The 57,671-nt window shown below is 44.1% G+C and carries 58 protein-coding genes and 1 pseudogene (2 of these 59 cut by a window edge); 30 read left to right on the forward strand and 29 right to left on the reverse strand.

Annotated features, from left to right (window positions below):
• A protein-coding gene (locus tag OCU30_RS12890; protein ID WP_077314635.1) for a M20 family metallopeptidase crosses the window boundary here: on the forward strand, positions 1–502 show its final stretch. It extends 893 nt beyond the left edge of the window; the window shows 502 of its 1,395 coding nt (coding positions 894–1,395); its start codon lies beyond the left edge, outside the window; the stop codon is at positions 500–502.
• Between the two features lie 67 nt (positions 503–569).
• On the opposite strand, the gene OCU30_RS12895 is transcribed toward OCU30_RS12890, so the two are convergent.
• Positions 570–1,871 (reverse strand): MFS transporter, encoded by a 1,302-nt coding sequence (locus OCU30_RS12895; protein WP_077314634.1) that lies wholly within the window; start codon positions 1,869–1,871, stop codon positions 570–572.
• 253 nt (positions 1,872–2,124) lie between these two features.
• Positions 2,125–2,886 carry a ribonuclease H family protein gene (locus OCU30_RS12900; protein ID WP_077314633.1) on the reverse strand — a complete coding sequence of 254 codons (762 nt, stop codon included), beginning with the start codon at positions 2,884–2,886 and terminating at the stop codon, positions 2,125–2,127.
• Positions 2,887–3,089: 203 nt separating this feature from the next.
• Here OCU30_RS12900 and OCU30_RS12905 point away from each other — a divergent pair, with 203 nt between their 5' ends.
• The gene (locus OCU30_RS12905) at positions 3,090–3,848 is read left to right on the forward strand and encodes an SDR family NAD(P)-dependent oxidoreductase (protein WP_077314632.1); all 759 of its coding nucleotides are present in this window, start codon (positions 3,090–3,092) and stop codon (positions 3,846–3,848) included.
• Positions 3,849–4,103: 255 nt separating this feature from the next.
• Here the strand turns inward: OCU30_RS12905 and OCU30_RS12910 are convergent, their stop codons facing one another.
• From OCU30_RS12910 to OCU30_RS12925, 4 genes are all read right to left on the reverse strand, one after another.
• Positions 4,104–4,508: an NUDIX domain-containing protein gene (locus tag OCU30_RS12910; protein ID WP_077315100.1), complete on the reverse strand. Its 405-nt coding sequence runs from the start codon at positions 4,506–4,508 to the stop codon at positions 4,104–4,106.
• Between the two features lie 197 nt (positions 4,509–4,705).
• A complete protein-coding gene (locus OCU30_RS12915) occupies positions 4,706–5,143 on the reverse strand; it encodes a DUF7282 domain-containing protein (protein ID WP_205408810.1) in 438 nt (145 codons plus the stop codon).
• Positions 5,144–5,420: 277 nt separating this feature from the next.
• Complete coding sequence (locus OCU30_RS12920) at positions 5,421–7,268, reverse strand: diguanylate cyclase domain-containing protein (protein ID WP_077314631.1); 1,848 nt, start codon at positions 7,266–7,268, stop codon at positions 5,421–5,423.
• A 223-nt stretch (positions 7,269–7,491) separates the two neighbouring features.
• The gene (locus OCU30_RS12925) at positions 7,492–9,597 is read right to left on the reverse strand and encodes a TonB-dependent receptor domain-containing protein (protein ID WP_235861867.1); all 2,106 of its coding nucleotides are present in this window, start codon (positions 9,595–9,597) and stop codon (positions 7,492–7,494) included.
• Between the two features lie 511 nt (positions 9,598–10,108).
• Between OCU30_RS12925 and OCU30_RS12930 the strand changes: the two genes are divergently transcribed.
• The gene (locus OCU30_RS12930; RefSeq protein WP_077314630.1) at positions 10,109–10,969 is read left to right on the forward strand and encodes an NAD(P)-dependent oxidoreductase; all 861 of its coding nucleotides are present in this window, start codon (positions 10,109–10,111) and stop codon (positions 10,967–10,969) included.
• Positions 10,970–10,995: 26 nt separating this feature from the next.
• Here OCU30_RS12930 and OCU30_RS12935 read toward each other — a convergent pair whose 3' ends face one another.
• From OCU30_RS12935 to OCU30_RS12975, 9 genes are all read right to left on the reverse strand, one after another.
• Entirely contained in the window at positions 10,996–11,934 is a 939-nt protein-coding gene (locus OCU30_RS12935) for a LysR family transcriptional regulator (protein ID WP_159439137.1), read from the reverse strand.
• 28 nt (positions 11,935–11,962) lie between these two features.
• Entirely contained in the window at positions 11,963–12,886 is a 924-nt protein-coding gene (locus tag OCU30_RS12940; protein ID WP_077314628.1) for an ACP S-malonyltransferase, read from the reverse strand.
• A gap of 11 nt (positions 12,887–12,897) precedes the next feature.
• On the reverse strand, positions 12,898–13,524 hold the full coding sequence (locus OCU30_RS12945; protein WP_077314627.1) for a malonate decarboxylase holo-ACP synthase: 627 nt from the start codon (positions 13,522–13,524) through the stop codon (positions 12,898–12,900).
• A 10-nt stretch (positions 13,525–13,534) separates the two neighbouring features.
• The gene (locus OCU30_RS12950; RefSeq protein WP_077314626.1) at positions 13,535–14,488 is read right to left on the reverse strand and encodes an AEC family transporter; all 954 of its coding nucleotides are present in this window, start codon (positions 14,486–14,488) and stop codon (positions 13,535–13,537) included.
• 68 nt (positions 14,489–14,556) lie between these two features.
• Entirely contained in the window at positions 14,557–15,354 is a 798-nt protein-coding gene (gene mdcE / locus OCU30_RS12955; protein ID WP_205408809.1) for a biotin-independent malonate decarboxylase subunit gamma, read from the reverse strand.
• On the reverse strand, positions 15,351–16,502 hold the full coding sequence (locus tag OCU30_RS12960; protein WP_077314624.1) for a biotin-independent malonate decarboxylase subunit beta: 1,152 nt from the start codon (positions 16,500–16,502) through the stop codon (positions 15,351–15,353). The genes mdcE and OCU30_RS12960 overlap by 4 nt, the downstream gene beginning before the upstream one ends.
• 16 nt (positions 16,503–16,518) lie before the next feature.
• The gene (locus OCU30_RS12965; protein ID WP_077314623.1) at positions 16,519–17,382 is read right to left on the reverse strand and encodes a triphosphoribosyl-dephospho-CoA synthase; all 864 of its coding nucleotides are present in this window, start codon (positions 17,380–17,382) and stop codon (positions 16,519–16,521) included.
• Between the two features lie 5 nt (positions 17,383–17,387).
• Entirely contained in the window at positions 17,388–19,043 is a 1,656-nt protein-coding gene (gene mdcA, locus OCU30_RS12970) for a malonate decarboxylase subunit alpha (RefSeq protein WP_077314622.1), read from the reverse strand.
• Between the two features lie 426 nt (positions 19,044–19,469).
• Complete coding sequence (locus tag OCU30_RS12975) at positions 19,470–19,988, reverse strand: RNA methyltransferase (protein ID WP_077314621.1); 519 nt, start codon at positions 19,986–19,988, stop codon at positions 19,470–19,472.
• 312 nt (positions 19,989–20,300) lie between these two features.
• Between OCU30_RS12975 and OCU30_RS12980 the strand changes: the two genes are divergently transcribed.
• Both OCU30_RS12980 and OCU30_RS12985 read left to right on the forward strand, forming a co-directional pair.
• A complete protein-coding gene (locus tag OCU30_RS12980) occupies positions 20,301–21,566 on the forward strand; it encodes a GntP family permease (RefSeq protein ID WP_077314620.1) in 1,266 nt (421 codons plus the stop codon).
• Between the two features lie 15 nt (positions 21,567–21,581).
• Positions 21,582–22,715: a glycerate kinase gene (locus OCU30_RS12985; RefSeq protein ID WP_077314619.1), complete on the forward strand. Its 1,134-nt coding sequence runs from the start codon at positions 21,582–21,584 to the stop codon at positions 22,713–22,715.
• A gap of 100 nt (positions 22,716–22,815) precedes the next feature.
• Here the strand turns inward: OCU30_RS12985 and OCU30_RS12990 are convergent, their stop codons facing one another.
• On the reverse strand, positions 22,816–23,145 hold the full coding sequence (locus tag OCU30_RS12990; RefSeq protein ID WP_235861881.1) for a DUF2750 domain-containing protein: 330 nt from the start codon (positions 23,143–23,145) through the stop codon (positions 22,816–22,818).
• A gap of 302 nt (positions 23,146–23,447) precedes the next feature.
• Here OCU30_RS12990 and OCU30_RS12995 point away from each other — a divergent pair, with 302 nt between their 5' ends.
• Together OCU30_RS12995 and corA are read left to right on the forward strand one after the other, a co-directional pair.
• Entirely contained in the window at positions 23,448–24,083 is a 636-nt protein-coding gene (locus tag OCU30_RS12995; RefSeq protein WP_205408808.1) for a flavin reductase family protein, read from the forward strand.
• 146 nt (positions 24,084–24,229) lie between these two features.
• Entirely contained in the window at positions 24,230–25,186 is a 957-nt protein-coding gene (corA, locus tag OCU30_RS13000; protein WP_077314617.1) for a magnesium/cobalt transporter CorA, read from the forward strand.
• A gap of 85 nt (positions 25,187–25,271) precedes the next feature.
• Here corA and OCU30_RS13005 read toward each other — a convergent pair whose 3' ends face one another.
• The 3 genes from OCU30_RS13005 to OCU30_RS13015 are packed head-to-tail and all read right to left on the reverse strand — an operon-like array spanning position 25,272 to position 28,180.
• Positions 25,272–26,726, reverse strand: a complete 1,455-nt coding sequence (locus tag OCU30_RS13005; RefSeq protein WP_077314616.1) for a sodium:solute symporter family protein — start codon at positions 26,724–26,726, stop codon at positions 25,272–25,274.
• Positions 26,723–26,944 carry a DUF3311 domain-containing protein gene (locus OCU30_RS13010; protein WP_077314615.1) on the reverse strand — a complete coding sequence of 74 codons (222 nt, stop codon included), beginning with the start codon at positions 26,942–26,944 and terminating at the stop codon, positions 26,723–26,725. The genes OCU30_RS13005 and OCU30_RS13010 overlap by 4 nt, the downstream gene beginning before the upstream one ends.
• Before the next feature lie 60 nt (positions 26,945–27,004).
• Positions 27,005–28,180 (reverse strand): M20 aminoacylase family protein, encoded by a 1,176-nt coding sequence (locus OCU30_RS13015; protein ID WP_077314614.1) that lies wholly within the window; start codon positions 28,178–28,180, stop codon positions 27,005–27,007.
• Between the two features lie 150 nt (positions 28,181–28,330).
• Here OCU30_RS13015 and OCU30_RS13020 point away from each other — a divergent pair, with 150 nt between their 5' ends.
• Both OCU30_RS13020 and OCU30_RS13025 read left to right on the forward strand, forming a co-directional pair.
• A complete protein-coding gene (locus OCU30_RS13020) occupies positions 28,331–29,227 on the forward strand; it encodes a LysR family transcriptional regulator (RefSeq protein ID WP_159439136.1) in 897 nt (298 codons plus the stop codon).
• A gap of 50 nt (positions 29,228–29,277) precedes the next feature.
• Positions 29,278–30,912 carry a peptide ABC transporter substrate-binding protein gene (locus tag OCU30_RS13025; RefSeq protein WP_077314612.1) on the forward strand — a complete coding sequence of 545 codons (1,635 nt, stop codon included), beginning with the start codon at positions 29,278–29,280 and terminating at the stop codon, positions 30,910–30,912.
• A 74-nt stretch (positions 30,913–30,986) separates the two neighbouring features.
• On the opposite strand, the gene OCU30_RS13030 is transcribed toward OCU30_RS13025, so the two are convergent.
• Complete coding sequence (locus OCU30_RS13030) at positions 30,987–31,901, reverse strand: LysR substrate-binding domain-containing protein (protein WP_077314611.1); 915 nt, start codon at positions 31,899–31,901, stop codon at positions 30,987–30,989.
• A 105-nt stretch (positions 31,902–32,006) separates the two neighbouring features.
• Here OCU30_RS13030 and OCU30_RS13035 point away from each other — a divergent pair, with 105 nt between their 5' ends.
• The 4 genes from OCU30_RS13035 (at position 32,007) to OCU30_RS13050 (ending at position 37,221) form a co-directional block, all read left to right on the forward strand.
• Positions 32,007–34,004: a CocE/NonD family hydrolase gene (locus tag OCU30_RS13035; protein WP_235861866.1), complete on the forward strand. Its 1,998-nt coding sequence runs from the start codon at positions 32,007–32,009 to the stop codon at positions 34,002–34,004.
• 20 nt (positions 34,005–34,024) lie between these two features.
• Positions 34,025–35,569, forward strand: a complete 1,545-nt coding sequence (locus OCU30_RS13040) for a BCCT family transporter (RefSeq protein WP_077314610.1) — start codon at positions 34,025–34,027, stop codon at positions 35,567–35,569.
• Between the two features lie 281 nt (positions 35,570–35,850).
• On the forward strand, positions 35,851–36,795 hold the full coding sequence (gene dmeF, locus OCU30_RS13045; RefSeq protein WP_077314608.1) for a CDF family Co(II)/Ni(II) efflux transporter DmeF: 945 nt from the start codon (positions 35,851–35,853) through the stop codon (positions 36,793–36,795).
• 9 nt (positions 36,796–36,804) lie between these two features.
• Positions 36,805–37,221 carry a MarR family winged helix-turn-helix transcriptional regulator gene (locus OCU30_RS13050; protein ID WP_077314607.1) on the forward strand — a complete coding sequence of 139 codons (417 nt, stop codon included), beginning with the start codon at positions 36,805–36,807 and terminating at the stop codon, positions 37,219–37,221.
• 14 nt (positions 37,222–37,235) lie between these two features.
• Here the strand turns inward: OCU30_RS13050 and soxR are convergent, their stop codons facing one another.
• A complete protein-coding gene (soxR, locus tag OCU30_RS13055; protein ID WP_077314606.1) occupies positions 37,236–37,688 on the reverse strand; it encodes a redox-sensitive transcriptional activator SoxR in 453 nt (150 codons plus the stop codon).
• A 147-nt stretch (positions 37,689–37,835) separates the two neighbouring features.
• On the opposite strand from soxR, the gene OCU30_RS13060 reads away from it, so the two are divergent.
• A complete protein-coding gene (locus OCU30_RS13060; RefSeq protein WP_205408807.1) occupies positions 37,836–38,309 on the forward strand; it encodes a putative quinol monooxygenase in 474 nt (157 codons plus the stop codon).
• A gap of 33 nt (positions 38,310–38,342) precedes the next feature.
• On the opposite strand, the gene OCU30_RS13065 is transcribed toward OCU30_RS13060, so the two are convergent.
• A complete protein-coding gene (locus OCU30_RS13065; protein WP_420856688.1) occupies positions 38,343–38,645 on the reverse strand; it encodes a hypothetical protein in 303 nt (100 codons plus the stop codon).
• A 227-nt stretch (positions 38,646–38,872) separates the two neighbouring features.
• Positions 38,873–39,748, reverse strand: a complete 876-nt coding sequence (locus OCU30_RS13070; protein WP_077314605.1) for an aspartoacylase — start codon at positions 39,746–39,748, stop codon at positions 38,873–38,875.
• A gap of 269 nt (positions 39,749–40,017) precedes the next feature.
• On the opposite strand from OCU30_RS13070, the gene OCU30_RS13075 reads away from it, so the two are divergent.
• A complete protein-coding gene (locus tag OCU30_RS13075) occupies positions 40,018–40,515 on the forward strand; it encodes a GNAT family N-acetyltransferase (protein WP_077314604.1) in 498 nt (165 codons plus the stop codon).
• An 84-nt stretch (positions 40,516–40,599) separates the two neighbouring features.
• On the opposite strand, the gene OCU30_RS13080 is transcribed toward OCU30_RS13075, so the two are convergent.
• Both OCU30_RS13080 and OCU30_RS13085 read right to left on the reverse strand, forming a co-directional pair.
• Positions 40,600–41,361, reverse strand: coding sequence for a class I SAM-dependent methyltransferase (locus OCU30_RS13080; protein ID WP_077314603.1), 762 nt, complete (start codon positions 41,359–41,361; stop codon positions 40,600–40,602).
• Between the two features lie 194 nt (positions 41,362–41,555).
• Positions 41,556–42,206: a glutathione S-transferase gene (locus OCU30_RS13085; protein WP_077314602.1), complete on the reverse strand. Its 651-nt coding sequence runs from the start codon at positions 42,204–42,206 to the stop codon at positions 41,556–41,558.
• A gap of 773 nt (positions 42,207–42,979) precedes the next feature.
• Here OCU30_RS13085 and OCU30_RS13090 point away from each other — a divergent pair.
• The 5 genes from OCU30_RS13090 (at position 42,980) to OCU30_RS13110 (ending at position 46,648) form a co-directional block, all read left to right on the forward strand.
• Positions 42,980–43,360, forward strand: coding sequence for a nuclear transport factor 2 family protein (locus tag OCU30_RS13090; protein WP_077314601.1), 381 nt, complete (start codon positions 42,980–42,982; stop codon positions 43,358–43,360).
• A gap of 149 nt (positions 43,361–43,509) precedes the next feature.
• Positions 43,510–43,812, forward strand: coding sequence for a hypothetical protein (locus tag OCU30_RS13095; protein ID WP_077314600.1), 303 nt, complete (start codon positions 43,510–43,512; stop codon positions 43,810–43,812).
• 182 nt (positions 43,813–43,994) lie between these two features.
• Complete coding sequence (locus tag OCU30_RS13100; protein WP_077314599.1) at positions 43,995–45,017, forward strand: hypothetical protein; 1,023 nt, start codon at positions 43,995–43,997, stop codon at positions 45,015–45,017.
• Between the two features lie 40 nt (positions 45,018–45,057).
• Complete coding sequence (locus OCU30_RS13105) at positions 45,058–45,540, forward strand: hypothetical protein (protein WP_077315094.1); 483 nt, start codon at positions 45,058–45,060, stop codon at positions 45,538–45,540.
• A 121-nt stretch (positions 45,541–45,661) separates the two neighbouring features.
• Positions 45,662–46,648 carry a hypothetical protein gene (locus OCU30_RS13110; protein ID WP_077314598.1) on the forward strand — a complete coding sequence of 329 codons (987 nt, stop codon included), beginning with the start codon at positions 45,662–45,664 and terminating at the stop codon, positions 46,646–46,648.
• A gap of 458 nt (positions 46,649–47,106) precedes the next feature.
• Here OCU30_RS13110 and OCU30_RS13115 read toward each other — a convergent pair whose 3' ends face one another.
• On the reverse strand, positions 47,107–48,693 hold the full coding sequence (locus tag OCU30_RS13115; RefSeq protein ID WP_077314597.1) for an SNIPE associated domain-containing protein: 1,587 nt from the start codon (positions 48,691–48,693) through the stop codon (positions 47,107–47,109).
• Between the two features lie 276 nt (positions 48,694–48,969).
• On the opposite strand from OCU30_RS13115, the gene OCU30_RS13120 reads away from it, so the two are divergent.
• The 5 genes from OCU30_RS13120 to OCU30_RS13145 all read left to right on the forward strand — a co-directional run bounded on the left by OCU30_RS13120 (position 48,970) and on the right by OCU30_RS13145 (position 52,329).
• On the forward strand, positions 48,970–49,857 hold the full coding sequence (locus OCU30_RS13120; RefSeq protein WP_077314596.1) for a hypothetical protein: 888 nt from the start codon (positions 48,970–48,972) through the stop codon (positions 49,855–49,857).
• Positions 49,858–50,008: 151 nt separating this feature from the next.
• A complete protein-coding gene (locus tag OCU30_RS13125) occupies positions 50,009–50,641 on the forward strand; it encodes a DJ-1/PfpI family protein (RefSeq protein ID WP_077314595.1) in 633 nt (210 codons plus the stop codon).
• A gap of 148 nt (positions 50,642–50,789) precedes the next feature.
• The gene (locus OCU30_RS13130) at positions 50,790–51,101 is read left to right on the forward strand and encodes a cupin domain-containing protein (RefSeq protein WP_054456199.1); all 312 of its coding nucleotides are present in this window, start codon (positions 50,790–50,792) and stop codon (positions 51,099–51,101) included.
• A 104-nt stretch (positions 51,102–51,205) separates the two neighbouring features.
• Positions 51,206–51,676 (forward strand): protein-tyrosine phosphatase family protein, encoded by a 471-nt coding sequence (locus OCU30_RS13135; RefSeq protein WP_077314594.1) that lies wholly within the window; start codon positions 51,206–51,208, stop codon positions 51,674–51,676.
• Between the two features lie 143 nt (positions 51,677–51,819).
• The gene (locus tag OCU30_RS13145) at positions 51,820–52,329 is read left to right on the forward strand and encodes a GNAT family N-acetyltransferase (RefSeq protein WP_077314593.1); all 510 of its coding nucleotides are present in this window, start codon (positions 51,820–51,822) and stop codon (positions 52,327–52,329) included.
• Between the two features lie 22 nt (positions 52,330–52,351).
• Here the strand turns inward: OCU30_RS13145 and OCU30_RS13150 are convergent.
• Positions 52,352–52,784, reverse strand: a pseudogene (locus OCU30_RS13150) (transposase); the annotation flags it as partial.
• Between the two features lie 218 nt (positions 52,785–53,002).
• Between OCU30_RS13150 and OCU30_RS13155 the strand changes: the two are divergent.
• Positions 53,003–53,509 (forward strand): GNAT family N-acetyltransferase, encoded by a 507-nt coding sequence (locus OCU30_RS13155; RefSeq protein ID WP_235861865.1) that lies wholly within the window; start codon positions 53,003–53,005, stop codon positions 53,507–53,509.
• Positions 53,510–53,565: 56 nt separating this feature from the next.
• Here the strand turns inward: OCU30_RS13155 and OCU30_RS13160 are convergent, their stop codons facing one another.
• A complete protein-coding gene (locus OCU30_RS13160; RefSeq protein ID WP_205408806.1) occupies positions 53,566–53,823 on the reverse strand; it encodes a hypothetical protein in 258 nt (85 codons plus the stop codon).
• A gap of 300 nt (positions 53,824–54,123) precedes the next feature.
• Between OCU30_RS13160 and OCU30_RS13165 the strand changes: the two genes are divergently transcribed.
• Entirely contained in the window at positions 54,124–54,915 is a 792-nt protein-coding gene (locus tag OCU30_RS13165; RefSeq protein WP_205408805.1) for a PhzF family phenazine biosynthesis protein, read from the forward strand.
• Positions 54,916–55,074: 159 nt separating this feature from the next.
• Entirely contained in the window at positions 55,075–56,034 is a 960-nt protein-coding gene (locus tag OCU30_RS13170) for a phosphotransferase (protein WP_077314591.1), read from the forward strand.
• Positions 56,035–56,273: 239 nt separating this feature from the next.
• Here the strand turns inward: OCU30_RS13170 and OCU30_RS13175 are convergent, their stop codons facing one another.
• Positions 56,274–56,663 (reverse strand): helix-turn-helix domain-containing protein, encoded by a 390-nt coding sequence (locus tag OCU30_RS13175; protein ID WP_077314590.1) that lies wholly within the window; start codon positions 56,661–56,663, stop codon positions 56,274–56,276.
• A gap of 144 nt (positions 56,664–56,807) precedes the next feature.
• Between OCU30_RS13175 and OCU30_RS13180 the strand changes: the two genes are divergently transcribed.
• On the forward strand, positions 56,808–57,245 hold the full coding sequence (locus tag OCU30_RS13180) for a DUF2938 domain-containing protein (protein WP_095532908.1): 438 nt from the start codon (positions 56,808–56,810) through the stop codon (positions 57,243–57,245).
• Between the two features lie 364 nt (positions 57,246–57,609).
• Positions 57,610–57,671, forward strand: the 5' portion of a protein-coding gene (locus OCU30_RS13185; protein ID WP_077314589.1) for a hypothetical protein. The gene runs 649 nt beyond the window's last position; only the first 62 of its 711 coding nucleotides appear in the window; it begins with the start codon at positions 57,610–57,612; its stop codon lies off the right edge, out of view.

The raw sequence follows: 57,671 nt of genomic DNA on the forward strand, positions 1-57,671 counted from the left end.
AGGTGAGCGATTGTTTGGCTCGAATACTTTAGAAGTGATTGCGTTGGGAGCGGGTAACATTGTTAAGCCAGTTGGCGCGATTCCTGATTCGGCGGAAGCAGTGTGTCATTTACGTATTGTTCCGGGAACCGATTGGGAGAATTTGGTGGCGAATTTACAGGATCATTTTGTATCCCAAGATATGGAGGATATTGAAGTGATTTATGAAGGGGGCTATAACGCGACGCGCCTAGACCCAACTCATCCATGGGTGAGCTTTGTGCAAAACTCGATGCAAGCCTCATTAGAGCAAGAAGTCACTGTCTTACCCAACTTAGGGGGCACGATCCCAAATCATTGTTTTGCCGATGTGTTAGCTTTGCCTACAGTATGGATGCCACACTCTTATCCGTCTTGTAACCAACATGCGCCGGACGAGCACATATTGGTTAGTGTCGCAGAGCAAGGACTGGCCTCTGCAGCCGGTGTTTTTTGGGATTTAGGTGACGCTTGGCCGTGTTAAACTGATTTTTATACCATAGCAAAGGGGCTCCTATAGAGGAGCCCCTTTTTCATGTTGATCAAATGTATCAGTGCAATTTGAAGTCTTTACGAATCGCAAACATAGTAATGATACTGACACTACAGGCGGCTAATAGATAATAGCTTGGCGCGAGTAAATCGCCAGTCGCGCTAATCGACCATACAAGTAATGCAGGCGTAAAGCTGCCAAACACAGTCGTTGCGATGTTATAGCTTAGCGACATACCGGTAGCTCGTACGTGTGTTGGGAACAGTTCCGACATTAATGCTGGTAAGCCGCCAAAGTACATAGCTTTAAGAATACTAAGCCAAAACAGAACACTCGCAAGCATGACCAACGTCGGGCTGGTGGAGAGCAGCGTGAAAGCCGGGTATACGGTTAAGAAGAATAAACTGGAGGCGAATATCATGATACGTGTACGACCAAACTTATCGGACAGTGTGCCGACAAATGGAGTGAGCACCGTCAAGACCGCGTAACTAATTAATGTGCCCCCATAGCCAATCGAGCTGCTCATACCTAAAAACTTGCTCGCATAAGTTGGCATAAAGATAATTGAGTACGTCACAGAAGTGGATAACACCATCGCGCCAATGTTGTACATGATGCTGCGTTTATGTGATTTAAATAACTCAGCCACAGGGACTTTGGGGTCTTCTTCTTTCTCTTCAAATGCGGCGGTTTCTTCAATATGACGGCGAATATATAAGCCAACAGGGCCGATGAGAAGTCCGAAAATAAAGGGAATACGCCACCCCCAACTTTCTAATTGCTGAGTGGTCAGTAGTGCGGTTAACACTAAGCCAAAGCCCGCCCCTAATAGACCACTGACTCCTTGGCTAGCAAACATAAAACTCGATAGGAAGCCTTTACGTTCAGGGTATTGTTCAACCAACATCGCTGTTGCACTGCCAAATTCGCCGCCAGCGGAAAAACCTTGCAGTAAACGGGCTAATAAAATACCGATTGGCGCCAAAATGCCAATACTAGCGTAAGTCGGCATGACGGCAATCAAAAATGTGCCGCCCATCATCAACCAAATCGTCAACAACATCGCTGATTTACGACCTGATTTATCGGCATAACTCCCAATCACTATCGCGCCAATTGGTCGAATAAGGTATGACATTGCAAACGTAAATAAGGCCAGCATGAGTGAGAGCGTGGCATCATCGGTCGGAAAAAAAAGTTTAGAAATGGTGCCAGCAAAAAAAGCGTAAGCGATAAGGTCAAACCACTCAAGCGCGTTACCTATTGAGGAGGCGATGATCAGTTTGTACAGCTTGCGATCTGAAAGCTTCTTGGGGTGGCGCAAAGCCTGCTCGTTAGTTATTACACTATCAGACATAAATTACTCCCTGTAATTACATTGACTAGTCCGTTGATTTTCGATGCTAGGGGGTTTATTGCTTTTATACAATTGTTAATTTATTAATTCATCTTTGCTTTTTTTGCAAAGCAAAGCAGGTATTCGCAGGGTAACGTCAGTGCAATAGATGACAGAGTCTAGAGAATGGAAAAGGCTCCATCTCTAGACTTTTGGCAAGCTTATACTGGTGTGAGTGGTGCTGTCATCGTGCATATAAGCAAGGTTGCATTATTTATCCGGTACGTAATGCCATAATTTCAGCGATATTATAGGGTTTACGATACGGTGCTAACTCTGTTTCTTGGGTATCGATGGCAACAATCGACATTCTATCGGCTAGCTCGTTGCCCTCAATATCGACATGTCCGTTGACGTGATGGAGAGTAATGTGTGTGGCTAATTCCTGATATAGACGATAAGCAGATTGAATAATATCGAGATTTTTTATCTCTCCTCCTGATTTTTTCCAGCCTTTTTTTTCCCAGCCCGGAGCCCATTGAGTAATACAATCAATTGAATATTTAGAATCACAAAAAATAGCCACTGAGTGACCGTGAGTTATTTTGTCTTTCGCCATCAACAAAGCATGATGTAAGCCGCGTAGCTCAGCCGTATTATTGGTGCCAAATTGCTGATAAAGGCCAAACCAAAGTTCACTGAGTTTATTATGCTCATAGACCGCTAAACCAGTGCCTGCTTTACCTGGATTGGGCTCGCACCCACCATCGGAGAAAATTTTGATATCAAAAGGCATGGCTTCAATTTGTGATTGGGTCAACGCCGCGGGTTTGGCTTTTTTGGGTTGTGTTTTTGTTGGAGAATGACGTGTTACGGCATCCGTTTTCCTTCCAAATGCAGCCTCTGCTTCTGCTAATGACGGGAATGCTTTGAATTTTGCCCCAGCAAAGCCGTCAACTTGTTGTTTACATTGCTCCCAAGTGGTGTAAATACCATTCTGACGCCCGCTCCACACAACATAATATTTTTTAGCCAAACTGGTTCCTTTATCACATACATGTTATTTATTGAGGTACTGTTCAGTATCATCAATGATCTTTTTCTGTTGGTCAACTCCCTATCAGAATGGAACACTAGAGATCTTGAGTAGAGTGTCAATGGTGGTTGAACGAAATGATTATTTTAGATTCAATGTGGTTGACCCCCATTTATTGTAGATAGAAGGTAAAGGATTAAAATATGTCGAAAATTGTTTTTATTACCGGTGCGACTTCGGGGTTTGGCCGTGCAGCCGCAACAAAATTTGCCAATGAAGGCTGGGCGTTGGTAATTACCGGGCGGCGTGAAGAGCGACTTAAAACGCTGGCGGATGAATTATCTAAATTGGTGCCAGTACATTACCAAACCATGGATGTGCGTGATAAAAACCAAGTGATTGCTGCGGTAGACGCGTTGCCTGAGGCTTTCAAAAATATCACATGCTTGATTAATAACGCAGGGCTGGCCCTTGCCCCAGAGCCTTCTCAATCTGTCGATTTAGATGATTGGCATACGATGATTGATACCAATGTAAAAGGGTTAGTTAGTGTAACGCATGCATTATTACCGACTTTGATCAAGGTAGGCAACGGTACCTCTATTATTAACGTTGGTTCTATCGCGGGCTCTTGGCCTTATCCGGGAAGTCATGTTTATGGTGCAACTAAAGCGTTTGTAAAACAGTTTAGCTATAACTTACGTTGTGACTTGCAGGGAACAGGCGTGCGAGTGACTGATTTAGCGCCAGGTATTGCAGAAACGGAATTTACACTAGTGAGAACTAAAGGCGATCAAGCCGCGTCTGATGCCTTGTATCAAGGGACTCGTGCTCTAGAAGCCCAAGATATTGCCAATACAATGTTTTATGTGGCCACGCTGCCGGATCATATTAATATCAATCGCATGGAAGTCATGCCAACCGATCAAGCTTGGTCGTCATTTGCCATTCATCGTCAATAAACTCACGCTTAGTGGGCGACTGGGCATGGTTTTCTTCATGCCCAGTATTTGGATAAAGGATTACGCTTTATTTTTTACTTGCCCAGTTCTTACAGCCTGGCTGACTTCTATCGATCACCAAATCTCCTTCTACGGTGAATCGGCTATAGCCTACAAGTAGGGCAAATTGCGAGAAATCGGTTATGTCATGTTTTTTTTAGAATCTTCGGGTTTATGTCAGAAAATGTACATGTTTGATTGTGTTTTAAACGATTATTAAGGTTTGATTGTAAGCGTATCTTTGAGGCGTATGTATTCTTGAATGGCTAGGATATCGGCCATTCCTGCAACGGGCGCGTCTGTAAGCGCATGCCACATGACTTCGTCTGCTTCTTGCGCGCGAATGTTGCCGTGCCAAGTCGTAATCACATAGTAGTGATGAAGTTCCAGCTCTTGAGTCGGGTGATAGAGTGAACAGAGATAATAATAGTGCAAAGGAGCGATGGTGAGCTCTTCTTCCAGTTCACGCAGTAACGCCTGACCTTGAGTTTCTCCGGCTTCGATATGCCCTGCGGGTATCGCGATGGCTCCAGGGTCGATAGTTTTTAGTAATGAACGTTGCTCGAGTAAAACTTGTTCATTATTGACGAGCATAAAAGCGACACATTCATGAATCTCCATTGCCATCATATTTCCTTATTGTGAGTCATTGGATTTAGGTTATAACAGGATAAAGTGGCAAGGTTACGCTTTTAATACTGAGATTTGATGTGTCATTGAAAACCTATTGCGCATAAAAAAGAGAGGCGATTGCCTCTCCAATATGTTTATGCAGCGTGTTGTTCATTATCAGAAGATGGTGATTTGAAAGAAGCTCACTATTTTGCCGTAATCACGGATGTCACCAGTTTACCATGAGAGCGCACCGGGCCATCTTCTTTTGCGCCTAATGTATATTCAAAGACACCCATTTTTTTGCCGCCAGCTTCACTATGCAGCATCAACATCAACATGTCTCCGCTTTCAATTTCTTCGGTTAATATCGCTGAAACATCATAGTTTTCGCCCATTTTTAGTGGCGCGTAACCCACAACAGGGCCTGGTTTCATATTTTTATCGGTACGGTGAACTACAAGCCAACCATTAGTTTCCGATTTAATCATATCAGCAGTAACTGTCCCATGGGAGACATCTTGATCATGACTATATACACCCACATCCATCATGTGGCCTGCTGCCATAGCGATTGACGACGAGCTAATTAATAAGGCACTGAGTGCAAAGCGTTTCGTCCATTTTTTCACAGTATTTTCCACGTTTAAATCCTCATTAGGTAATGATATATAGCAATGAACCAGCCCACGATAGAACACAGCTGGTTGAATGAGTGTATGAATGAATAGACTAAAACGACATTTGTAAGCGTTAACAATCATCACTTACCTAACATTACTTTGCGCAATGAGATGTGGTGTACAAAGATAAAATAATTACTGGTAATTATTATAAAGTGTATTACGAAGCCGATTTGGCATAATCGATTTATTCTCATTGAGAACGGTTCGCGAATGTCATGAGATTGGCTTGGCACAGCTAACACTGTTTATGTTGTACTTGCTTATAAAGTTGATAGCCATTCCTCCCTCGTTCTTTAACCTTATAGAGGGCAGCATCGGCTTGCTTCATCGTGTTATTGAGCGAGGTATCATGTGTTTCTATCGTGCTCATGCCGATACTCACACCGATATGTATGGCTGGATGATTAAAAGTAAAAGGCTGCGCAATCGACTCGACAATACGCTGAGCTAATTCTTCGGCGGTTTCATGCAAGTTATGAGATCCACTTATTACCAAAGCGAATTCATCGCCCCCAAAACGACACACTAAATCATTATCTCTAACCGTATTTTTGAGTCGGTTAGCCACTTCTTTGAGAACTTCATCACCGGCTAAATGGCCATAAGTGTCATTTACCGCTTTAAAATAATCGAGGTCAATAAGCATAAGGATATGATTATCGATATCACGTTGCGTATTTGCTAGTAGTTTATCGGTGTATTCATTAAAGCTTGCGCGATTAGCAAGTCCAGTTAATGAGTCATGATGAGCTGCGTAGTGAATTTTTTCTTTGCTTTTTTCTTGCTCAGTGATGTCTACCGAAGTACATACCCACCCACTATCAGGTAAAGAGCTATAAAGAGCCTCAATAATAGCGCCTGACTGTAATTGAAAACGTTGTAGAAATGATTGATCGTTATCGAATGCGGCGTACATCTCGTCCATCGTTTTATCCGGATTATCGATGGTTTCTTGGCTATTATAGCGATGGCTTAAAAATTCTCGAAATGATTGCCTAATACGAATGTGTGAACTGTTAATTGCATAGATATCACAATGCTGATTATTCCAATATTTAAGTAAACCTCGCATATCATAGACGGCGACGCCTTGAGGGATATGATTCACGATAGCGGAAAGCTCATCATTTTTAGCTTGCATCAAACGTTCACTCTCGCTCATTTTTTGTTCTAAGAGCTTACGCTCAGATACATCTTGGAAAGCCCCAATCAACCGGCATAAAGCCCCATTTTCATAAACGCCATGTCCCGTTGTTTTTACCCACATATGCTTGCCTTGATTATTAATAAAAGGCAGTTCGCTGGACCAGATTTTGTTAGATTCGATGGCTGCATCGACGGTTTTTCGGATAATATCTTGTGCTTCAGGCGCGAAAAAAGCAAAGCCACTATCGAGTGAAGGTTTAAAATTGGTATCGACGCCGATGATGTCGCGAGTTTGGGGAGACCAATATAACGCATTAGTTTCAATATCATATTCCCAGCTGCCAACGCCTGATACCTTGGCAACTTCTTCTGATAACGCTTCTTTGCGCATGAGATAAGCTCTTGCCTGCTCAACTTTTGCACAAGCTAATTGCATTTGTAACCAGTTTAAATTAGCTTGCAGCAAGCTTTCGACGATGTCTTTGAATTGCTTTAAACGATGCTGTTGCTCGTTACTCAATAGGCGGGCAGAGGTATCGAGAATGCATAATGTCCCGATAACCTCATTACCATCAAGTGTAATAGGGCAGCCCGTACAAAATTTTAGTTGATGCTTTTTGATATAAGCATTTTGTTTAAACCGATCATCTTTTGTTGCGTCTTCAACCATGATAAATGAGGCCGAGTCATAGACATAACGACTAAACGAGTAGGGTTTATCAAAGTCTTCTTGTTGTAAGCCAACGGAAGATACAATAATTGAAGTTGCATATTCCTGAGTTTTATCATAAATCGATAATAGGGCAGTGGGACAATGAAACACATCCGAAACTATATTGATTAGGGTATGAAGTGCAGGCAATTGAGCAATTTTTTCTGACTTCAGTTGTTCAAGTGCTTGGTTATAGACTTCTGAATAATCGAATGTTGATGTCATACTTATTAGTACCCCAAAGATAATTACCTTCTAAATATAGCTCTCTTTGTCTTGAGTGAAGCTACTGCGAGGTAATAACTGACTGGGATAGAGAGAAATACTCAAAAATTGGTAGGCGAATGTGCCATAACAAGTATCAATAAACTGAGCAGCGTAAATAGAATAAACACAAAAAAGCCAGCGCGAACGCTGGCTTTGGGGACTAATTAAATCAACTTGTGACTTAGAAATCGTAACTCATGGTTACCCAGTAGTTACGGCCTGGATTGACGTAACCGGATGTTGCACGCGTAGTACTAAAGTAATCACCCGCATATTCGGTTGAACGACCAGAGCCGTACAGTTCTACATCCGTAAAGTCTTTATCAAATAGGTTATTGATCGTACCGGATAGTTTAAGATCTGGCATGATTTGGTAAGAGGCGCCAAGGTTAACCACAGTCCACGCGTGAATATCGCCACGGTCATCAAGGATTTCACGTTGTGTGCTACTTAAGTTACCACGCTTACTGGTATAACGTGGCGTTTTACCGTGGTATTCAGCTTTCAGCCAAGAGTTTAGCTTAGGGCTAACTTGCCAGCGTAACGTCGCGTTGGCCATGTGTTTTGCGGTATGTCCAAAGGCTGCGCCGTCGTTATCACCACCCACTTGTTCGGTATCGGTGTAGGTGTAGTTAACACGCAGAGTCAAATCATCGCTATAAATTGGGAATGAGCTCGCAAACTCAATACCACGCATTTTAGCTTTACCAATGTTCTCATACGTGGTGCTATTGCTATCAATTTCAACCGATGACAGCGCATTTTTATAGTGGCTTACAAAGACGGTGATATTGGCTTTGAAGTTATTGATGTTCTCATAGTAAACACCCGCTTCGTAGTTGGTGCTTTCTTCTGGATCTAAGTCTGGGTTACCATAGCTGTTGACGGTACCACGGTGACCAACACCACTAATACCATCATGAAGATGCGCTAATGATGGTGTTTTGTAACCGGTACTCACACCCCCTTTCATGGTCCAGTCATCATCTAGATTCCAGACGAGATAAGCTCGCGGGCTTACATGACTGCCAAACGCGTCATGGTGCTCGTATCGCGCGCCCACGGTTAAGGCTAGTGGGTCAATGATTTGCCAAGTATCTTCGGCAAATGCGGCATAAGAGTCTTCTTTGAATGTTTCACCGGTTTTCGCAAGTACGATGCCATCTTTCATTTCTGAGTGCCAGTATTGCACACCAAACGTGGCTGAATGCGATGAGCCAAATTCAGTCATCAACTTCGAATTGAAGATAGTGTTATTGTTTTCAAGCTTACGATCATCACCGTAGTCATCGGTGTTTTCAAAACTGTAAGACAGTACACGCCCTTTTGTTTCCGTTGAGGTGTATGAGATGTCTGATTGGAGTGTACCAAAGCTTAATTCAGAACGTTGCCCAAGGATGAATTGGTTTTTATTGTATTCCATTTCATCTCTATAACCGCCACCAGTGGTGCCGAGGTCGCCGAGTTGCTCATCTTTGTTATCAAAGGTTTGGCGAGCTATGCTGGCATCAAAAAACACAGAGTTATCGTCATTGATATTGTAGCTCAGGCGTCCGCCTAGGTTGTAATTATCCGTTTCGGTCGGATAAGGTACTCGCGAAACGCCGGTATCGCTCAGTGATGTCACTGGTGAACCTTCGCGGTGTTTAACCTTACCACGCAAGTTGAGATTCAGTGTATTTTCGATGATAGGGCCAGACGTGTTAAAGCTTAGTGACGATGTATCACCAAACTTATCATTCTCTTGCAGTCCGTAGCCAGCTTCGATATTACCTGCCCACTGTTTTTGGTCTTTTTTGGTGATAATATTGACCACACCGCCCATCGCATCTGAGCCATAAAGTGTCGACATTGGACCGCGAATCACTTCGATATGGTCAATCGCGGCTAGAGGTGGGATAAAGCCATTTCCCATCGAGCCGAAACCATTTGGTGTGGTATCACCACTTGCGTTTTGGCGAATACCATCCACAAGTATTAATGTATCACTGCTGCTCATACCACGAATACTGACGCTGAGGCCGCCAGTTTTACCAGTATTACCGCGTACATCAACGCCTTCAATGCCGCTTAACGCTTCACCGAGGTTAATGTAGTTTTTTTCTGAAAGATCTTGCTGACTGATAACGGATATAGAAGCGGGGGCGTCAGTAATTTTCTTTTCAAAACCAGCGTTAGCAGTAACAACCATGGTTTCATTAGCAGTAACGGAGTCGGCCGCTGAGGCCTGCATTGAAGCCAATCCAGAGACGATCGCCAGCGTAAGAGGGGCGTATTTAAAATTCAAAATCTTAAATCCTTATAGGTGATATTGACATGATGCTGACCATATTACGCTAATAGGAATGATTATCAATGGCATTCTTATTCATGTGTTTAAAATAACAACAGTTCCAACAAACAATGAATAAAGGTTGGCAATTAATCTTTTTGACGGTTTGCTGCTGGGAGTACGTCGACTTTGGCTTTATTTCTCATCGTTATTGTGTTTTTTTGTATTAAATACAATAGCTTATTTTTATAATTTAGATTTTATATCATATTCAAATTATACAGGCTGATTACGTTGGTATGGCGCGAATCAGTTAGTGTCAGGTCTTTATGTTGCATATGTGGGATGATTTGTTTTTATATTGGAACATTTATTGTGGAACTTTTTATAGACGTAGTAGGAATAGCGGCGAGGGCATTGAAATCTATCGGCTATTTACGTTCTATGGCACTATGAGTGGTCACAAAAGCCAATTAATAACAGATGAAGACATAGATTCGTCATTGAACTGAATAGAGGAGGCATTATGAGCCGTATAGGATTTCTTGGTTTAGGCATTATGGGTAAAGCAATGGCGCTAAATCTCGTTAAAGCGGGGTTTGATGTCACAGTTTGGAATCGAGATAGTCATAAGTGCGATGAACTTGTGGAACAAGGCGCACGCGTCGCGGCAACACCGAAAGCGGTCGCCCAAGTCTGCGATATTACCTTTGCAATGGTTGCCGACCCACAAGCAGCGTTGGCGATCTGTCAGGGTGAGAATGGCGTCGCGGCAGGTATTGCTGAGGGACGAGGTTATGTGGATATGTCGACCGTCGATGATACGACCTCACTGGAGATTGCCAATGCCATTACCCATGCAGGGGGACGGTTTTTAGAGGCACCAGTATCAGGTACGAAAAAGCCAGCGGAAGATGGCACTTTAGTGATTCTTGCCGCAGGTGACGAGTCGCTTTATCAGCAAGCCAAACCAGCTTTTGACGTCATGGGAAAAATGGCACCGTATCTCGGGGCTATTGGCCAAGGTGCGAACATGAAGCTCGTTGTGAATATGATCATGGGCGGTATGTTAAATATCTTTAGTGAAGGGATGGCGTTGGGACAAAAGTCAGGGCTAGACGGTCAGGCTATTCTCGATGTATTAGCCGCGGGTGCGATGGCTAACCCAATGTTTACCATTAAAGGGAAAATGTGTTTGGAAGACAATTATGCGACCAGTTTTCCACTCAAGCATATGCAAAAAGATTTACGTTTAGCCGTCGCCTTGGGTGATAAATTGGATCAACCTCTGCCAACGGCGGCTGCGACTAATGAAGCATTCAAACAGGCCAAAAAAGCGGGCTACGCAGATGAAGATATTGCGGCTGTGCATAAAATAAATCGCTGATATTCGTCATTGATGAACCGCGGTCATCAGTGTGGGGTGGTTTGCCAGCGTAAGCTGTACATACGGCACTCTGCTGTTAACGCTCTGATGGCTGGGTTGTGTTCACTGGCGCGATTCATTAATAGATAGATGCCGTGAGATTCAGCCAGATCATCGGCAAGCGGATAAAAAGATAAACCAATTTGCTCGGAGACTTCCGACATCCGCGAGGGCAGTAGCGCGGCATAATTGCCCGCTTTCAAAGCAAAGCTTAAGCCAAAAATGCTCGAGAATTCAGAGTGAATGTGTATTTGCCCATCGAGTTTTGCCATGACTGTGTCGAAGGTGTCTCGCAGGCCAAAGCCTTGAGTCAGTGTCATAAAAGTTTGGGTTTTTAAATAGGATTTGCTTATCGGTAGGTCATGTTGATTCGGTTGAGTACTGGTTTTCGCAACGCTATAGCTTAGTTTGTCATCAAACAGTTTTAGCGCAGTGTGCTGCGTACTTTCTTCCAGACGCTGATCGCCATAAATCATCACCACATCCAGATTAGAGCGCTTCAACTGCTCGATCAAGTCGCAGTTTGAGCCAGTATGAAACTCAAGTTCGACATCTGGGCGGCGCTGTTTATAGGCCGATAATAAGTGAGGGACGAGATCGATCGTCAATGAATTCACCGAGCCGACCCGTAGACGCTTAGGTTCCATCCCTGCGGAGATTTGCGTGTTATCGATGGCACGTGCCAGATCGCTTAGTGCAGGTAAACATTGATCATACAAAATATGTGCAGAGTATAAGGGGACTAAACTCCGACCACGCTTTTCAAACAGAATACATTCCAAATCTTCTTCGAGTGCATGAATGGAGCGATACACCGACAACGAGCTGACATTTAAAGCTTGGGCCACATGATTCATATTTTGATGTTCCATGTAACTTAGGAACACCTCTAAGCGTTTAATCGTGGTAGGTAGACGTCGATTCATAGTGCCTCGGAAGTGTCGATGATGGAAATTAGCCATATTTTCGCACTAACATTTTGAGGTTAGAAAGGTTTTCGCTCTCTAATGAGACCGATATCGTATCCGGCATACTAACTTTACACAATCCTGTGAGCACGCTTCCTGGTTTCATTTCAATCGCTAAGGTAACACCACGTTCTTTGAGCATGGCAACGCTCTCCCACCAATGAACTTGGCGGGCCATATTATGGACAAGATCATCACGAATGCGCTCGGTTGGATAAAGTACCCGTGCGGCATTGGCGCTAACATAGGTAGTTTTTGGGCGCGCAAAAGGAATGGGCTCAAAAGCGTGTGAGAATTGCTCGGCTTGTGTGGCTAATAGCTCGCAGTGCGAAGGGACATTAACATTGAGGCGATGGGCGCTAGTGGCTTGTTTTTGCAGTGCTAATTTACACAAATAATCTAAGGCATCATTACTGCCAGAGACCACCACTTGTGTTTCTGTATTAATATTGGCGATGTAGGTGAGGTAGTTCGCTTGTGCGGCTTCATCGATCAATACGCTGACGGTGGCCACCGGTAAACCGATGATGGCGGCCATGGCATAGCCTTCAGGGTAAGCTTGCGCCATTAGCTCACCGCGGCGGGCCACTAAAGAAAGCCCGTGTTCAAAGTCGATGCAACGAGCACTGATTGCGGCGGGAAACGCGCCAATGGATAAGCCTAGTACATAATCTGGTTCAATCTCTTGTGCGCGCAGTATTTCGGCATAAGCATAGCTGCAAATCGTTAAGGCAACTTGTGTATTACGGTTATTTTCTAATGCGTGTGGCGTATCGAGTGTCAGTACATCTTGTTGTAAGTGGTGACTGGCTTGTTCAATGAGCTGACGTCCGATATCGAACGCCATTAAATCGTGTAGCATCCCAGCTTTTTGTGTACCTTGACCGGGAAAGGTAAATAAAGTCGCCATAATGTGACTCCTTAACAATGAGGTGGTTGCCACGGGTGGTGAGAAATAGTGGGACCCGTGTGGCTTTTGATCATCACACTATCGCTGCTTAGCCATTCGTTCATCGCAAAAGCCCCGTAAGGCGTTTCGATTTGCACGTCAGGGCGCAGCGGTAATGACTGAAGCTGATCCGATATATGACGACACCAAGCCTTATCAAGCGGCTCTGGACATAGCAAACGTAAATCGATGTCGCTGTCGAGGTGTGCTGTCGGGATCCCGGTTGCCAGTTCAAACGCTAAACTGCCATTGATCCCCCAAGAGTGCTGAGCGGCGTGCATGATCTGATCAATCTCATGCAAGGCTTGCCAATGAGGAAGAGGATGGCGCGTATCTTGGGTTTCCCAGCCGCGTTGCTCGGTGAGCGCTTCCGGTGTGAGACTGCGTAGTATGTCATGTGGAGCAATAAAACTGGCGTGACGTTGGCTGCGGTTGGTGCCCCGAATGCCGACCGCAATACGGCCGGATTGTATCGGTGCGCGTCTTACCACGACCGGGCGCTCAATGAGATCGGAGCGGGTAAACCACTCCGGTACGTCTTCAATGTCGCTTAATTGTGAAACCCATAATAAATCGTGAGGCGCGTAGACGCGATCCATAGTGACCTCTTTATAGTAGGAAATACATAAACAGTGGCATAGTCAGTGCGAACAAGATAGTTGAGAGCAACAGCGTACCTTCCGAATCTTCATCTTGAACGCCAAACCCATTACCAAACATGACACCAAAAAAACCAGTGGCCAGCGCGATGAGGAATACGGAGGCGGCGAGCAGCGTTGCCGGTAATCCAAAGGCGATCGCAATGCCGTATGCAATGATCGGTTGTACGAAGTTTTTCAACCCAAATCCAACGAGAACCGCACGGTTGATTTTTAAGCGACGAGCAGAAACAATCAATCCCGTTAAGAAGAGTGCACCACCGCCGGCGGCCGCCGCCAAGGGGCTTAACGCATGAGTAAGCAGTGCTGGCATGGTCGTACCAAAACAAGAAAAAATCGTACCGAGAATTGGCCATAACACGATCGGGTTTTTAAACGCTTTAACCAACAAGGGCACAACCAACGATCCCATCGAGGCGTCTTTATATTCTGGTTTGGTTTCTTTTTCTAGCACCATTAAGGTTAAAGGTGACAGGAAGATGGAACCACAGGCGATAGAAATCGCGACGTTCAACGCAATATCACTGCTAGACGCCCCGTGAATCGTCTCACTGAGAATAGGCACGCCAAGTGCGGCATAGTTAGGCAGTGAAATCGTCAGTGCATAAACGGCGGCTTGCGCTGGTGGTTTGTTAAAGTAACGGCGGGCGATGTAGTAAGTGAATGCCCACAACAGCCACATTGCTAATACCAAAATGGCAATCAAGGGGAGTTTACTCACAAAGCCTGCAATAGGAGTGTGCCATGTGGCGGTAAATAATGCGGTTGGCAGGGCAAAACGCATAACAAAGACGTTGAGAACCGACACGTTTTTGTTATCTGCAATCTTACGATAGCCACAAAAGTAACCGAGCCCAAGGACCAGGAAGATGGGAGCAATGGCGTTTATTATAGCGTGAAACATAAATATGATACCTCGAAATGGCGGTATAACTACATAGCATTATGAAGCGATACCGCGTTAGACAGGAATTACCACTCTTGCGCCATCACTTGGCGTACCTGAAGAGAGGCACTGCGGTTATTGCTATGTAAGCGACCCGATAAATCACGACATGTATCTTGAGCAATATCTTCAAGCGCGTCGGCAAGCGCAGATTCGACCATTTGAATATCATCAAATTGCGGCTGTTCGGCATCGTTAACCGAGACTTTTTTCCATAACAACCCAAGGGTGCTGTAGTTTTGAATATCGTAGGCCATGGGTGGAATGGTCGCGGCGAGTTTTTCTAGCTCCGCGACAGACCTTAAGGTAATACGTGCGGCTGACGCTTTTCCCATCGCATGCACCATACATCCTTCATCATCGAGCGCAATTAAACGGTTGGCTTGATAGCCGTGGGCTAAAAAACCACCCGACATCGCTTTACCAACAATCAAACCAATGACCGGATGACCCGCGTTACGCGCCATCGCATAGGCGTTTGCCGATGCGGCGAGTGCTTGGTGAATACCATAGGCTTCTTCTCGGCGACCATAAGCTTGTGAAGGGACATCAATGACGGCCACAATCGCGGTTTTGCTATCACTGTGTTGATCGTTAGTCACAACATCAGTGATCGCTTTAGCAAGGTTCCAGCCTTCTAAAAGGCCAACTTCTCCTTGACGAGCGCGAGGGAATGGGTTGTTTTCATCAATAACCACGGCGATAAAACGCGCACTATGTTGACCAATTTTTCCATCCGTGACTTTGACCGAAGGGGCGAAGCCCGTGATGTTTTGGCCATGAGTAGTTAAGGCATTAAGCCAAGTTAGACCACGATGACTCATTTGCATTCTCCTTGGGTGAAGTAGTGACGAACCAGTGCAGGGGTAGCTTGCTGCGCGGTATCGATTTGGTTAAACACAGACAAAAATGTCTCGACCTGCTCACAGCGCGCAGAGGCGGGTAAGGGTTGATGAATAATATTCGATATATCTGAGCGAATTTGGTGAGCATCATCGTCTGAAAATACATCGGCAAAGCGAGAAGCGAATCTGGCTTCTCCTCCTGTGAACGACCAAATAAATGGACGGTTGCGTGAGTCGTACTCTTCTATCCCTGCTTCTTGTTCAATAACTTGTGGTCCATTTAGTCCAAGGCGTGCTTCTTGAGTGACAATGACTTTGCTACATAACCCCGCCGCAATGGACATGCCACCGAAGCAACCAACCGCGCCAGCAACCACACCAATGACCGGCACATAATCACGGAGTGCCACAATACCTGCATGAATATCGGCAATGGCCGCGAGGCCTAGATTCGCTTCTTGCAAGCGCACACCGCCTGTTTCTAACAGTAAAATTACTTGAGTTGGGTGGCCTGCTTTGGCGTCTTTGAGCGCAAGCTCCAAAGCCGCGGCCATTTTCGCGCCGGAAATCTCGCCAATGGCACCGCCCTGAAAGGTGCCATCAATGCCGACTACAACGCTCGGTTTACCATCGATAGTTCCCTTGGCGACCACACAGCCATCATCGCTTTGTGGAACAATACCTTGTGGCACAAGCCACGGTGAAAAGGAATGATGTTGATTGCCCATAACTTCACGAAAGGTACCTGCATCCAATAGGAATTTGGCGCGCTCCCGAGGGCCCATTTCTATAAAGGATATGGTGCCAAGCGTGTTCGCGCTCGCGCGAGCAGGGGCGGTGGTGATTTGTTCCAAGGCTTGCACGAGTCGTAAACCAATCACGCCGGGCGTCGCGCCAAAATCATTAATGGTTATTTGCATGGCGGGTACGCCATCGGCGAACTGGCGCTGAAAAATTGCGTCCCATAGTGGTTGACGGTTATCGATCGAGGTGATCAATTCAATGGTAATGGTGTCTTGATCAGTAGGTTCAAGCAGGATTTCTAAATCCCCTGAACCGACGTTGCCGACTCGAACCATTGTGTCTATAGAATGGTGTGCAGCGTAGGAAAATGTGAGTTGTTCCATGGTTGGAACCTCCTAGTTATTTGGATTGTGCTGAGTGTGTTACCCAGTCGACAAATAAGGTGGCAGCCAGTAAATCAGCCGCGCCACCCGGTGATGCGTTTAAAGCGATCATGTCGCGGTCGAGTTGCTGTAAACGTGCCATGCCTTGCGCGCGACTCACCCCGCCTTGGGCGAGAATGTCACGACTGCACTGTTGCAAATGCGTTTGGCCGGCAAGCCCTGCGCGGTGTAACACACAGGTATCAGTTAAATGCGCTGTCAGTGACAGCAAAGCATCTAAGCGAGCATGGGTTTCGCTATGGCCGAGCGCTCGACTATGTTGCAAAGTAGGTAGAGCATGGTGCGTAATCGCGGGAAAACCGAGTTGGGCTTGCTGCTTGGCGCCATTGATTTGGTAGTGGTTGCTTGCGCGCTGTCCCTTACTAAAAGTGGCGGGCGCGTAGCGGTCTTCAATTTGCGCCAACTCGCCAGCGAGCTGGCATATATCCGTGGCGGATTGAAATGGGCTCACCGTCATGGCAGCGGCCGTGCTCAAAAGACCTAATGCCCAAATCGCACCGCGATGAGTATTGACGCCATGCGTCGCTATCATCATGCCAGCTTCCGCCTCACGCCCAATCCGTCCGATGGTTTCACGCAGCCATGGCGACACTTGTTGGCCTTCGCCAGCTGCGGCCATTTCGGTAAAATAAGGCGAGAGGCAGTGTGCTGAGCGCAGCATAAGACCCAAATTTAAGTCATCATGAGAACCGGTATTCTCAGCATCGACCAGTCCAGGTTTCGGTGTTAAACAGGCTTCAGCAATCAAGGCTTCTCTTGCATATTCGCCGAAGTGTTGCGGCACCGGATAACGGGTTAAGTGGCTCTGACTACTTTGCATAAGGATCACCAGCTACGGAATTTAGCCGGTGGCTCGTACAGGCCATCGGACCATTTGACCAGATCGGCGACGCTTTTGGCGGCGAGTAACGAGCGATTAGCATCGCTGCGCTTAATGCCTAAATCTTCCGGCGTTGCCACTTTGCCAGCCTGACGGAAAGCTTTAACTTGTTCTTGAGTCACTCGTTGCCCAAATTCTGATACGCCCGCCACCGAACAAATTAAGGCTTTACGCTCTTCCATGTCTTTTGCCATGTAGAGATAAGCAATGCCTTCTTCGGTCAAAAGGTGAGTGACGTCATCGCCATAAATCATGACTGGTGCTATCGCCATGTTGGCTTTTTTCGCCACGTCAACGGCGTCTAATTGATCAACAAAGGTCGATTTAGAGCCGTCTTGATACGTTTCAACACTTTGGACGACGAGTTTGCGGCCTTTGACGATATCGTGTTGCTTTTCTTCGTCCGTTACCATGTTGAGCCACGCTGCGCTCGCATGTCGGCGGCCACGTGGATCGTGTCCCATATTCGGCGCGCCGCCAAAGCCAGCCAGGCGGCCGTGCGTGACGGTAGAAGAGTTACCTTCGGGATCCATTTGTAAGGTAGAGCCTATGAACATGTCAGCTGCATATTGACCGGCTAATTGACACATGGTGCGATTAGAGCGCATTGAACCATCGGCACCGGTAAAGAAAACATCAGAACGTTCTGAGGCATATTTTTCCATCCCCAGTTCGCCGCCGAAGGAATGAACGGTTTCAACCCAGCCCGATTCAATGGCAGGAATTAACGTTGGATGAGGGTTCAATGTCCAGTGCTTACAAATTTTACCTTTGAGGCCAAGTTGTTCACCGTAAGTTGGCAGCAACAATTCAATGGCGGCGGTATTAAAGCCAATCCCATGGTTTAAAGTTTGTACGCCGTGTTTGGCATAGATACCCTTAATTGCCATCATGGCCATTAATATATGGGTATCTTTAATTAAACGCGGATCTCGGGTAAATAGAGGTTCGATATAGAACGGTTTATCTGCTTGGACTACGAAGTCTACCCAGTCACCAGGGATGTCAACGCGATCTAAATCATCCGTGTTCTCGACGATTTCGTTGACCTGAGCAATGACTAACCCATCTTTGAAGGCCGGCGCTTCTACTAGCCCAGGAGTATCTTCAGTTGAAGCTCCGGTATACAAGTTACCGTGACGGTCAGCTTTAAAACCACATACTAGGGCAATGTTGGGGATAAGGTCGGCATAAAGGCGAGCATAGAGTTCGATGTAAGTATGGATGGCACCAATTTCGAGTAAGCCATCTTCGAGCATTTGTGCCACGCGCACGCTCTGTTGACCAGCAAAAGCAAAGTCGAGCTTTCTCGCGATGCCTTTTTCAAAAATATTCATATGTGATGGCAAGCTCACGCTCGGCATGATCATATGTAGGTCGTGCACGCTCTCTGGATTGACCTGCTCTAACATACGCGCTAAAAAATCGGCTTGTTTTTGGTTATTGCCTTCGAGAACGACACGGTCATTAGGTTTGATCAGTTGCTCCAAGGCCGCGACAATATGTTCTGTTGGGAGAACCTTGCCATCGGCCAAATGAGCAACGCCAGCAATACGTGCCTGCTTTTCGGATCGTTTGGTGGTCCACTGTTTTGTCGACATAAGACACCTTCTTTGTATGAGGGATAAACGCTACGTTGAGTAGCTCCGTATACCCATCATACGACGATGCCAATGTATGAAAATGAACATAAATGAAGGTTATATATACACAAAGTGATAATGTTTTTATTGAACTTATACAGAGGGTTAGTAGTCACAAGGGAGGTTTTGAACGAGCGCGACTAGCAATAATAAGGGATGGACAACATAAGTTGAGCAATAAATGACGATAATCCTTGCAGCAAAACACATCACCCGGTAGGGAAAGGAGTAGTAAAGTCGTAGCTAATTTTGTGAGATAGCTGCCAAAGAATGCCTCAAAGAGCGATAATGTCGATGAGCGACCTGTGTAACTCCGATCATTGACTTCAAGGCATTCTGTTTTAATTTGTTTCCATATCTATGGCAATCAATTAAAGGTGGAACTTAAGCGATACTTTTGACGGTTAAACGGTTTTTATTATCGCGATTGGCAATAACTTGCTGTTGGTCATCAATATCACCGAGGGTTTTCGCCATGCGATCATACAATACAACATTGGCGGTCGCCGCAAGGTTCATACATCCATGAGTTGGTACATAAACAACATGATCGGCTTGGTCGACAATATGTTGTGGCAGTGACCCATCCTCTGGCCCAAACACATAGATGGCGTGTTGTGGGTGAACAAACTCGGGTAAAGCGGTTGCTCCAACAGCGAGCTCGACACAGACGACTTTCACATCTTCGTTTATATTAGCCGTTAGATCGTCACTGTTAATCAACTCAATGCGAGATTTGACTTTTTTGGTATCGGTTTGCAATTTAATTGCCCGATTATAGCGTACGCCGTTATAACGAACTTGTGTGGCATCGTAACACCCTGCTGCCCGCATCACGGCCCCAACATTGGCAGGACTTTTGGGGTTATATAGGCCAATGATGACCGTAGAATTTGTTGTCATTGTTGTTCTTCTTTTGTTCGGTGTTGAAATGGAGCCCTTCGCTGGCTCTCATAGGAGCAGATTATTGATCGAACTGACGCGAAGTGCCACGATTGATTACCAATAGCCACCGAAATGCTCATCATTATATACATATGGTTGTGTGTACAAGGATTGTTCACTGCAGACTATTTATACAAATTAGAGAAGAAACAGTGATAAAGCCCTAACCACAGAACATTACTCACGAAAAGTCGTGTTCTCCTACCCAGTCGTAATGATAATCTCCGCCTCGTTTTTTATCCTCCTTTTGTATTTTTGTGGAAATCTATAATGATTGAAGTTTCTACTCTTGGCGCGTTAGTGGCGCTTGTTATTGCTATTGCTCTTATTTTAAAAAGTGTACCACCCGCTTATGGCATGATCATTGGCGCCCTAATTGGTGGGGTAGTGGGGGGCGTCTCACTGACCGATACCGTCCAGTTAATGATTGGCGGCGCACAAGGTATTGTGACCTCTGTATTGCGTATTTTAGCCGCAGGTGTGTTGGCGGGGGTCTTGATTGAATCGGGCGCCGCCACCTCGATTGCTGAAACCATTGTCAAAAAGACGGGCGAAACGCGTGCGTTATTTGCTTTGGCGCTGGCGACGATGATTTTAACCGCCGTTGGCGTATTCGTTGATGTGTCAGTGATTACGGTTGCGCCGATTGCATTGGCGATTGCGCATCGTGCTCGCTTATCGAAAACGGCGATTTTATTAGCGATGATCGGTGGAGGCAAAGCGGGCAATGTGATGTCACCGAACCCGAACGCCATTGCCGCTGCGGATGCGTTCCATGTGCCATTAACCTCAGTGATGGCGGCAGGGGTGATCCCGGGTTTATGTGGCGTTGTTGTCGCGTACTTAATCGCTAAGCGCTTGATCAATAAAGGTAGCCAAGTTCAGCAACATGAAGTGGTGGCGGTCGACTATTCAACTCTACCTTCGTTCGCGGCCGCTATGGTTGCGCCGCTGGTGGCCATTGCACTTTTAGCACTGCGCCCGATTGCCAACATCAATGTTGACCCCCTCATTGCGTTACCCTTGGGCGGTTTGCTGGGCGCTGTCGTGATGGGGCGATTTAAACAGACGAATCAATTTGCGATATCGGGATTAAGCCGTATGGCGCCTGTTGCCGTAATGTTATTAGGTACAGGGACATTGGCTGGAATTATTGCCAACTCGGGTTTAAAAGACGGGCTGATCGATGTGCTGACAGCGTCAGGTTTACCTTCTTACCTACTTGCGCCTTTCTCTGGTGCTATGATGTCGTTAGCCACAGCATCAACCACCGCAGGAACCGCCGTAGCATCGAATGTATTTAGTCAAACTATTTTGGACTTGGGTGTGCCTGCGTTAGCTGGAGCGGCGATGATTCATTCTGGCGCGACTGTGTTCGATCATATGCCACATGGTAGTTTCTTTCATTCGACTGGTGGCGCAGTGCATATGGATATCCGTGAGCGTTTGAAATTGATCCCATACGAATCTGCGGTGGGTTTGACGATTGCGTTCGTCTCTGTGCTAATTTTTGGTGTGTTTGGACTGTTTGTCTAATTCAGAGGAAATCATATGAAAATTGTAATTGCGCCGGATTCTTATAAAGAAAGCCTGACAGCACTCGGTGTCTCTGAGGCAATTGAATCGGGATTTAAACACATTTTCCCTAGCGCGGATTATGTCAAGTTACCGATGGCCGATGGCGGTGAAGGAACCGTTCAGTCACTGGTTGATGCCACCGGCGGACATATCATTGATTGCACTGTCACCGGGCCACTGGGTCAACCAGTCCAAGCATTTTATGGACTTCTGGGCGATGGTAAAACCGCAGTGATTGAAATGGCCGCAGCGTCTGGTCTGCATCATGTGCCGCCTGAGCAGCGTAATCCCTTATTGACAACGACTTATGGCACTGGGGAGTTAATCACCGCCGTGCTTGATCAAGGGGTACAACATATCATCATTGGTATTGGTGGCAGTGCGACCAATGATGGGGGAGTCGGCATGGCTCAGGCGCTTGGTATCAAAATGCTTGATAATCATGGCCGTGAGCTAGCCTACGGAGGCGGCGCATTACATGGGTTAGCTCGGATTGATAGGTCCGGTCTTGATTCCCGCTTGGCGACGGTTCAGTTGGAAGTGGCGTGTGATGTGGATAATCCATTATGTGGACCGGCCGGCGCGTCTCACGTTTTTGGTCCGCAGAAAGGTGCGGCACCGGAGATGGTGGCCAAACTTGATCATAACTTGGCACATTTAGCCGCGGTGATGCAGGGCGATTTGGGATGCGATGTGAAAGATATTGCGGGTGCAGGCGCTGCCGGTGGGTTAGGCGCTGCATTGCTGGGATTATTGCAAGCGAATCTGCGTCCCGGCATCGACATCGTGATGGATGCGGTGGATTTACGCTCGCAAGTAGCGGATGCCAATTTAGTCATCACCGGGGAAGGGCGTATTGATAGTCAAACTATTTACGGCAAAACCCCTGCTGGTGTGGCACGCGTTGCGAAACAGTATGATTGTCCCGTGATAGGTATTGCCGGCAGTCTTTCGCACGATTGCGGCATCGTGCATGATTATGGCATTGATGCGGTTTTTTCGGTGGTCAATGGCGCGGTCGATTTATCAACGGCATTGCAAGAAGCCAAGCACAATATTGAACTGACCGCATGCAATGTGGCGGCTATCTATCGCTTGAAACCGTAATCTCAGTTACTGCCTACTGTCATTATAGGCAACCAGAAAAATCCCGCGCAATACCGAGTATTGGCGCGGGATTTTTTATTGATGCATGTGCAGTCTAAAATTAACGACGTTTTGCTTCGCGTTTTTGCAGCTCAAATTCAAATTCATCGGGATAAAGTACGATGCCTTCTCCTTCCTGATCAGGAAACACAATGATTGACAGTTCATCGTCTTCTAAGCCTGTCGTCCAGCGGCTTTTCCATTTGGCGACAGAAATCGGCTCTGGCGTAAAGCCTTCCCATTCATCGGTTGCCCATTGCGCCGCATAATCATGGCTTGGCCATACGGGAACGCAATCTTCATCTTCGGCTGAGAGCAGTACGCTGCCGTGTTCGTCGATCAACAACCAAATTTTGTGTTCGGTTGTGGCCGCTTTAAAAAACAGGTTCATCCGTTCCGTGGGATCTTTGGGTAGTTGGTCTAACGCGATTGTTGTGGTCATGCACAGCCCTTGCTTATTCATATAGAAGTCTTGTGAATCAGTATAACGGTAGAATCCCTCATCGAGAAAGCGTTTTGTCGTTAGTGAAATGAAGTGGTGGTGAGAAGAGCGAAGACCGTGCTTGTGGCGCAGTGTCCCGTTAAACTGTGTTATAAGGTCGCATTGAGCTCTATGTTGTTCCTGTTTCCCCCATAATTCTAATGTTAAGATACTTTTATCACTAATATCGTGATGAGCGTAATAAGGAGCTTATGATGTCGCAACACACGCACTTTTATGAACCACAGAATGGGCATGGGCTAGCACACGATCCGTTTAAAGCCATTATAGCCCCTAGACCAATTGGTTGGATCTCATCTCGATCGCGAGAAGGAGTCGACAATCTTGCTCCCTACAGTTTCTTTAATGCATTTGCCAATACGCCCCCAATCATTGGTTTCGCGAGTGTTGGTTGGAAAGACAGCGTACGCAATATCCAAGAAACCGGTGAGTTTTGTTGGAACATGACCACGCGAACATTGGCGGAAAAAATGAACCAAAGCTGCGCGCCTGTGCCGCCCGATGTTTCTGAATTTGAACACAGCGGGTTAACGGCCGTGGAGTCGAAGTTAGTCAACGTGGCGCGTGTTGCAGAAGCGCCCGTATCTTTTGAATGTAAACTGACCCAGTTGATCCAGTTGCAAAATGCCAGCGAGGATGCGCTCGATAACTGGTTAGTCCTTGGTGAAGTCGTGGGCGTGCACATCAATAATACGTATCTCAAAGACGGTGTTTTTCAGACGGTGCAAGCCCAGCCAGTCATGCGAGCCGGTGGCCCATCAACCTATTTTGGCATCAGTGAGTTGACTGAGTTTGACCTGTTCCGTCCTCAGTATCCTCTTGATTAAAAAATCCGTATACTAAGTGTTAAGACAAGGAAGCGGGCTTTCATGTAAGTGAAAGCCCGTTGTCTTAATACAGTGATACATTAAGGATATTAAAAATAAAAATGATGAAAAACGAGTCGACTCGTATCCAATAAGAGGAGTGTCAGATGCTGCGATTTTTTAGAATCGAGCAGGGCGTGATTACCGCAATGCCAACCGATGAACATAGCGATTTACGCGAATGCGTGGCTCAAGCCGAGTGGATTGATGCTCATGATCCCACCGATGAAGAACGCTATTTAATTAGCTCGTTGTGGAGTATGGAACTGCCTGAGTCGAATGATGTGGAAGAGATAGAAACCTCGGCACGTTGTTTCATTGACCAATCTGGCATTCATGTTCACTCGTTGTTTTTATCGCCTTCAGAAGGTCGCCATAATTCGGTTACTGTGGCCTGTATTTTACAAAAACAGCGTTTGATCACGATTCGTGATGGCGATGTGGCCGATTTCCGTCTGTTACGTTTGCGTGCGCGCCGCGGGCAGATTTACTGTAATGACGTGGATAGCTTGCTGGTCACTTTGTTTGAGCAAAAAGTCGAAAACCATGCCGATATTTTAGAAGACATTCATCGTCAGTTAGAAAAAGTCAGCCATGATGTATTAGAAAACGACGACGCTGATCTAGAAGATAGCATTAGTCAGCTCGCGCGTTTAGAAGACAGTAATGGTAAAATTCGCCTTTGTTTGATGGATACACAGCGTACGATTTCGTTTTTGCTACGCAATCTTAAATCGCGTAATGAGCACCGTGAAACCTTTACTGAAGTGGGGCATGATATTGAAGCCTTGATGTCTCACACTACATTTTTGTTTGATAAAATCAATTTCCTAATGGATTCAACACAAGGCTTTATTAACATCGAACAAAACCAAATCATTAAAATCTTTTCCATTGCTTCGGTGGTGTTTTTACCCCCAACGGTCATTGCGAGTATTTACGGCATGAACTTTCGCTTTATGCCCGAGCTTGCGTGGAGCGGCGGTTATCCCTTCGCCCTTGGTTTGATGCTCGCCTCTGGCTTTGCCCCATATTGGTACTTCAAACGCAAAGGCTGGTTGTAACCTTAAAGTTTTGTTAAAGCGCGACGTCGAAAACGTCGCGCTTTTTTATGATTGCCGAGCTATATAAACATCGGTCACTGTGCTTTTAGACTTCCGCGGTTTGCTCGTGTGTCGCGGGGTTATATAGACTGGCCGCGATAAATACGATGCTGTTGGCGATGAGTCCGACAAATCCGCCATTCCAATCAAATGGGCTATGCCCGAATAATTGAAAATATAACGTTAGCACCGAGCCAATAATCAACCCTGTGACCGCGGCGGGCGTGGTGGCTTTTTTCCACCATAACGCGCCAACCAGCATCGGAAAGAGCTGAACGATTATCCCATAAGCGGCTAAGAGTAGCGCAGCTAATGTGGGTATTTTTGCCATGGCGAGCGCGTAAGCCAAGAGCGATACCACAATCACACCAAGGCGTGTGAGCAGTAGCATCTGTTTCTCATTCATGTTTTTAAACATCGGCATTGGGTAGAGAATATCCCGTGAGAAAATCGATGCACTGGTATGCGCTAAGTTCGAGGCGGTGGACATCGCAGCCGCTAACGCGCCGGAGAGCACAATACCAATCACCCAATCGGAAAATCCGACTCGGTTGACCACTAATTCCAATAAGACATCATCTGCTTTGGCAAGTGGTTCACCTTGGAAGACTAATACGCCAGTAAAGCCAATAAAAATCAGTGGGAGCATGATAAGTCCGTATAGCGGGTAGAACACAAATACCCGTTTTAACGTTTTGCCACTCTCCGCCGTGTAGAATTTCATAAAGATATGCGGCCACATAACGATACCAAGCGAGCTGACTAAAATGGCGGTGGTGTACGCACCCCAACCCATTCCTGTCGCACCGGGCATGGTCAGATACTCGGGGGCTTTTTCTTTAATCTGCGCAAACATCTCACCAACACCACCAAAAAAATGCTCTGGGGTGGCTAAACCGAGATACCATGCAATGCACACCATCATGACGCCTTGTAGCAAGTTGGTCCAACCGATGCCGCTAAGTCCACTGACAAATACATAAATCGCGACAACCGTAGTTGCAATAAGTGCGCCGAGCCAAAACGGTACGGCACCGCCCGTGGCACTGTGAAAGAGCATCCCTGCGCCAGCAATTTGTACTGTCAGATAAGGGATCATGGCTGCCAAACTAATAATGCCAATAAACACCCCTAAGAGTTTATTAGGATAGCGCGCCGTGAAAAACTCGGCTTGGGTCAGCAAGCCTTTTTTACGTCCGGAATTGGCGATTTTGGGGCCCATTAGCCACCAAACCACGACTCCTAGCGTTAGGTAGGCAACAATATATAACACTGGCATGCCTTTACTGTAGGCCCAGCCTGGCGTGCCTAAAAACGCGGAGGCAGAGAAACATTCCGCACCAAAAATAAAAAACAACACGATAAAACCGACACTGCGGCCACCGGCGACGTAATTTTCTAAGGTCGATTTTTGCCCGCGTTTTGCCGAAAGCCCGACACATAGAATAACGATGAGATAAACAACGGTGATCCCAGTGATAACGAGAGAAGAGCTGCTCATGCTTGATCCTCCTCATCGTTTTCGATCTGGTAGCAAATAATTAGTCCGACAAAGGTGACTAATAGCCAAGCAAAATACCAGAAGAGGTAAAAAGGCAAGCCAATGATCATCGGTTCAATGTGGTTAGCGAGTGTTGCGCCTGGCCAAATCATCGCCATAGCGCAAATTAAAAAGTACACCATCATTGCTGGGTGCATCGGGTATTTACGGTTCTTCATGGGTCCCTCCATTAAATGAACTGTTTTAAGGTTTAATGTGCGCCTTACTGGCGCGTTAGATTAACGTTTGAGCGCGTTCAATGCGGTCATCGTTAGGAGTTTGGCGCCAGTTGGAATAACGGCATCGTTAAAATCAAAATGTGGGCTGTGCAACGGTTCGTCATCGTCATGACGCGCACTGCCCAAGAAGATATACGCGCCAGGGACTTCATTGAGCATGAAAGAAAAATCTTCACCACCGAAAGTGGGCGGTGTGTCGGTATCCAAAGTACCGGGTTCAAAATGCGCTTCAATGGTGTCACGCACAAACTGAGCACAGGCTGGTGTATTGATCGTGGCTGGAATAATACGTTCGTAGTCGACGCTGATCTCTGCACCATAGGTTGCCGCTACTCCAGCACAGATGCGTTTGATCGCCGCTTCCATTTGATCTTGTATTTCTGGTTTAAATGTTCTGACGGTACCGATGATTTCAGCGGTATCAGGTATCACATTAAAGGCATTCATATCACCCGATTGGATAGCGCATAAGCTAAGCACCGCTTGATCTAGAGGGGCAATTTCACGGCCTATGATGGTGTGCAGCGTGGTAATTAAGTCCGCACTAATGCGCAGTGGATCGATGGTGAGATGTGGTGTTGCGCCGCCGTGCCCACCTAATCCTCGAATGGAAATCGAAAGGCGATCACCCGCCGCCATGGCTGGGCCATCGAGGACAGCGATTTTGCCCGCCGCCAGATAGGGCCAATTGTGTAAACCGTAGATTTCATCCATAGGAAAGCGTGTAAATAAACCATCTTTGACCATCTGGTCACCGCCGCCACGACCTTCTTCTGCAGGTTGGAAAATTAAATAAATCGTGCCCGCAAAGTCACGATGTTTGGCTAAGTATTGAGCGACGCCGACTAAAATGGTGGTGTGTCCATCATGGCCACAGGCGTGCATGCAGCCATCAACTTGGGAAGAATAAGCGTGCTGATTTTTTTCTTGCAGGGGCAGAGCATCCATATCGGCACGTAAGCCGATACGACGACCATTATCGGGGAGGTTGCCAGTGACAGTGGCAACAATACCAGTTTGACCAATGTTATCGACAAACGGAATATCTAATTGAGTCAGCAGGCTTTTGACGCGCTGTGCCGTTTGGAACTCTTCAAAACCAAGTTCAGGGTGTTGGTGGATCTCGCGGCGTAATGCGGTCAATGAGGCGTGCTGTGTGGTAAAAAATGTGTCCATACTGACATCCTTGTAGTGCGGTTATTTTTTCTAACATAATCCGGGGCGGTATTATGTGGCAGATTTGAGTGTTACATTCTCGAGGTTATAAGGAAAATATCAAATAGGTGTAGAACCTATACCGTTTGGGCATGGATGAAGAGAAAGATTATGGAAATTCGTCAAATTCGTTACTTTATTGCCGTGGCGCACGAATTGTCGTTATCGGCCGCGTCGCGCAAGATTCATATTGCTCAACCCGCATTAACCCGGCAGATTCAAGCATTGGAATACTCGGTGGGAGTGGAGTTATTGACACGTACCGCACGAGGGGTGGCGTTGACTAACGCAGGGAAAGTATTTTTACGCGAGACAGAAAGGCTGTTAGTGGATTTAGAAGAAGCCAAAAATAAAGCCGTGTTGACTGATCAAGGCATGATCGGTGAGTTGCGTGTCGGTACCACGATTATGCTGTTATGGGTTGCTGAGCTGAGTGTGTTGCTAAAAGCGTTTCGAGAGCGCTATCCCAAGGTCATGTTAAAATTAAATACCATGTTATCTGGCCCGCAAATGGATGCACTTCGTGATGATACGATTGATATGGGGGTAGTGATTTTCCCCCCAGACGATCCGCAATTTGAACGTTTAACTTTATATCGTGATCATCTGGTTTTTGTGGTGCCTGATAGTTCTCCTATTCTGGCCCATCCCCCGCGCTTACTGCGTGATTTATGTCACTATGATTTTGTGTGGTTTGATCAAGAGAATAGCCCGAATTATCACGAGCAATTAGGGAAATATTTCTATCAGCATGGCTTTCATCCCAATATCGTTGAAACAGGGAATGACAGCATGACAATGCTGGCGATTGTCGCCTCTGGGGTTGGGTGCACCATCGTGCCACGCTCGACGGTATCAGAATCTATGGCAGGGGTGCGCATATTAGAACTCGATGACCTGCAAGCGCTTCCTCTAGATTTACAGTTAGTGTGGAAAAAAGGCACACAAAACCCCATGCTCGATAATATGATTCAACTTGCGAAACATTTACAGCTCGGGCAATCTTAGGCGTCAAAAAATAATAACCTATTGTCTATTAACATAATAAAGGAATTACTATGTTGTATTCTCGCGCGCCTATCGTGCAAGTGGCCACCCGTTTAAGCTTACTATCTGTGGCTATTGCGCCTGTCGCTCATGCGGCTAACGTACCGGATGATGTTACTTTAGCCGCACAACAACAGTTAGTGCGTGGCAACTACGATGAACCACCAAGTGTCGACCCTGCTTATTCATCAACCGGCTCCAGTTCAAGTGTGGTGCAAGACATGTTTGAAGGGTTAGTGACGCAAGATGCGCAAGGTAATCCGATTCCAGCACTGGCCACAAGTTGGGATGTGAATCAGGACGGCACACGTTATGTGTTTCATTTAAGGAAAGATATTCACTGGTCAAACGGTCAGCCTATTGTTGCCAGCGATTTTGTGTATGCCTATCAACGTTTGGTCGCTCCAAAAACTGCAGCACCATATGCTTGGTATTACGCCGCGGCCCATGTGAAAAATGCTCAAGCTATTATCGATGGTAAAAAACCTGCTGCTCAATTGGGAGTAAAAGCCTTAGATGATAAGACGCTTGCGATTACGTTAGATCAGCCTTTACCATACTTTATTTCGATGCTTGTACATGAGTCGTTTTTTCCAGTGCCAAAAGCCGTTGTAAAACAATATGGTGATAAATGGACGACACCAAAACATATCGTAACCAGCTCTGCTTTTACACTTACGCAGCATATTGTCAATGAACGTATTGTGGTCAAGCGCAACCCCTATTATTGGAATAATAAGAAGACAGTATTAAATCGCGTTACCTATTTAGCGCTCTCCGATACGAACGCTGAATATAATCGTTTCAAGACGGGTGAGATTAGCATTACCGGACATGTACCGACAGAAAGTATTGATAAAATTCGGAAAAATGCACCGAAAACACTTATCATTTCGCCCAAAATTGCCGAGTATTATTACAGCTTTAATACCACTAAAGCGCCATTTAATGATGCAAAAGTACGTAAAGCGTTTAGCTACGCCATTAACCGACAGGTGATTGCCCAAGGTATTTTACACCTTGATTATATTCCAGCCTATAGTTTTGTCCCGCCAGCTACCGCAGGATACCGCCTACCGACGTTGGAATGGAGCCAGCTAACACAAGCCGAGCGTATTAAAAAAGCGCAAGCATGGCTGAAAGAAGCCGGTTACGATAAACAGCATCCTTTAACTGTGACGTTTGATTATCCAACGGATAATAAAGTGCGTAAAATCGCGATAGCGGTTGCCTCAATGTTGCAAAAAAACTTAGGTGTGAAAGTCAACTTACGTAATCAAGACATCAAAACCTTCTTACAAAAAGTGCATCAACACGACCTTTCTATGGCAAGTTTTCAATGGGGTGGGGATTACAACGAGGCGTCTACGTTTTTAGATCTCTTCTCGACGCAAGGATATAACCCTGGACAGTGGAGTAATGCAAAATATGACGCATTCATGGAACAAGCTAAACACAGTTTGAATGCTAAAACCCGTTTGTCACTGTACCACCAAGCGGAGCAAATTCTTGCCAAAGAAATGCCTGTGATGCCGATTTATTTTGAAACAAAAGCGGTACTTAAACAAACTAATGTGGGTGGGTATACGACCGAAAATCCGAGCCATATTCGTTATTCTCGGGATATGTATATCACCAAACCTTAGTGACCAATAATAAAGCCAGCGTGATGCTGGCTTTATTATTAAGGTGGCCATATTTGTGGTTGAGGTTAGCGAGATTAGGTGGTTGATGTCACTTGGCTAAGCACCCAACGAATGAAGGTATCGCTGCCTTTGCGGTTTGCGTTGTCACTATAGGCGAGAAAAAAAGCATTGTTATGGCATTCAATCGGTGGTGTTAGAGCGATCAGTTGTCCTTCGTCGAGCAGGCTTTGTACATGCCAATCCCAAGCTAAGGCAATACCGGCATCATTTAGCGCCGCTTGAATAATCGAAATTTGATCGTCCATTAGCATGATGTTGGCCGGGTTTTGATATTCAATGCCGGCGTGATAAGCCCAAGATGTCCAATCTTCCCAAAACTCCAAAGCTTTTCTTAATCCTAATAAGGGTTGCTGCCATAAGGTATTGAGATCTTGACACTCTGGACGTTTCTCTAAAAAGCTTGGGCTGCACACCAATAACATACGTTCTTTAAATAAGAGATAATGATTTTGATGAACGGCTTCTATAGGCGCGTAGTAGAACGAAATATCAGATGTTGATAATGGCTGCTCATGGATTTGACTGTCATTATTGATGGCAATATTGATCACAATATCATCATGGCTTGAGCGGAAATCATCCAAGCGAGGTAATAGCCAGAAATGAGAAAAACAGCCTCCCACTTCTAACTGTAATGACGTCGGACGTTGCTTATTTTGTTGTTGGTGGCCGGCGTCAGATAAAATGGTCAATGCGTGTGACACTTGTTCTAAGTATTCATAACCAGCTGTGGTCAGCTCTAATCCTTGTTGTTTTCTTTCAAACAAGCGCGTGTTCAAAAAACTTTCTAACTGTTTGATTTGCTTGGCAACAGCTGTTGGTGTGACACAGCGCTCTTCAGCAGCGCGAGTGAAGGTGCCTAACCGTGCTGACGCTTCAAAAAGTATTAACCCACTTAATGATGGAATGGTTCTATTGAGTATTGGCATGCTCTTCCTTGAACTTTTAGTTCAAGGGATACTAACAAAATAGAATTTTACTTACAAACCTTGCTCCCTAATATAGAACGCATCTTTTCTATTAAAGGGACCCTTATGATGAATGATATCGTCGAAATCCATCACGCAATGCTACCGTTGCCAGATGGCACACAGCTCGCGTATCGGGCTTGGATGCCTAAGGACGCATCAAGTGAACCCGTCCCCGCTATTTTAGAATTCTTACCCTATCGTAAAAATGATGGCACGATTGTACGTGATGAAATTACCATGCCAGAAACGGCAGCACATGGTTATGCGTGTATTCGTGTTGATTTACGTGGCTGTGGTGAATCAGATGGTCATATGAGTGACGAATATACCGCGCAAGAGCTGCAAGATGGCCAAGACGTTCTTGCATGGATTGCCACACAACCTTGGTGTGATGGCAATGTGGGAATGGTCGGCATATCTTGGGGAGGGTTTAACTCCCTACAAATTGCAGCATTAAACCCGCCAGAACTTAAAGCGATTATTACCCAATGTTCTACGGATGACCGGTACCGTGATGATGTGCACTACATGGGAGGATGCCTACTCAATGACAACTTAGACTGGGCCTCTTTTTTTTGGGCATATGCGCAGGGCAGAGCACCCGATAAAGCATTAGTGGGAGAGAATTGGAAGGACCAATGGCTTGAGCGCCTCGAACGCATGCCATTATTGGCGAAACCGTGGTTGACCGAACAACTGCGCAACGAGTATTGGCAACACGCTTCAGTGTGCGAAGACTACTCAGCGATCAAAGTCCCAGTGTATGCCATGAGTGGGTGGGCCGATAACTATCGCGATACCGTATTTAGTCTATTGAAAAACTTATCTGTGCCTTGTCGAGGGCTCGTTGGGCCATGGGCACATAAGTACCCGAACATTGCTTATCCTAATCCTAAAATGGACTACGTAAAAGAATCGGTACGCTGGTGGGATCGTTGGTTAAAAGGGATTGAAAATGGTCTCGAAGATGAACCGGCCTTAAGTTATTACTTGCAAGACAGCGTGCGTGCGCAAACCGATTATGCACACCGTCCTGGTCAGTGGATCAGTGAGCCCTGTTGGCCTTCTCCAAATACCTGTTCTCAGCGTTATTTCTTGAATGAAAAGCAGTTGTCTGCAACGGCCAACCCGGCTGCGCCACTATTGTCGGTGAGTTCGCCTCAGACTACGGGGCTCAATGGCGGGCGATTATGTGTGGGAATTCGTCAAGATATGGAGCAGCCAGCAGATCAACGCGCCGATGATGCAGGCTCGCTAACATTCGATACGTTACCGTTAACTGAAGATCTCGCATTAGCCGGTCAGGTGGTCGCGACGCTGTCACTTCGCAGTGATAAGCCGACCGCGCAAGTGGCTGTACGAGTATGCGATGTTCATCCTGATGGCTCATCGACACGTATTAGTGTCGGGGTGCTCAATCTTAACCATAGTGATAATCACGCCACATTTACTCAACTTGACCCAGATACTTGGTATTCCGTCGAGGTGGCGCTCAAGCATGTTGCTTATAAAGTGCCGCAAGGTCATCGGTTGCGTATTTCCATATCGACGGCTTATTGGCCTTTAATCTGGCCATCGGCTGATCACGCGACACTGACGCTTAACCCAGCTAAAAGCATGATTGAAGTCCCTTACCGAGAGACATGGGAAACAGAATTTGAACCGCCCGTCTATGACAAACCAGTGAGCTATGACGGTGAAAGTTTACGTGCTTATGATAGCCAACGCATGGTCCACCATGATTATAAAACCGGGCTGGTCTGTTTAGAAACTCGTGATGATTTTGGACGACAACATTTTAACTCTTGTCAGACTGAGATTGATATGCGGATGAAGCAGTTTCAAACCATTCACCCTGACGATCCTTTGAGTGCAGAATCAGAACTGTTCTATGAACTTGATATGGGACGTGACGGCTGGTGGACAGGACTCACGGCTCATTATCATATGCACTGTGATTATGATTACTTCTACATCACGGCGCGGTGGCAAGCATTGGAAGGCGAGCAGGTTATTTTTGAAAAAGAGTTCAAGGAGACCATTGAACGAACGGGTGTTTAATTAAATAAAGGAATATTGATATGTTTAAAACGATTCGACCGCTAGTTTTTTTCCCGACTTTTCTGATTTTGATTAGCGCTTTAGTGTTTAGTTTGGTTGATCTAAAACTGTTTTTACATGCGATGAGCGTTGCTAATAGCTTTGTTCTTACGCACTTTTCTTGGTTGTTTAGTCTCGGCAGTTTTTATTTGCTAGGTCTTGTATGTGTGACCTATGGCTCGAAACTCGGCAAGGTTAAGATTGGCGGAGAGCAGGCTACCCCGCGGGTTAATAAAGTTCGCTGGTTTATGATTGTGTTGTGTACGACCTTGGCTGTCGGGGTATTATTTTGGACTACAGCGGAGCCTCTCTATCATTTACATACCCCACCAGAGAGCTTACACATCCAGCCAAATAGTCCAGATGCCGTACTGTTTTCTTTTGCGGCGATGTTTTTGCACTGGGGCCCGACACCTTATGCCATCTATGCGATACCAGCACTGATTTTTGCCCTGGCTTTTTATAACTTAAAAATGCCTTATTCGATCAGTAGTTCGTTAAAGCCGGTATTTGGTCGTTGGGTTACGGGTAAAAAGGGCGATGTTATTGATGCTCTGGCGTTATATTCACTCGTTGTCGGCATGGCGTCCTCATTAGGGACTGGCGCGCTGACTTTGGTTGGGGGAATTAGTCAATTTATTCCTATGGAGAGAACACCGTTGACGCTTGGACTGGTGATTTTGGCCATTGTGGCGGTGTTTGTATTCTCTGCCACACGCGGATTAATTAAAGGGATTGCGCGTCTATCGATGGTCAACTTTTGGTTGCTGCTTGTATTGCTAGTGTTTGTCTTAGTCGTAGGGCCGACCCAATATATTCTTGGCATTGGTGTTGAAGGATTGGGTGCGTATTTAGAGAATTTCTTGCGGTTAAGTTTGTTTACGGGGCAAGCGGCGGCGGATCCTTGGCCGCAGTCATGGAGCGTATTCTATTGGGCTGTTTGGTTTGCATGGGCGCCGATTACAGCCATGTTCTTAGGTAAAATAGCGCGCGGCTATACCGTAAGAGAGTTTATCTTAATGAATGTGGTTTATCCGAGTGCTTTCATTCTATTTTGGATCTCAGTTTTTGCTGGAACTGCAATCTATATGGACCAAACGACTCAAGGTGGGTTGTACGCGATTCTGAATGCGAGTGGTATTGAGCAATTGCTGTATCATATTTTTGGTGAGTTACCTTTCGGGTTGTTAACCTCTTTTATTTTAGTATTTATTGCTTTTGTTTCTTATGTAACGGCTGCTGACTCGAGTACGGATGCGATTGGTGATCTATGTATGAAAGATTTTAATGCTGATTCTCTAGAGAGTAATGGAGTGGGAATTAAAGTGCTGTGGGGTTGTATTATCGGTTTAGTGGCCTGGGTTATGGTCAGTACCGTGGGAATACAAGGTGTGAAATCACTCTCTAACTTAGGTGGTTTACCCGCAACCCTCATCATTTTATGTTGTACGGCAACATTGGTGAAATGGATCAAACAGCCAAGTTTACTAGTGATGAAGCCGCTGACAGGAGAAGAGAAATCGTGAGAGTTATATGATGAATAAACCATAACGTATCACGCTATTGTCTGATGCATATTCATGACCAAGCGTCATGAGTTCATTAATGATGAGGTATTATTCGTCTTATTGACGTTGTATAAAGCGTTGCTGAGCGGTTGTTCAGCAACGCTTTTTATTGAGTTATATTTGGATTTTAGTGATAGTCGCGCCGTGCTTTTGTGGTTAATAAATCATCACATCTGTATTTACTTTGATTATCAAGTAATCTAGAGTTGTATATTATTTGATAATCAAAGTATTTAACGATGAAGATACCTGACTGTAAAAAATTAGAGACGTTTTCATATTTTGACGCCGAGAACGAAAAAAAGACGCGGTATGTATTGGCGTTGACCTTTGTCACTATGGTGCTAGAGATTGGCGCGGGGAGCATTTATGGTTCCATGGCATTACTCGCCGATGGTTGGCATATGGGGATTCATGCCGCCGCTTTTTGTATTACCTTATTTACTTACCGTTATGCGCGTAAGCACAAAAACAGTGGCGAGTATTCTTACGGTACGGGAAAAGTTGGCGTTTTGGGTGGTTACACCAGTGCCCTCATTTTAGGTATTGTGGCATTGGGGATGGCCTTAGAATCTGTCGATCGTTTTGTAAATCCGGTCGCGATTGAGTTCAATGAAGCCATTACAGTGGCGGTCATCGGCTTGATAGTCAATGCTCTGAGTATGGTATTGCTGCAAGACCATAGTCACCATCACCATGGTCATGAACATCATGAACATCATGAACACGATGAGCATAACAATCATCAACCTCATCAACATGGTCATCACGATCATAATTTAAAAGCGGCGTATATCCACGTGCTTACCGATGCACTCACGTCCGTATTAGCGATTGGCGCATTAATCATGGGTAAATACGTAGGGTGGATTTGGCTTGACCCTATGATGGGAGTGATCGGGAGTATTGTGATTAGTAAATGGGCGTGGGGATTAATGAAGCAAACCGCACCTGTACTCCTCGATAAAGCGATTGACCCTCAATACGAAATGAAATTAGTCGCCAAGTTAGAAGCCGAAGAGGTCACAATTCAAGACATGCATATCTGGAAAGTGAGTGCGGATCATTTCTGTGCGACCCTAACTTTACACGATGCGCAAGCTCGCACGCCAGCGTACTTTAAGCAATGTTTACAAGAGTTTGATACAATCGAACACCTTGTGATAGAAGTGAATCCTAATTAGGAGATGAGCATGTCATCGATGGCCGCATTAAGTCATGTATTAACCGAGTTCTACGATAAAATGGCCTCATGGGAAGCCTCAGTGGTCCGCGAATCTGACTATTCGTTAGCACAAATTCATACATTAGAAGCGCTGGGTAATCACGGCGCGATGAAAATGAAAGAGTTAGCGCATCATTTAGGTATCACCACTGGCACGTTGACCGTGCAAGTCGATAAGCTGGTAAAATTGGGGCTGTTGACTCGCCAATATAGTGAGCATGACCGCCGGTCTATTGTGGTCGACCTCACTGAGCCTGGACGGGAGATTCATCGCCATCATAACGGTTTGCATTTGTCATTGACGGAAGAGTTGACCAAAGGATGGAGTGATGAAGAGCGTCAGCATTTAATGGCGTTGCTGCATCGCGTCAATCGGGAGTTTTAACTCATTAAGCCTTTTCACTGTTCGCTTTCATTGGTGGTTTGATGATGAATAAGACGTGCCCCGTTTTTATGCACTCCCTTACTATCGTTTGGGTTGTAGAGGGCACAGTGATCCAGTGATAAGCAACCGCAGTTAATACAACTGCCCAGTTGGTTCTGCATCATTTTTAAACTGATAATCCGCTCTTCAAGTAACGCATGCCAAGATTGACTTAGCGCCTGCCACTGCTCAGTGGTCGGGGCTTGGTTTTTTGGCAATATCTCTAACGCCTCGACGATCTCTTGTAAGGTTAATCCGACTTGCTGAGCGGCTTTGATCACCGCGATTCTGCGTAATATCGTGCGCTGATAGCGCCGCTGGTTGCCCGCGTTGCGGGTGCTGAGAATTAATCCTTTTTCTTCATAAAAGTGCAGTGTCGCGACACTGACACCGGCGCGTTTCGCGACTTCTCCTACGCTCATGTCCATTGATTTTTTTCCTTAAAAACGCTTGACCTCAAGTTAACTTGAGGAATTATCTTAGCACAAACATCGCGCATAACAGTACCGATAACTGCTAATACGTCTGTTGTATAAATCAGGCTGTTGATTATCCTCATCACAAGGAAGCGAGTAATGCTAAATTATCATGACTATATTGAGCCACTACTAAAAAAAACTTATCAAGAGCCTCAGGTATTGGCATCAAATTCCAATAAGCGTGGCGTGCTGTATGCACTTCTCTCGAATTATCACAGTTGGCGTAGGCGTCGTCTGCCACAACCGGGCTCAAAGCATCCGCAAGATATGTTTATCGCGGTGTATGAATTTACGGTAGTTGACGGTAAGCAAACGGATTTTCGCCGTGCTTGGCAAGTCGTGACCGAAGGAATTTACCAGCAATGTGGCAGTTATGGTTCGCGTTTACATAGGACGGAAAACCCGACTGTATTTATCGGTTATGCGCAGTGGCCGAGCCAAGAGGCATGGGCCGCTAATCGAGCGCTCAAAGGGGCAAAATATCAACGCGCTCGTGAGCAAATGCAAGCTTGGTTAGTGTCATCCTCGACTCGTTATTGTCTGACAGTGTGCGATGATCATTTAGCTTGAAATTATGGAGTTAACCATATGTATTGGTATTTTTCAGTGAGTGCTCATCGTATCGAGTGAATGTGCACCCGCGAACGTTGTGGGCGTCAGTAATGGCGTCTGAGATGTCAGACGGTGATACATCGCCTCACGACGTAGCTCAAGTACTTCGGCAATGAACGTATCTTGAGCGCGTAGACCAAAATGCATGGCGTAATTTTTGATTTTCGCCACTTCGTCTGCGCTGAGTTTATAAACTTCTTGTTTTAAACGTGCTTCGGCTTCTTTTTTAATCAACCCTTGCTGTTGCAGCAATTTAATGATTGCTTTATCGACGTTGTTAAACTGTTTGGTCAATGGTCTATGCCTTTCATTATGGGGTGCTAATGGCATGACTAAGCCTGTCATGCTAACGAGATGCGTACTCTACGCATATCTCGTGACAGTTTGTTTACGATAATGACAAGATACGATTAAGCTTTGTAAGAGATTAAGGGGGTTAAGTCAGAATTGGCGAGAAAAGAGACAGTTATGGATGCATTGATGGTTTTCCAGTCAATACATCCATTATTTAGGTGAAGGCGCTATTTCAGTGAAACAACGCGTTTTTCGGCCAGCTCCATCGCGACATGGCTGAGACAATAGGCCGCTTCATTGATGAAGTGAGGGTAAACGTCATAATTTTTGTCCCACAGGATGTTATCACCTTCTAGAGTTATAAACATGGGCTCGCCGGGGCGTAATACTTCAAAATCCCGGCCATTCAGGTTGGGGTGTACCATCGCGGTGCGAACACCTGATTCATCAACGGGGAGCGTCATGTGGCCAAGATAGAAGTAGCCGTCGTAGTCTTGGTTTAAGGCTGGCAGGGCATTTTGGTTGGCAAGATCGATGTAGTCCAATACGGCGGTGAGCATGGTTTTCATCAGTTCTAGCGTCTCGAATTGGAGCGCGCCGTGGGCTTGTGCGCCGACTTCAATCATAACGCCCGCGTCACCAAGGCTGCATAAATACGCTTGTTCGTGCCAAGTAATCTGGTCTTCAAACAGAATATAAGCATCCGGCATATGTTGTTTTACGTAGGCGCCCATTTTTTTATAGTATGGCGAGCTTGAGAGTAAGATAAGCGTCGCGCCCATATTGCTGGTGGTGTTATGTAAATCAATCACCATTTGTTGTGGTTGGTTGGCGTAGGTTGCTCGCAGTTGCTGTGCAATGGTTACTTCGTTACATGGTGTTGCTTGTGTTATGGCTTGTGGACTGAACTGACGATTCAAATCTTGATCCACATAACGTACGCCTTTTTCTATTGCTAACGGGTTTGCCAGGATTGGTTCAACCGTAAATGACGAGCGATTAGCATGATACAAATCTTGTTGAATTAAATGATGAAGATAGATACCCGAAAGCTCATTGCCGTGAGTCCCTGAGACGAGTAGTACGCTATCGATCGGTTCCATGATATAAAAATCCTATAAACATAAATGGGCAAGATGGTCATTGTATCGCAAAGAGAACGATGCCTCTCGCCATAGGGAATAGAGACAAGGTCAAGTGAGACCTTATACCGAGATGAATAACATAACAGATTTTAGCAATCTTGCTAAGCGACTGAAATGATAGGAGTGTATAGGTGTTCGTCGAGACGATGAATATGCTGAGCTAGTGTCATGACTGATTGACAGCAACTGATACAACAACATATGGATTTATCAAAAAGGAAGTTAATATGGATGTAGTCGCGGCGCACTTGAGTTTAGCGCCAATGATCGCTGAATTTGCGCAAGAATGTGCTGATGTGGGGATCACGAAATATCACGGCGTTGCCGATGATCCAAGTGGGTATGTGCAGCGTTTGGTCGAGCGTTCACAATGGACTGAGTCATTAGCGGATGGCCGATTACCCAGTACGACCTATTTTGCCGTGCGCGATGACCGTATCGTCGGTGCCATTCGTGTTCGGCGGGGGAGTACGCCGAATGTCGATAATGTGATTGGGCATATTGGTTATGAAACACGCCCTAGCGCGCGCGGGCAAGGTATTGCGACACAGTTATTGCAGTGGGTGCGACAACATGCGATCGCCGAGCCAGTGATGGTGAGTTGTCAGGTTGGTAATCCTGCCTCTCAGCGTGTGATTGAAAATAGTGGTGGCGTGTATATCGGCAACTATATTGACGAGTATGAAGGGGAAGTGAAACGTTTTACACTGACCCCAGTTGTTTGAGTGGTAGTTGTTTGAGGGTTTGCAGGTGAAAGCAGAACGTATCACGCCATTGTATTGCATTAGGGCGTGATACGAATTGCGCTGTTATGTAAGCGCTGCAACTTTTTCAGCATGAAAACGTAAACGGACATAATCGGCAACCCAGCCTTGCTCTGCCGAATAGAGCTGCGGTTCAACACGCTGCGCGGTTTCTCGTAAGAAGGTCTCTTCTAAAGCAGGAGGCATCCCCGAAATAATGTGGTTAGCGAAGATTTTCAGCCATGCTTCTACGCCTGATTTTAACGGCGTAGGGCGCGCAAACAGTTCAATGGAATGGACTTTAAACCCATGCGCTTCAAGCTGTTTTTGGTACTCTTCAGCGGTTGGGAAGTACCAAGGGTTACGAAAGTCGCCCATCTCTGGATTGGCAGCAACCACCTCTTTCATGGCGGTAGTTAACGCCTGAATATTCCCTGCGCCGCCAAATTCTGCGACAAATCGGCCATTGGGTTTTAACGCCTTATTTACGCCGCGTAATACTGCCTGATAATCCGTCATCCAATGCAGCGCTGCATTACTAAACACGGCATCAAAAGACGCGGGAAAGGTGAGGGCATCACCACTCATGACTTCTGCTTGAAGCCCCCGTTGCTGCATGGCTTGCACCATACTGGCGCTGGCATCCACACCATATACTTGAGCGCCAGATTGGGCGATTTGTTCAGCAAGCTCACCAGTACCACAGCCTAAATCTAAAATGGCCTCATTGGCTTGTGGATTCAGCAAATCACTGACTGAGCGACCAAAGTCTGAGACAAAATTCGCGTCTTGTTGGTATTGCTTGGCATTCCATTGTTGTGATGACATCCTTTCTCCTTAGGTAATCGTTAAGCAGAGCACCGTCGCCAGCAGCGCATTGCATAAAATTGAATATACCCTAAAAGTAGCGCGGCGGTCATTAGTTAAGCTTATAATATTAAAGCATAAAGGTGATGGTTAGGTGTGAGCTTAAGACGGGCCCTTACGCAACATAAGCGGCCCAGAGTGACGTATAATTATGCCTAAGCGATATCAATCCCCGCTTCATCTTCGTCGACAATTTCTGTTTCTTGTAGCGCCTCCTGAAGCCAACGCTGCATCATCTTATCGTTTATTAAGCGCTGTTGGTATTGCGCGGCAGCGGGGGATAATTCAATGCCATAGGTCATAAAGCGCAGCGCCACTGGCGCAAACATGGCGTCAGCAATCGACCACTCACCAAATAACCATTGCTGTGGATATTGCGCCATCTGCTCGCTCCACAAGGCATCGATACGGGCAATATCTCGTTGCGCAGCATCGCTAAGAACTAAGTGACGTTTCGCGCGGCAATTCATGGGCATTTCACTGCGTAATGCGGTGAACTCAGATTGCATTTCACCGCTTATGGCTCGCGCTTTTGCCCGTTCGAGGCGATTCGCAGGCCAAGCTTGGTTATCTAAATACGCGTCATTGAGATATTCCATAATGGCGAGTGAGCCCCAAATAGGCTGGTCATGGTCAACTAACAGCGGGACTTTATTATTGGCCGCAAACGGGTTTAACGTGGTGTAAAACTCGGTAGAGAATAACGGCAATTTGTGGATATTAACGTTTAAGTTAAAGCGCTGCGTGAGATACCAAGCGCGCAGCGACCAAGTTGAATAATTTTGGTTGGCAATAAAAAGCTTCATATAACATCCTGTTAGTAGTCGTGGTGTAAGTCAGTGCTTAGTAAACTAAAAAATCCGCCTCGGGTATAACGGATAGTATTGATAGCTTCTATTAATAAAAGTGATGGATGTATGGATACCGATGCGCACAGCGCTATTCAGCACTATGGATGTCTTATTATTAGCGCTTTTTGATGCTTGCTAGTTGCATGCCTGCTTTTTATGACTTAAGTATGGTTTAGTTGCTTGATTTGTCATGTTAATGTCAATAAAGTGTATTGAGCCCAATCACTGACCACTATATCGACCAGAATAACACGCTGGGATAAATGATATAGCGCGCATGCTCGAATTTGTATTTTGAGTTACTTTTGGGTGATTCAAAAACCTCTTTTAAAACAGTAGCCTAGAGACGTATTTTGAGCGATCAGGCTCGGAGAAAACGCGCATACGCACTATTTAAAAGGTTAACTTTAAAAAGAGTATCGAACATGGATGTAATTAAATTAGGGTATTTATAATGCTCTTAAGTTTTCGTATGGTCTTTTGGCTGTAGCCATATTCATTGTAGTTGTAGCACTAATGGTTTTTATTTTTTCAAGTGTGCTTAGCTTTATTGGAATACTATTCATATCAATGGGTATCGCTATACCGTGTTATGTCATTTTCTGCATTTTTAAAGAAATTTTCCAAATCTGTAGAAAAAGTTAACAAGGCTAGTCAACATCAGCGCACCAAAACACGTGCGCTTGGCGGCCGTTGCTAGCGGCGTTAAACAGTAAAAAGGAGCGGCGGTGGAAAATAACAAGGAAGTTCAAATTCTGGAAGCTGAAGAATTATTGTGTAAAGCAATGCTTGAGTCTGACACTATTAGCTTAGACAAGCTATTGTCATCCAATTTGATTTTTACGAATCATTTAGGTCAAATCCTTGGCAAAAAGGATGATTTAGAAGCACATAAATCAGGTTTGTTGCGTATCTCTCATATTTCAGTTGAAGACCAGCAGATAAAATTGCAACAGGATACAGCGGTTATATTTGCCAAAGTAACAATCAATGGTAACTATGATGGTAATCCAGCGAATGGAACATTTAGGTTCACCCGAGTTTGGCAAAATACAGAAGGTAATCACTGGGAAGTAATAGCTGCCCATTCGAGTTTAATGACTGTTTAACAAGTCGCTGCAATGGAAGCATTACGGTCCGCAGTTTTTGTAATAATATATTTATTTTTTATATTTCAATGGTTTAGACATTAATTTTAGCGTTAGATTTAAATTTTAAAACAATCATAATTGAATATTTAAGTATACTGGAGTTCCATATGACAATTATCAAAAAAGTTCTATTAATATCTCTCATTCTATTTAATACATTACAAGCACATGCTTTTGGCATTGATCAAGATACATTGTGTACAACTGTAAGTTGGAAAGCTGCTGACAATGAGAGTAAATGTAAAGAAGGAAACAAAATTGCGTTTTTGCCAAATTCATTTGGAAATGAGCAGCTACCAATTATGTTTGTAGCATTGAATTGTGATTTAAATCACAATATAAGTCTAACTAATGGAGGGGCAGTCTGTATATTTAAGCCTGCAAAAAAAATAGTTAAGGCTTCAAAATAAAGCTAACCCTAATAAACAAGAACCCATATTTTGTAGTGCAATAACTGAGTATTGTGATAGCGTCGCTCACCACTGATCGGCGTTATGGTGCTTTCATCTAAGATTTTCATATGCGCCTTATTGCCTTATCTCTTTGTTGCATATTCGTCGTTAAAGTAGTTGTACTTATTATAAGGTTATCTATGCTGTCGTACTACGAGCGCAATATTGACTATCTCGAGTTAGAACTTAAGTCTATCCCGACTAAAGGAAATGTTCGTTTTCTATTAAACAAGCACATCATTCCTCACTTGAAGAAAGCTGCAGAAGAAAAGACAGCAGTATTTTCAACAAAAAATAAAACTGCCTCTCTACATGTGCATTCTGTTGATGTAGACGATGTAAACGAAATAGCTGTTATCCTTTTCCACTATACCGACATGAACCTCACAGATCCTGCGTTTAAGAATATGAAGTCCGGATCTGTTCGTATTGCAGGAAAGTCAATAGGTGAAGGTGTTGCTGTATCAGCTCATTTAGTTGTAGACTTAAAACATTTTAAAGGACAGCAAGCACCTGTTCACTTAGCTTTGCTAGAGGTAGTGCCAGGTATAAATAAATCGCTAGTTGAGCGAGCTTTGACGAGCTTATTTAACAAAACAATTATCCGTCCTAAATGGACATTCACACCTAAGAATGAAAAGAAAAGTAAGCCATGCCGTCCAAGTTTTAGGTTAAATAATCTAGCTTCAGAGAGCTTATCAGAAGGGTTGAAAACTCGCCGTCTAACAGGTGTTACGCTTGTTAACAAAAAAAGTGAGGATGACTTCGATGAAGATGAGCTAATCACCAAGGAAGCTCAGGTCAGTTACGCTATAGGTGCTAACATGGGAGAAGAAGCTGCTGAGCAGCTTCTTTATCGCCTTTCTAGAAAGGCGAAAGATAAAGGGTATTCAACCTTAAAAGTACAATATGATGACGAATATCGAGGTACTAGAACTGGTAAGTTCAACTCACTAGAAGAAGATGTGATTAAACGAGCGGCTGGCGTGTTTAGTAAGCGCGGTAAGGTTTATACCGAAAGCCAAATTCAGCAGTGTCAGGAAAGTCAACACAGTCAATTGGTAAGGAAAATTAAATCCTTAATATGTAAAGAGTGTGGGGTGGAATATGTTGAAAGCGACAACGAAGAAGTTACTGAAGCCACTTTATTACCTCAGAATTAAGCATGAACAAAAGCTATTTATAGATATATATATGCCACTCATGGTGGCTGCTTTATTTTCATTTTTGCTTTCTCGTACTCCTGTTGAAATCGCTTTTTTGGGTAAAAGTGGATTAGTGCAGTTAGTCAATGGCTTACTTCAAATCCTTATCGGCTTTTTCGTTGCGTCCTTGGCGGCAGTTGCAACGTTTCAGCGTCAGGGAATGGATGAGGTGATGAGAGGTAAAGCTCCCACTTTATATGGAAAAGATGTCACCCGCAGGCAGTATCTTTGTTATATGTTTGGTTATTTGGCGTTTATGAGCATCGCTGTTTATTTTGGTAGTGGTGTTCTTGAGTTAACGATGACAATTTGGAAAGAAATTTTTGGCAACAATTTTACGCAGGTAAAGCTGATAGCTGTTTTTATCTATTTTGCGTTGGTAAGTAATATTATTTTTACAACATTACTAGCCTTGCACTTCCTTACAGATCGCATAGTTAGAGACAATGATGTTGAGCCCAATGAGGAACCAGCACCATAACAAGCATCAACCGACCATCCGAAGTATTACTCAAATTGCTGCATATTTACGTGCCACTTTTGTCTGCGGCTGTGCTGGGCGTTATATTTTTAATTGGCGAGGTTAGGCTCTAAGGATAAAGATGTATATTGAGTCAAAAGAAAAAATTTACTATAGCAACAAAGAACCAATTCCGTTGGATGATGTTATCGCATCATTACAAGGGTATTCAGAATTAATAAAAATGCTTCCAACGGTGCTTGAACATCTTGATGAAAGCCTCGCTATCGAAGACATTAAGGTTTACGTTAATGAGGTCAGTAAAGGTAGCCTTTGGGAAGTTTTACTAATTGGTTTAGCTTTTGGTAGTCAGCAATCACTAGACTGCCACTTAACTGGTGTAAACGACTGGGCTCATGAAAAACTTATGAATGTAGGAATAACTAACAAGAATATTCGAAACGGCTTGATTGTACTAGTAGCGATACTTGCTGTAACAGGAGCCTCTATGGCTCTTGACCATATGAAGAAGCTGCTTGGCGGGCGCGACGAGAGCACTGCTACAATCCAAGCAAACAATAACATATTCATTAATATCGGAGCTGAAGCATACGGTACAACTCCAGATGTAATTCAGTCTGCAATTGCTCATGCAATTGAGGTGCATGGTCAAACAAAGGTTGCCAAAGAAGCAAGAAAAATTATTGCACCAGCTAAGTTAGAGCAGGGAGCTGAAGTTAAGTTTTTCTCTGGTGCCAATGCATCTGATTCACCAATAGTCACTTTTGATAGTGAGTTGGTGGAGGCTCTTCCCAGTTATGATTTTAATGAGGGTGATGTATCTATCCCTCAAAATAACGTCGATGTTTACATTACCAGTATGGATCTGGAGCGTCATAAAACTGGCTGGGCTGCCCATATTCCTTCTATCTCCGAAAACAAAAGGATTCCAATTAGTTTTAACTCAGACGAAAATCTTGAGCAAATTGCTTTTGAGAGAAACTATAAAGCCAATATTACAGTCGTATATGGGCGAGACAAAAAATCTGGAGACTTAAAACCAAAGCGTGCGTTGATCACTTTGTTAGGACAGAAGCTCGAAAAAGGTTTTAAAGACAAAAAGATATAACAAACGTTAAGGTGCCAAGGTGATTTTTCTTATATGAATTAATGTTAATAAGTCATTTAAGCTAAACAGCTTTGTCCTGAAATTCCCGTTCAGACTCAAAAACCACAATAATGCGGTTTAAGTTTCTTCATGCTCATAGAGCCTGCCATTTAGTGATAGCAAATCGTACAATACAGTGGCGATATTGTATTCGGCCGTCACTGTATCGTCATATTCCAGGTTTGTTTTTATCCATTTCTAATTTCATTCTGTTTTTGCTCGTTTTCCTAGGGGCGGTTGCGTAAACTCACAAAACCGACTTGGATATAACGGATAGTGTTGTTAGCTTCTATTAATAAAAAGTGATTGGTACACACAGCTCTATTCAGCACTATGGATGTTTTATTAGTATCGTAAGTATTATTGTGCATTGAGTGGTCGGAGCGAGTGCTCAGAGCAAAACTCCAAGCACTATACACTTAAGCAACGGCTGATTGCTGTTGTTCTTTTTCAATAGCTAAGCTTTCACGGTATTCAGCGGCTTCTGCTTTTAACGTCCAGTGAGCGTCAGAAACACCATGCTGCTCAACTGCTTGTTTAACTTCAGCAATTGTTGTTCTGAAGAACTCTTTGCGAGGATTAATTTTATTAACTGATTTGAGATTAAATTTATGGTGTAGTTCTTTCTCCAGAGCAGGGGCATCATCGCTGTAGATCATGGCATGAACATCAAAAGCAAATGGAACAGATGCATCACCTAACTCTTTTACGCGATCCATAGGTTCTAGCCTACGAGTCATACCAATCTTGAAGACCTCTTCGCCAAAACTACCAACATTACTAATTACATAAACATGTCCTCTTCGAGTTTGTTGTGCCATAGAAAGTGCACGTTGTCCTTTTTCTTCTGCTTCGTGTAATTTGGTTTCGAGTTCTGCCAATTTAGCTTCATATTGTGCTTTTTGCTCTTCAGTTGCATGAGCAAGCTCAGAGCGGGCTTTTTCAAGCGCTTTTTGTATAAGACGCTCTTCTTTTTCAGCCTCTTTACGTGCTTTTTCCATTTCACGGATTGCTCGCTCTTCCTCACGTATTTGGGCTTTTATTTCAGCTTGCTCTTCTCGTTCTATTTTCTTCAATTCAAACGTAGCAACAGCCCATTTCAATTCAGTTAAGCGGGCATCTAAATATTCTTGATTTATGCGGGCATTTCTAAATGGAGCACCGTTATGATTTACCAGAGCGAATGCATCAATTATTTCTTGTTTTATTTTCCCAAAGTTGTCGTGTTTAACTTTTGATAGGGCGCTGTCTACTTTTCCGTTAAATGCATCAACAGCAAAGTGAATTGCATATGTTTTCCGGTTGATTTCGGCATAATCACAAGAGCCAGCATGGTTTTCTTTAACCATATCTCGAACGCGTTTTCTAGCCGCTTTTAATTCTTCACCTGCTTCTTTATGACCGAACTCATCAGCTAAGTCGTCGAGTACCGAATGATTTGGAATAATGTAATCATCTTTATAGCCATCAATAGTGTTACGCATTGCTCGGATAGCTTTTTCATAAGAATCAGCTTTAGCTTTTGCTTCATATGCATCGTCCGCAATTTCTTTGGCTTGGGATTCCGCAAAATTAATAACTTTAGTTGCTTCTTTACGTGCATCGTTCTTGATTGTCTCAGATTTTTCTTTTGAGTCTTTTACTCGCTGTGTTGCTTCTGAAAGTAGAACTTTAGCATCTTGACGAATTTTTTCGGCCTCCGCTTCTGCATTAGCAACTAATTTTAAAGAAATTTCGCGTTTAGATGCTGCATCTTCTTCTACTTCATCAAGTAACTCAGCAGCATGCTTTTCAATATCTGTTATTGGAGTGTATTTGGTAATTAAAGCATCTCGCTCTTTTTCTATCTCTGCAATTCGAGTATGGAGCTGTTTAATATGCTGATTAGATTCAGCCAGCTTTAATTCGAACTTTTTTCGTCTTTTTTTTCCTATTACCAAAGAAGTTATAAGTAAAATTAAAGGTAAAAAGAAGATTGTAAGAGCGAAGATAGTACTTGATTCCATTGCTATACCTTGATTGTAAAATAAAGAAGACATCCATACCTTATACTATATCATGGCGATGTTGCCTAAATCAGTTGAACCTTTTCCGAGTTCTGCGATCTTACCCTTTGTGATTGTTAGAGCGGTGATAACATAAGTAAATAGACATCCATGTTTTATAGTCGGGCAATTGATTCAAAATGGCTTTTAGGGAATCCGTCATATTTTCGTTCGTCTAACAAAACATTGCAGTGGAAGAGCCGCTGAATGCGGCGTTAGACTCATAAGGTAAGTATCTTGAAAATTTTTGAATTTAAAGAAAGTAATCGAGGGAAACTGAGAGAGTTTCAAGATCACCATGGTATCAAACGGATACCACTTTTTGAGCGAGCTTCTGGTGATGGAGAAACGCTATTTTTGGAATTGAATAGTACGATTCAGGGTATAGCAACGGTCACTAAGAATGGCTTTCACCCGAAATATGACCATTTATACTTCGCCGTCGCTAATAGAGACAGCGAAGTTACGCAGAAATTATATAGAAGTCTCATTGAAAGAAGAGTGGCAGGTTCTCCACCCCTTCAAATAATGTATGAAGAATCAGATGTGAAGGAGCAAAGGCCGTTCACTGAAAAGTTTGGTTTTTCATTAACTCTTACGTGTAATTGTCCTCAGATCGATGTTGGTAAGAGTTTGGATAAGATTTCTGAGGTACGCTTACCTTCCGAGTTCCGTGTGCTCCGGTACAACCAGCTAGACAGGGATGAAAAAGCTGCGCTCCGTGAGTTTCGATTAAGTGGTTATGTTAAAACGCACTCGTGGAGTCCACCAATCGATATCGGTGATGAACTCTGGAAGCGTACAGATTTGAGTCCAGAATCTGATGAAATATCATGGTGCGTATTTGCAGGAGATAGTCCACTTCTATGTTCGGATGGTCATATTGATGGTGATGAATTTTGGCTAGGCTGGGGATGGCATGCAGACGAAGATGAAACCCACGAAATAGTAGGCCAAGCATGGTCAAAGGTACTGAGTCTGCAGTTATTATACTGTCAGCGTAATGGGAAACGGATGTTTGGTGAGTTTGACTCAACGGATAAATACGCCCAAGTAAAAAGTGACATATTGGTCCACCTTACCAAAGATACGAAATATATATTTCAACAAAAGGTTATGTGTTAAGAGTGTCCTACTTATGCTACGAGCATGGCGTCAGGATGATATTATAGGTGTCTTGGTATAGCGCTTTAATAAAAAGTGATGGATGAATGTATGGATATCGATGTGCACAGCACTATTAAATGTTATGTTTACAGTCAGATAAGGGGTAGTTTTGAAAATATATTTTGCTATTTTTGACAAAGTTGAAGAATTAGATTTAGTTGGCTCATGGGAACTTATTGGGCTTTTAGCTGAAATGAAACTTTGTGAACCTCCTAAACTTATTTCGTTAAATTCTATGAACCCTTCGGGTGAGCATGGAATGAGGTTTAATGCTGATATACATTTTACTGAAAATATTTTTCCTGATGTTTTAATTGTTCCTGGGGGGAGTGGCGCGAGGTTGGCGATGGAAGATTCTGATGTAATTCAATATTTACAAGAGACTAGTAGTCAATCTCACAGTATTTTATCTATTTGCACTGGCATGTACTTAATGCAAAGAGCTGGACTCTTTACTAACAAAAAAGCGACAACACATTGGGCGTTTCTTGATGAACTAAAACAAGATACCTCCGTTGAGGTTATCGAGGAGCGTTATATTAAAGACGGTAATATCTGGTCATCTGCAGGTGTTTCTGCAGGTATGGATATGACTTTAGCATTTGTTGCTGATTATTTTGATGAGGCTGTAGCGTCGGAAATACAATTGAATGCTGAGTATTTTCCATCACCTAAAATTTATGGTGATGCAGCGGTTTCTAACTCTAAAGTATCAAAATATATAAAGAAGGCTGTAGAGTAATGTAAACATAACAAGAAGCTGCACCTGACAAATATTGCTACGCTCATTTTTGTGTATGTCGCGTAACTCCATTTTACACAAAAATGGTCTCCGCAAAATTTTTGCAGGTGAGCTTGGCGTTATACGCTATTCATAATTTGGAAGTATCGTGGAAATAATTAGAAGTAAAGAATTCAAATCTGAACGCGCTTGGGGTGCAAAAGACATCGCAAATATGAACGGTATTACGACGCGCTTGCATTGGACGGATCAACCTTATAAGTGGCATGTAAATGACGGCGAAGAAGTATTTGTTGTTTTAGATGGCGTTGTTGAAATGTTGTTTAAAGAAAATGGAATTGAGCAATCATCTGTTTTAAGAACAGGTGATATATTTTATGCGTCTATTGGAACTGAGCATGTTGCGCATCCGCGTGGTGAAGCTCGAATATTAGTCGTAGAATCGGAAGGAAGCGTATAACAAGTCGTTTAAACGGAATAAAAACAGTTGGCTATCGCTTCACGATTATAGCCAACGATTTTTATCCGCTTAACGAGGCGTTAGGTGTATAATGGAGAACAATTTTGCAGCAGGTATTTTTTATCGAACAATCAGTGGCTGGTAGGTGTGGTCCCGACAATTGTATGTGGGATCTCAATGAACTATACAATAACAACGTAGTTGCCATTCTATCTGTGAATGACGGTGAAATGGTGCATGTTTCTCTTCTCGACTCATTGGGTATTACCTATAAAAACGTTCCGCTTTCGAGTAATGCCCCACCTCTTGATGGTGATCTAGATCTTTGCTTAAACACTCTCCCACAAATAGTCGATTTCATTGAGAACCACGAGCGCAATGGTGTGGTTGTTATTCACTGCAAATCAGGTAAAGATCGCACTGGTCTAGCTTTGGCTGCATATTTAATGAGCAAAAAAAAACTGTCCCCTAAAGAAGCTATTCACGTGATTAAACAGGCAAGGAGTATTGCTTTTACTGCGCCAGGTTGGGACGAATTTGCGCTCAAGGTACTGATCGCGTTGAAAAACACCTAACAAATTGTTCAAGAGTGATTCGGCACGCATGGCATTTTTACTATGCGTTAGTTTTAGTGGTTAAGGTGTTATGCGGCGGCTTCGGTATTGCGTGCCTCACACCTTAACAAGGCGTTATAAAGCTCGAAGAAAAAGGAAATTTCGTGGAAATTCGAACAGGTAAACTTGAAGATGTTGCTGGTATCACCGACATCTTTAATTTTTATATTGAACACACCAATTCACGTTTTGAGGAAGTTCCATTTACTCTGGAAAATCGTCAGAAATGGTTTTCTCAGTTTTCTAGCACTACCAAATATCAACTATATGTAGCCACAGAAAACGGCGTGTTGATAGGTTTTGCATGTTCCCAACAGTACAGAGCAATTTCAGCTTTTGACGACACCGTAGAAGTGACCGTTTATCTGGCACAAGAAGCAAAGGGGAAAGGTTTAGGTTCTAAACTATATACTCAGTTGTTCTCATCAATTCGTGCCTATGGTGTCCATCGTGTATTGTCGGGTGTTGCATTACCAAACGACGCATCAGTTGCATTACATAAACGGTTTGGTTTCAGAGAAGTCGGAGTTTTCAATGAATATGCGAAGAAACATGGGCAGTACATAAGCTCAGTGTGGCTAGAAAAGGCGTTTAACGTAGAGTCCTCTTTATAACAAACGAGTATGGCGTCAATAGCTAATTTTTCGCCATATTTGGATCCCACATACTACCGTCTCTTAGCATTGAATTCAGGATCACAACCATCTTTCTAACGCAGGCGATGATGGCGACTTTTTTGGGTTTTCCTGCCTGAAGTAATCGCTGATAGGTGGATTTAAAAACGGGGTTAGAGTGCATAGCGGCCACTTTCTCTATTCATGGGAGCAACACCGATTAGAGAAGCGGCTTGTTTATTGTTGATATAACCGAGCTCAGGAACATTGCTAATGATGGCGGAAGCGCTCACTTTTCCAATGCCAGGAACGCTTTGTAAAATGATATTTTTGCTCTGATAATCCGGTGTTTTTTCGATGAGCGTCATGATGAGCATTTCGATTTTTTCGATCTGCTTTTTGAAGGCAGTCATAATGGGATTAATGGTTGAGTGAAGTGCCTTAGGAAGTTGTTGTTAATAAATAAGACACCCATATTTTATAAATGAGCAATGTTTTCGCTGTCATCGTACTATTCATTTCGATGTGGCGTTTGAATTAGCAAGTTGTTCTAGAATTTGTTAGGGAAATTCACTGTGTTACTCGATATTTTCGATACTCAGGCAGGATGAAGGCGTAGCAATGCAGTGCAGTCATTGCAGACTAATGATATACGTGAAGAGGTAAGGAAATCATGAAGTTTCGAGTTAGAAAGGCGTTAATAGACGATGTAGATGGAATCGCACATATCCATGTGAGTTCATGGGCGTATGCGTACAATGGATTGATGCCTAAGAGCTTTATCGACAATTATACATTTGAAAAGCGCCAGAAACTATGGTCAAACATCATCAAGCGAGATTTGGCGGTAGTTCTAGTAGCGGAAGGCGATGAAGGGTTATCTGGTTTCTTGTGCTTTGGGCAGCCTAACACTTTTAAAGACACAGATGTATATGATCTGAGCTCAATTTACATTGACCCAGATAAAATGGGGGTTGGAATTGGTCAACTGCTCTATGACAAATGTGAGGGTATGCTTCGCACTTTGAATGCTCAGAAAGTAATGCTAAGGACGCTTGATAGTAATGAACGCGCTTTAAATTTCTATAGAAAGCAAGGATTTGCTCCTACAGGTGAAAGTTATAACGAGCAAGCCGATGATGTTGTTCTGAATGATATCGAGTTAGCTAAGGTGCTCTGATCCTAACAATACGTAACCGCACAATAAATATGACACCTACACGATAAATGTTCTGATCAATGTTTGGCCGTGTTTTCATCACTAAAAAGCACCACATGAGTATGATTACTCATCACTGCATAGGCAAACACTTGGATAGCGAAAACTTGAGTTAAAAACAGTAATCGTTTCTCAACCCAGCCACGTCGGTGTTCATAGTTTTGCCCTGTAACAGCATCATCACCACATAAGAAAGCGCGGCGCACACAGCGAGACACGCAGTGAGAGTAGGGCGTATCGACTAAGCTGATTTGTTGGCTTCTTGATTTAGGCATACGCCGCTCTCTAATTATTAGGTAACGAAGTATAAAAACTATAGTATTGTGCTGTATTTTTGTACAGGTTTGTGGTGGTGATATTATGGGTATCTTGTTAGTATGGGTATCTTGTTAGTATGGGTGTCACTTTACCCTAGTTTGAGTTGTTATTATCCATACAAACAATTTAAGAGTGATTCACCACGCTTGGCATTTTCGGTTTGTGTTTAGTTATGTGATTGCGGTGTTTAAATTGAGCTATGTGGCCGCGTGGTTCACGCCTTAATTGTGCGTTATAAAGCAAAAGGAGTTCGTACATTGAAAATGGATATTTTCGTAGTTGATGCGTTTACAGATCAGCAGTTTAAAGGGAACTCAGCGGCGGTAGTTCCTGTTTCAGATTGGCTGTCAGATGAATTAATGCAGAATATTGCAGCCGAAAATAATTTATCGGAAACAGCCTATATCAAGAATGTCGGTGAAAGGCAGTATGAGATTCGTTGGTTTTCACCATTAACCGAAATTGATTTCTGTGGTCATGCGACATTGGCATCAGCATTTGTTCTATTTAACGAATTTGGTGTTAAAGACCAAATAGAATTTATCACACGTGAAGTGGGTAATCTAAGTGTCATTTTGAATGCCCAAAACGAAATTGAAATGACATTTCCAAACCAGAAGCCCGAGCCGGTTTCAACGTTACCTCAGCAATTATTAGATGGTTTATCTTTGAAGCCTGTACATGTTTTAAAAAACAGACAAGCCTACTTTGCTATTTACTCTAATGCTCAAGATGTTTTAGATGTTACCTACGATTCAAAATTGCTAAAGCAGCTAGCACCACTAGATGTTGTTGTAACTGCTGAATCAACCGAGTATGACTTTGTTTCTCGTTACTTCTGGCCTGCAAATGGTGGTGAAGAAGACCCTGTGACAGGTTCAATTCATTCTGGCTTAGCCCCTTATTGGGCAGAACAATTAGGCAAAGAAACCCTTATTGCTTACCAAGCTTCAAAAAGAGGTGGTTTGTTAAAATGTGCAGTATCAGGAGAGTCTATCGTGATTTCAGGAAAGGGTATCTTGTATCTTAAGGGTATAATCAACGTATAGTGCAACTAGCTTGATAACAAGCGTTTAAGACGGATCCCCAACGCTCGGCGGTTTCAATTCAAAGTATGCATCAGTGTTTATGACATAATGTCTTGAGTGCAGTGGTAGCGTTGCTCACCACTTAACACGGCGTTATGTACCTAAGAGGTAACTGGAATTATGAGTTGTTTTGTTCGTGAGGTTAGTGAAAACTGGAGTCAGATTGGTTCTGGCGCTAGTATAAAACGTCAATCAGCTGGTGCGACGAATCATGTTTTTCGTATCCAATCCTCAGACACTTATTATCTTAGAAAATATAGTGTTCGCAATGTTGCTAAGATCAAGTTAGAACATGAGCTACTGAGAAAGCTATCGAAAAATTTGAATACTATAATTGCCCCTGTTTTGACGCGCGATCACCACTCCTTTTGTAAAATAGGTGATGAGTTTTATGCTCTATTTCCTGAAGCAAAAGGAACGTTAATCGAAAAAAGTGCTCTGTCTGAGTCTCATGCTTTTCAGCTGGGAAAAGCCCTTGCTGACCTGCATGTTCAACTCGCTTATTTGGTTGGAAACGACTTTCCAACAATTGAGCTATCTTGGGGTAAAAGTGCTTGGGTCGATAGACTACAAAACATAGTCGCCACTATTGAAGCCAATAGTGAGATTGATACGAATAGTTCGGTGCTACGAAGAGTAAAGCAACAGCGTGATTATCTAGCTAGCTCAGAAGCTGCGCACTCATATACCCCGTTAACAAGCAGGCAATTAATCCACGGCGACTTTCATCATTTCAATGTCTTTTTTGATTCTAATTGCACAGTAAGCGACGTGATCGACTGGGATTTAGTGCAAAACATGCCTCCTGGTTATGAGTTGGCGAGAGCATGCATGTTTATGTTCGATTTGGAGCTTCATAGGTCATTAGCTTTGTTAAAAGGCTATCTGTCTGTCAAGCCTCTATCCCGATTAGAGCTTAACGATGGAGCAAAGGCGTGGGCTGTTTACGCCGACCACCATGTGTGGGCTTTGGAGGAAGTATTTTTAAAAAATAATACAGCAGCACAGAAGTTCATACCTCAAAGGGACTTTATCCCTTTTATGGAGCAATGGTTCCAAATTGAAAGTGCCTTGTTTTGAGGCGGTACATAACTGTAGTGTATAAGAGAGTTTGGCCAACTGCATGTAGGTTGGTCGAATGTTCCAATGCTAGAAGTAATTCGAAAAGCCAGTGTGTTCCAAAGTTCGTAACTCGCTTTTGTCCAGAGACGTGCCAGCCGAGCATCGTTAGCACGTTATTGCTCTATCCTCACATAGTACTTACATACATTTTGTCTGTCTGGTTCTCCATGAATCGACACTGATTCACCATACCGCTCCTAAGACAGATAGCTTTTAACTGATTTCAGCATTTTTTGGAATGATGGGCATTCTAAGTGAGATGCTTGAGGGCAAGTTGCTACATGTTTTAGGCTATCTCGTACCACTTTGAGACGTTTAATTTGCGCATCAATCTCCAAAGTTTTTTGAGTAAGCAAAACTCGGTCAATAGCCAATTCATCGTTTTCATTAAACATCGTTGAGATTTCACTTAGTGATAATCCAGCCAAACGGCCTAGAGAGATAATACTCAGCTTATTTAGTACGTTTGGTGCGTATTGCCGTCGCAGTCCTTTTCTACCTGTAGAATGGATAAGTCCGAGTTTTTCATAATATCTCAGTGTTGAAGGATTGAATCCAGACTTACTGGACACGGTCGCAATATCCATAAAATTCCTGATTGACTTAAAGTTAACTTCAAGTTGTATGATGCCTAGAATCTATCAACATTTAAATAAAATAAAGAGGAATATCGAATGGATACAATGGAATGACTACAAACAATTCTGATTGGTATTGGTGCGACTCTAGTTATGGACTCATGGGCTTGTTTTCAAAAACGAGTATTAAGAATTCAGCCTCTCGATTATGGGCTGGTAGCACGGTGGATAAGCTTCATTCCAAGAGGTCAGTTGATTCATCATACAATAGTGAACACGCCACCGATAAAAGGAGAAAAGCCTTTGGGCTGGGGCTTACATTATTTGATAGGTATCGTTTTGGCTTTAATTCATGTATTGCTATGGGGAGAAGTATGGCTAAACAGCCCGTCTATACTTCCAGCTCTTGTAACTGGTATCGTTACGCTGATTTTTCCTTTCTGCATCATCCAACCTTGCCTTGGTTTTGGGATCGCAGCAAGTAAAACGCCTTCGCCATGGAAAGCGAGGGGACTGAGTATATTGGTCCACAGCTTCTATGGAGTGGGTTTATTCTTGTCGACTTGGGTATTGAATTATCGTTTCTTTTGAATTTGATTAAATTCTATAAATAACAATGGTTTATCGACGTTATGAGTGATCAGGTAGAGCATAATTTTCGTTACCTGATGTCTGTCCCTAATCTAGTTAGAGCAAATAGTCATAATGACTCGACGATTATTTGTTTGCCTAATAGGACGTTATCGAAAGTGTGTCAGTATTATGAGTGTCTTGTTAATTTGCTCGTTTAGCTAGTTTAAATATCTCAACTGTGCGCGTTTGTGCTAGCAGGAATTCATAAATTCTTTTAGTATCAATGAATAAGAATATCCGCAGTAGAAATAACAGGCCGTGGATAAATGTATAAACGCGCATGCGCACTATTAAAATGTTAGGCGCTCAAGGAGTATCGAGCATGGATCAAGACCCAGGCGAAATGTTGGGCAATGCTAGAAAAGCATTTAAGGAAAAGCGTTA

Origin of the sequence: Vibrio palustris (genome assembly GCF_024346995.1) — a bacterium.
In the GTDB taxonomy this organism is placed as follows: Bacteria; Pseudomonadota; Gammaproteobacteria; order Enterobacterales; family Vibrionaceae; genus Vibrio; species Vibrio palustris.

Coding starts and splice junctions, on each gene's coding strand:
- OCU30_RS12895 (WP_077314634.1), bottom strand. CDS start 1,871: ATGTCTGATAGTGTAATAACTAACGAGCAGGCTTTGCGCCACCCCAAG.
- OCU30_RS12905 (WP_077314632.1), top strand. CDS start 3,090: ATGTCGAAAATTGTTTTTATTACCGGTGCGACTTCGGGGTTTGGCCGT.
- OCU30_RS12910 (WP_077315100.1), bottom strand. CDS start 4,508: ATGGAGATTCATGAATGTGTCGCTTTTATGCTCGTCAATAATGAACAA.
- OCU30_RS12920 (WP_077314631.1), bottom strand. CDS start 7,268: ATGACATCAACATTCGATTATTCAGAAGTCTATAACCAAGCACTTGAA.
- OCU30_RS12930 (WP_077314630.1), top strand. CDS start 10,109: ATGAGCCGTATAGGATTTCTTGGTTTAGGCATTATGGGTAAAGCAATG.
- OCU30_RS12935 (WP_159439137.1), bottom strand. CDS start 11,934: ATGAATCGACGTCTACCTACCACGATTAAACGCTTAGAGGTGTTCCTA.
- OCU30_RS12940 (WP_077314628.1), bottom strand. CDS start 12,886: ATGGCGACTTTATTTACCTTTCCCGGTCAAGGTACACAAAAAGCTGGG.
- OCU30_RS12945 (WP_077314627.1), bottom strand. CDS start 13,524: ATGGATCGCGTCTACGCGCCTCACGATTTATTATGGGTTTCACAATTA.
- OCU30_RS12950 (WP_077314626.1), bottom strand. CDS start 14,488: ATGTTTCACGCTATAATAAACGCCATTGCTCCCATCTTCCTGGTCCTT.
- mdcE (WP_205408809.1), bottom strand. CDS start 15,354: ATGAGTCATCGTGGTCTAACTTGGCTTAATGCCTTAACTACTCATGGC.
- OCU30_RS12960 (WP_077314624.1), bottom strand. CDS start 16,502: ATGGAACAACTCACATTTTCCTACGCTGCACACCATTCTATAGACACA.
- OCU30_RS12965 (WP_077314623.1), bottom strand. CDS start 17,382: ATGCAAAGTAGTCAGAGCCACTTAACCCGTTATCCGGTGCCGCAACAC.
- mdcA (WP_077314622.1), bottom strand. CDS start 19,043: ATGTCGACAAAACAGTGGACCACCAAACGATCCGAAAAGCAGGCACGT.
- OCU30_RS12975 (WP_077314621.1), bottom strand. CDS start 19,988: ATGACAACAAATTCTACGGTCATCATTGGCCTATATAACCCCAAAAGT.
- OCU30_RS12980 (WP_077314620.1), top strand. CDS start 20,301: ATGATTGAAGTTTCTACTCTTGGCGCGTTAGTGGCGCTTGTTATTGCT.
- OCU30_RS12985 (WP_077314619.1), top strand. CDS start 21,582: ATGAAAATTGTAATTGCGCCGGATTCTTATAAAGAAAGCCTGACAGCA.
- OCU30_RS12990 (WP_235861881.1), bottom strand. CDS start 23,145: ATGAACCTGTTTTTTAAAGCGGCCACAACCGAACACAAAATTTGGTTG.
- OCU30_RS12995 (WP_205408808.1), top strand. CDS start 23,448: ATGATGTCGCAACACACGCACTTTTATGAACCACAGAATGGGCATGGG.
- corA (WP_077314617.1), top strand. CDS start 24,230: ATGCTGCGATTTTTTAGAATCGAGCAGGGCGTGATTACCGCAATGCCA.
- OCU30_RS13005 (WP_077314616.1), bottom strand. CDS start 26,726: ATGAGCAGCTCTTCTCTCGTTATCACTGGGATCACCGTTGTTTATCTC.
- OCU30_RS13010 (WP_077314615.1), bottom strand. CDS start 26,944: ATGAAGAACCGTAAATACCCGATGCACCCAGCAATGATGGTGTACTTT.
- OCU30_RS13015 (WP_077314614.1), bottom strand. CDS start 28,180: ATGGACACATTTTTTACCACACAGCACGCCTCATTGACCGCATTACGC.
- OCU30_RS13020 (WP_159439136.1), top strand. CDS start 28,331: ATGGAAATTCGTCAAATTCGTTACTTTATTGCCGTGGCGCACGAATTG.
- OCU30_RS13025 (WP_077314612.1), top strand. CDS start 29,278: ATGTTGTATTCTCGCGCGCCTATCGTGCAAGTGGCCACCCGTTTAAGC.
- OCU30_RS13030 (WP_077314611.1), bottom strand. CDS start 31,901: ATGCCAATACTCAATAGAACCATTCCATCATTAAGTGGGTTAATACTT.
- OCU30_RS13035 (WP_235861866.1), top strand. CDS start 32,007: ATGATGAATGATATCGTCGAAATCCATCACGCAATGCTACCGTTGCCA.
- OCU30_RS13040 (WP_077314610.1), top strand. CDS start 34,025: ATGTTTAAAACGATTCGACCGCTAGTTTTTTTCCCGACTTTTCTGATT.
- dmeF (WP_077314608.1), top strand. CDS start 35,851: ATGAAGATACCTGACTGTAAAAAATTAGAGACGTTTTCATATTTTGAC.
- OCU30_RS13050 (WP_077314607.1), top strand. CDS start 36,805: ATGTCATCGATGGCCGCATTAAGTCATGTATTAACCGAGTTCTACGAT.
- soxR (WP_077314606.1), bottom strand. CDS start 37,688: ATGGACATGAGCGTAGGAGAAGTCGCGAAACGCGCCGGTGTCAGTGTC.
- OCU30_RS13060 (WP_205408807.1), top strand. CDS start 37,836: ATGCTAAATTATCATGACTATATTGAGCCACTACTAAAAAAAACTTAT.
- OCU30_RS13070 (WP_077314605.1), bottom strand. CDS start 39,748: ATGGAACCGATCGATAGCGTACTACTCGTCTCAGGGACTCACGGCAAT.
- OCU30_RS13075 (WP_077314604.1), top strand. CDS start 40,018: ATGGATGTAGTCGCGGCGCACTTGAGTTTAGCGCCAATGATCGCTGAA.
- OCU30_RS13080 (WP_077314603.1), bottom strand. CDS start 41,361: ATGTCATCACAACAATGGAATGCCAAGCAATACCAACAAGACGCGAAT.
- OCU30_RS13085 (WP_077314602.1), bottom strand. CDS start 42,206: ATGAAGCTTTTTATTGCCAACCAAAATTATTCAACTTGGTCGCTGCGC.
- OCU30_RS13095 (WP_077314600.1), top strand. CDS start 43,510: ATGACAATTATCAAAAAAGTTCTATTAATATCTCTCATTCTATTTAAT.
- OCU30_RS13100 (WP_077314599.1), top strand. CDS start 43,995: ATGCTGTCGTACTACGAGCGCAATATTGACTATCTCGAGTTAGAACTT.
- OCU30_RS13105 (WP_077315094.1), top strand. CDS start 45,058: ATGGTGGCTGCTTTATTTTCATTTTTGCTTTCTCGTACTCCTGTTGAA.
- OCU30_RS13110 (WP_077314598.1), top strand. CDS start 45,662: ATGTATATTGAGTCAAAAGAAAAAATTTACTATAGCAACAAAGAACCA.
- OCU30_RS13115 (WP_077314597.1), bottom strand. CDS start 48,693: ATGGAATCAAGTACTATCTTCGCTCTTACAATCTTCTTTTTACCTTTA.
- OCU30_RS13155 (WP_235861865.1), top strand. CDS start 53,003: ATGAAGTTTCGAGTTAGAAAGGCGTTAATAGACGATGTAGATGGAATC.
- OCU30_RS13160 (WP_205408806.1), bottom strand. CDS start 53,823: ATGCCTAAATCAAGAAGCCAACAAATCAGCTTAGTCGATACGCCCTAC.
- OCU30_RS13170 (WP_077314591.1), top strand. CDS start 55,075: ATGAGTTGTTTTGTTCGTGAGGTTAGTGAAAACTGGAGTCAGATTGGT.
- OCU30_RS13175 (WP_077314590.1), bottom strand. CDS start 56,663: ATGGATATTGCGACCGTGTCCAGTAAGTCTGGATTCAATCCTTCAACA.
- OCU30_RS13180 (WP_095532908.1), top strand. CDS start 56,808: ATGGACTCATGGGCTTGTTTTCAAAAACGAGTATTAAGAATTCAGCCT.